37 protein-coding genes and 2 pseudogenes are annotated in these 43,217 nt (G+C 60.2%); 24 read left to right on the forward strand and 15 right to left on the reverse strand.

The window, feature by feature from the left end; all coding sequences use genetic code 11:
* From lnt to irrA, 6 genes and pseudogenes are all read right to left on the reverse strand, one after another.
* Positions 1-1,401 (reverse strand): apolipoprotein N-acyltransferase (gene lnt / locus E2L05_RS13040; RefSeq protein ID WP_133343343.1); only part of this gene is annotated, 1,401 nt, incomplete at its 3' end.
* A 23-nt stretch (positions 1,402-1,424) separates the two neighbouring features.
* Positions 1,425-2,321, reverse strand: coding sequence for a hemolysin family protein (locus E2L05_RS13045; RefSeq protein ID WP_133343344.1), 897 nt, complete (start codon positions 2,319-2,321; stop codon positions 1,425-1,427).
* Positions 2,322-2,334: 13 nt separating this feature from the next.
* A complete protein-coding gene (gene ybeY / locus E2L05_RS13050) occupies positions 2,335-2,865 on the reverse strand; it encodes an rRNA maturation RNase YbeY (RefSeq protein WP_133343345.1) in 531 nt (176 codons plus the stop codon).
* A complete protein-coding gene (locus E2L05_RS13055) occupies positions 2,849-3,862 on the reverse strand; it encodes a PhoH family protein (RefSeq protein ID WP_133343346.1) in 1,014 nt (337 codons plus the stop codon). The genes ybeY and E2L05_RS13055 overlap by 17 nt, the downstream gene beginning before the upstream one ends.
* A 111-nt stretch (positions 3,863-3,973) precedes the next feature.
* Positions 3,974-5,302: pseudogene (miaB, locus tag E2L05_RS13060) on the reverse strand (tRNA (N6-isopentenyl adenosine(37)-C2)-methylthiotransferase MiaB).
* A 78-nt stretch (positions 5,303-5,380) separates the two neighbouring features.
* Complete coding sequence (gene irrA / locus E2L05_RS13065; RefSeq protein WP_133343347.1) at positions 5,381-5,824, reverse strand: iron response transcriptional regulator IrrA; 444 nt, start codon at positions 5,822-5,824, stop codon at positions 5,381-5,383.
* 204 nt (positions 5,825-6,028) lie between these two features.
* Between irrA and fabA the strand changes: the two genes are divergently transcribed.
* From fabA to E2L05_RS13105, 8 genes are all read left to right on the forward strand, one after another.
* Positions 6,029-6,541: a bifunctional 3-hydroxydecanoyl-ACP dehydratase/trans-2-decenoyl-ACP isomerase gene (fabA, locus tag E2L05_RS13070; RefSeq protein WP_133343348.1), complete on the forward strand. Its 513-nt coding sequence runs from the start codon at positions 6,029-6,031 to the stop codon at positions 6,539-6,541.
* A 42-nt stretch (positions 6,542-6,583) separates the two neighbouring features.
* Positions 6,584-7,810 (forward strand): beta-ketoacyl-ACP synthase I, encoded by a 1,227-nt coding sequence (fabB, locus tag E2L05_RS13075; protein WP_133343349.1) that lies wholly within the window; start codon positions 6,584-6,586, stop codon positions 7,808-7,810.
* Positions 7,811-7,816: 6 nt separating this feature from the next.
* Positions 7,817-8,605 carry an enoyl-ACP reductase FabI gene (locus E2L05_RS13080; protein WP_133343350.1) on the forward strand — a complete coding sequence of 263 codons (789 nt, stop codon included), beginning with the start codon at positions 7,817-7,819 and terminating at the stop codon, positions 8,603-8,605.
* A gap of 141 nt (positions 8,606-8,746) precedes the next feature.
* A complete protein-coding gene (locus tag E2L05_RS13085) occupies positions 8,747-12,100 on the forward strand; it encodes a transglutaminase family protein (RefSeq protein WP_133343351.1) in 3,354 nt (1,117 codons plus the stop codon).
* A gap of 4 nt (positions 12,101-12,104) precedes the next feature.
* Positions 12,105-14,519 (forward strand): circularly permuted type 2 ATP-grasp protein, encoded by a 2,415-nt coding sequence (locus tag E2L05_RS13090; RefSeq protein ID WP_133343352.1) that lies wholly within the window; start codon positions 12,105-12,107, stop codon positions 14,517-14,519.
* Positions 14,520-14,526: 7 nt separating this feature from the next.
* Complete coding sequence (locus E2L05_RS13095; RefSeq protein ID WP_133343353.1) at positions 14,527-15,423, forward strand: transglutaminase family protein; 897 nt, start codon at positions 14,527-14,529, stop codon at positions 15,421-15,423.
* Positions 15,424-15,731: 308 nt separating this feature from the next.
* Positions 15,732-16,733 carry an isopenicillin N synthase family dioxygenase gene (locus E2L05_RS13100; RefSeq protein WP_133343354.1) on the forward strand — a complete coding sequence of 334 codons (1,002 nt, stop codon included), beginning with the start codon at positions 15,732-15,734 and terminating at the stop codon, positions 16,731-16,733.
* Between the two features lie 297 nt (positions 16,734-17,030).
* Positions 17,031-17,402: a TfoX/Sxy family DNA transformation protein gene (locus E2L05_RS13105; RefSeq protein ID WP_133343355.1), complete on the forward strand. Its 372-nt coding sequence runs from the start codon at positions 17,031-17,033 to the stop codon at positions 17,400-17,402.
* Here E2L05_RS13105 and ndk read toward each other — a convergent pair.
* Complete coding sequence (gene ndk / locus E2L05_RS13110) at positions 17,369-17,791, reverse strand: nucleoside-diphosphate kinase (RefSeq protein ID WP_133343356.1); 423 nt, start codon at positions 17,789-17,791, stop codon at positions 17,369-17,371. The genes E2L05_RS13105 and ndk overlap by 34 nt on opposite strands.
* A gap of 129 nt (positions 17,792-17,920) precedes the next feature.
* On the opposite strand from ndk, the gene E2L05_RS13115 reads away from it, so the two are divergent.
* From E2L05_RS13115 to E2L05_RS13125, 3 genes are all read left to right on the forward strand, one after another.
* Complete coding sequence (locus tag E2L05_RS13115; RefSeq protein WP_133343357.1) at positions 17,921-19,771, forward strand: ABC-F family ATP-binding cassette domain-containing protein; 1,851 nt, start codon at positions 17,921-17,923, stop codon at positions 19,769-19,771.
* Between the two features lie 4 nt (positions 19,772-19,775).
* Positions 19,776-20,399 (forward strand): MarC family protein, encoded by a 624-nt coding sequence (locus tag E2L05_RS13120; RefSeq protein WP_133343358.1) that lies wholly within the window; start codon positions 19,776-19,778, stop codon positions 20,397-20,399.
* Positions 20,400-20,464: 65 nt separating this feature from the next.
* On the forward strand, positions 20,465-21,046 hold the full coding sequence (locus E2L05_RS13125; RefSeq protein ID WP_133343359.1) for a retropepsin-like aspartic protease family protein: 582 nt from the start codon (positions 20,465-20,467) through the stop codon (positions 21,044-21,046).
* Between the two features lie 246 nt (positions 21,047-21,292).
* On the opposite strand, the gene E2L05_RS13130 is transcribed toward E2L05_RS13125, so the two are convergent.
* Both E2L05_RS13130 and E2L05_RS13135 read right to left on the reverse strand, forming a co-directional pair.
* A complete protein-coding gene (locus E2L05_RS13130; protein WP_133343360.1) occupies positions 21,293-21,772 on the reverse strand; it encodes a DNA polymerase III subunit chi in 480 nt (159 codons plus the stop codon).
* 6 nt (positions 21,773-21,778) lie between these two features.
* Positions 21,779-23,254 (reverse strand): leucyl aminopeptidase, encoded by a 1,476-nt coding sequence (locus E2L05_RS13135; RefSeq protein ID WP_133343361.1) that lies wholly within the window; start codon positions 23,252-23,254, stop codon positions 21,779-21,781.
* A gap of 94 nt (positions 23,255-23,348) precedes the next feature.
* On the opposite strand from E2L05_RS13135, the gene E2L05_RS13140 reads away from it, so the two are divergent.
* The 6 genes from E2L05_RS13140 to rsmA are packed head-to-tail and all read left to right on the forward strand — an operon-like array spanning position 23,349 to position 30,868.
* Entirely contained in the window at positions 23,349-24,512 is a 1,164-nt protein-coding gene (locus E2L05_RS13140) for an LptF/LptG family permease (RefSeq protein WP_165971755.1), read from the forward strand.
* On the forward strand, positions 24,509-25,603 hold the full coding sequence (lptG, locus tag E2L05_RS13145) for an LPS export ABC transporter permease LptG (protein ID WP_133343363.1): 1,095 nt from the start codon (positions 24,509-24,511) through the stop codon (positions 25,601-25,603). Before E2L05_RS13140 ends, lptG begins: the two co-directional genes overlap by 4 nt.
* A 26-nt stretch (positions 25,604-25,629) precedes the next feature.
* Complete coding sequence (locus E2L05_RS13150; RefSeq protein ID WP_165971756.1) at positions 25,630-27,750, forward strand: LPS-assembly protein LptD; 2,121 nt, start codon at positions 25,630-25,632, stop codon at positions 27,748-27,750.
* Between the two features lie 14 nt (positions 27,751-27,764).
* Positions 27,765-28,997, forward strand: a complete 1,233-nt coding sequence (locus tag E2L05_RS13155) for a peptidylprolyl isomerase (RefSeq protein ID WP_133343365.1) — start codon at positions 27,765-27,767, stop codon at positions 28,995-28,997.
* A gap of 8 nt (positions 28,998-29,005) precedes the next feature.
* Positions 29,006-29,980, forward strand: a complete 975-nt coding sequence (pdxA, locus tag E2L05_RS13160; protein ID WP_133343366.1) for a 4-hydroxythreonine-4-phosphate dehydrogenase PdxA — start codon at positions 29,006-29,008, stop codon at positions 29,978-29,980.
* A 51-nt stretch (positions 29,981-30,031) separates the two neighbouring features.
* A complete protein-coding gene (gene rsmA / locus E2L05_RS13165) occupies positions 30,032-30,868 on the forward strand; it encodes a 16S rRNA (adenine(1518)-N(6)/adenine(1519)-N(6))-dimethyltransferase RsmA (protein ID WP_133343367.1) in 837 nt (278 codons plus the stop codon).
* Between the two features lie 825 nt (positions 30,869-31,693).
* Here rsmA and E2L05_RS21435 read toward each other — a convergent pair.
* From E2L05_RS21435 to E2L05_RS13185, 4 genes and pseudogenes are all read right to left on the reverse strand, one after another.
* Positions 31,694-31,973 (reverse strand): annotated as a pseudogene (locus E2L05_RS21435) (DUF4167 domain-containing protein); the annotation flags it as partial.
* A gap of 201 nt (positions 31,974-32,174) precedes the next feature.
* The gene (gene prmC, locus E2L05_RS13175) at positions 32,175-33,059 is read right to left on the reverse strand and encodes a peptide chain release factor N(5)-glutamine methyltransferase (protein ID WP_394346555.1); all 885 of its coding nucleotides are present in this window, start codon (positions 33,057-33,059) and stop codon (positions 32,175-32,177) included.
* Complete coding sequence (gene prfA / locus E2L05_RS13180; RefSeq protein ID WP_133343369.1) at positions 33,040-34,095, reverse strand: peptide chain release factor 1; 1,056 nt, start codon at positions 34,093-34,095, stop codon at positions 33,040-33,042. The genes prmC and prfA overlap by 20 nt, the downstream gene beginning before the upstream one ends.
* 33 nt (positions 34,096-34,128) lie before the next feature.
* Positions 34,129-34,611 (reverse strand): DUF1499 domain-containing protein, encoded by a 483-nt coding sequence (locus E2L05_RS13185; RefSeq protein ID WP_164685751.1) that lies wholly within the window; start codon positions 34,609-34,611, stop codon positions 34,129-34,131.
* 116 nt (positions 34,612-34,727) lie between these two features.
* Here E2L05_RS13185 and mazG point away from each other — a divergent pair, with 116 nt between their 5' ends.
* Both mazG and E2L05_RS13195 read left to right on the forward strand, forming a co-directional pair.
* Positions 34,728-35,549 carry a nucleoside triphosphate pyrophosphohydrolase gene (gene mazG, locus E2L05_RS13190; protein ID WP_133343371.1) on the forward strand — a complete coding sequence of 274 codons (822 nt, stop codon included), beginning with the start codon at positions 34,728-34,730 and terminating at the stop codon, positions 35,547-35,549.
* A gap of 123 nt (positions 35,550-35,672) precedes the next feature.
* Positions 35,673-36,689: an extracellular solute-binding protein gene (locus E2L05_RS13195; protein WP_133343372.1), complete on the forward strand. Its 1,017-nt coding sequence runs from the start codon at positions 35,673-35,675 to the stop codon at positions 36,687-36,689.
* A 272-nt stretch (positions 36,690-36,961) separates the two neighbouring features.
* On the opposite strand, the gene E2L05_RS13200 is transcribed toward E2L05_RS13195, so the two are convergent.
* The gene (locus E2L05_RS13200; RefSeq protein ID WP_133343373.1) at positions 36,962-38,635 is read right to left on the reverse strand and encodes an ABC transporter permease; all 1,674 of its coding nucleotides are present in this window, start codon (positions 38,633-38,635) and stop codon (positions 36,962-36,964) included.
* Between the two features lie 178 nt (positions 38,636-38,813).
* Between E2L05_RS13200 and E2L05_RS13205 the strand changes: the two genes are divergently transcribed.
* On the forward strand, positions 38,814-39,761 hold the full coding sequence (locus E2L05_RS13205; protein ID WP_133343374.1) for a nucleoside hydrolase: 948 nt from the start codon (positions 38,814-38,816) through the stop codon (positions 39,759-39,761).
* A gap of 1 nt (position 39,762) precedes the next feature.
* Here the strand turns inward: E2L05_RS13205 and E2L05_RS13210 are convergent, their stop codons facing one another.
* Positions 39,763-40,557, reverse strand: coding sequence for a hypothetical protein (locus tag E2L05_RS13210; RefSeq protein WP_133343375.1), 795 nt, complete (start codon positions 40,555-40,557; stop codon positions 39,763-39,765).
* 285 nt (positions 40,558-40,842) lie between these two features.
* On the opposite strand from E2L05_RS13210, the gene minC reads away from it, so the two are divergent.
* The 4 genes from minC to E2L05_RS13230 form a co-directional block, all read left to right on the forward strand.
* Positions 40,843-41,622 carry a septum site-determining protein MinC gene (gene minC, locus E2L05_RS13215; RefSeq protein ID WP_133343376.1) on the forward strand — a complete coding sequence of 260 codons (780 nt, stop codon included), beginning with the start codon at positions 40,843-40,845 and terminating at the stop codon, positions 41,620-41,622.
* A gap of 21 nt (positions 41,623-41,643) precedes the next feature.
* Entirely contained in the window at positions 41,644-42,459 is an 816-nt protein-coding gene (gene minD, locus E2L05_RS13220; RefSeq protein WP_133343377.1) for a septum site-determining protein MinD, read from the forward strand.
* A gap of 3 nt (positions 42,460-42,462) precedes the next feature.
* Positions 42,463-42,741, forward strand: a complete 279-nt coding sequence (gene minE / locus E2L05_RS13225; RefSeq protein ID WP_133343378.1) for a cell division topological specificity factor MinE — start codon at positions 42,463-42,465, stop codon at positions 42,739-42,741.
* A 96-nt stretch (positions 42,742-42,837) separates the two neighbouring features.
* Positions 42,838-43,217, forward strand: a 380-nt coding sequence (locus E2L05_RS13230; protein WP_208016259.1) for a protein adenylyltransferase SelO family protein, incomplete at its 3' end; no start/stop codon positions are given.

Raw genomic sequence — 43,217 nt, forward strand, 5'->3', positions numbered from 1 at the left:
CAATGCGTCCACCAGACGCCCCGCTGGATCAATGATCGCGGACACCCCGGTATTGGCCGCGCGGACCAGCGGCAGGCCCTGTTCCACCGCGCGCATCCGCGCAAGGCCAAGGTGCTGCTGCGGGCCAGCAAGGCGGCCAAACCATGCATCATTGGTGATTTGCACGATCCAATCGGGCCGCGGCATGCCCGTGGCCGACGCAGCGTGGCGCGGAAAAATCGCCTCGTAGCAGATCAGCGGCAACGCGCGACCAAGGCCAAATTCCGTCAGATCGATCAGGGCGCGGGACGGCCCCGGTGTGAAACCGCCCAAATAATTGGTCGCAAGGCCATGCAGCCCCAAGGCCTTGGCCAATTCCCCACCCGGAAAATACTCGCCAAAGGGAACCAGATGCACTTTGTCATAGACCTGCCCCACCTCACCATCGGGCCGAATGACTGCAAGCGCATTGCGTAAATCACCCCGGTCGTATCGTTGCGCCCCTATGATCGTCGGGGCGCCGCCCGCCGCATCGGCGATAGCCGCATCCTGATCAGGGCCCGTGCCAAGAAGATAATAAAGGCTGACCTCTGGCCAGACGACAAGCACAGGTGGCCCATTGTCCAGCGCGGGCGCACTGGTCAGATCCAGACTTCGCTGCCAGAAAACCGGAATCATCTCGCGCTGCCATTTGAGGTGCTGCGCGGCGTTGGGTTGCACGATGCGGATCACGGGGCGGCCCGCTTCGGTCGCAGCAGGCACAGCGCGCTCTGCCAGATCACCCGCGACAAGGCACAGGCCCAGAGCCACACCGCCCACGGCAACGACCAGCGCACGGTGCCGCGAGCCGGGGTGCAAGACCACTGAAAACGGCAGTGCCAACAGAACGGTCAGTGCGCCCAATCCATGCGGGCCGATCCATGCGCCCCACATCCGCAGCGGCGTTTCGACCCAGACCGACCCGAGAAGCCCCCAAGGAAACCCAGTAAAGATCACCGAGCGCAGCATTTCAGACAAAGTCAGCGTGACAACCAGCGCGGCCCCTCTGCGCCAATCACCAATCGGAGCAAGCCAAGCCGCAGCCGCAAACGCCGCCGCCCAGAAAAGCGCCAGCCCCCCCGCCATCAGCACCAGCGCAAATGGCGCCATCCAACCGTGGCGCGCGATATCAACCAGGAATGGCTCGACAATCCAGTGCAGCGTGACAGCAAAATAGCCCAGCCCGCACGCCCAGCCGATCCAAGCGGCGCGGCGTGGAGATGGCCCGTTCGCCGCCATGAAAAGCGCGCAGGACAGCGCCAAGACCGTGATCAAAGGTGCACTGAACGGCGCATGGCCAGCAGCCATGGCCGCACCAATGACAACGGCCCGCATACGCGGACCACATCGAGACCAAAGGCGTGTCAAAGGCGTGTCAGCCATGGCTGGTGCGGGGCGCCATTGACTCAGTCAGCAGGTTCAGAAGCGACCACCGGCACTTTGGGCACCTGAAGCCGCAACCTTTTGATCCGGCGCGGATCAGCATCAACAACTTCGATTTCGACGCCAGCGGGGTGTTTCACGATTTCCCCGCGCGCAGGCACCCGGCCCGTCAGCAAGAAGACCACACCACCAAGAGTATCCGCCCCATCATCGCTATCAGGGATCGACAGATCGATACCCACTTCTGCTTCGAATTCATCCAGAGGGGCGCGCGCCAACGCGACATAGACGCCCGGGCTTTCTTCGGCCCATGGCTGATCTTCGTCCACATCGTGTTCATCTTCGATCTCGCCGATGACCTGTTCGATCAGATCCTCGATCGTGACAACACCGTCTGTGCCGCCATATTCGTCGATCACCAGCGCCATGTGAATTCGCTGGCTTTGCATCTTCTGCAACAAGATCCCGATCGGCATAGAGGGCGGCGCATAGATGAGCGGACGCACCAGCTTTTTCAGATCGAAATCGTCTGTTGCGCCGTCAAAGCCGTATTGCAACGCCACATCCTTGAGGTGCACCATACCCAGCGGCATGTCCAAGGTGCTTTCAAACACAGGAAGCCGGGTGAAGCCGCTATCGCGAAACGCTTCGACAAGATCGGCAAGATCCGTGTCCACCGGAATGGCAACGATTTCCCCCTTGGGGATAGCAACGTCGGAAATCTGCATGCGGCGCAGGTTTGACAGGCCCGGACGCGAGGCCCCGTTAGAGCCGTGGCTCGTCTCTGTGGACTCGTCATGTTGCCTGCCGTCACGCGGCTTGACCTTTCGGCCCGTCAGAAGCCCCCAAAGGCTTCTGGAACTTTGCTCCGTCTGCTGCGCGCTTGGCGCTGCGCTAGACGACCCGTCGGCGTCCGTCATTGCTTCCTTCCAGTCACGCCACGGTGGCCGCGTCCGTCCCTGCATAGGGGTCGGGCAGTCCCATGGTCTTTAAAATTTCGCTCTCAAGCCCTTCCATAAGGGCAGCGTCGGCATCGTCGATGTGGTCAAAACCAAGAAGATGCAAGACACCATGCACCAGAAGGTGTGAAACATGCGTCGCCAATGGCACCCCGGCCACAGCCGCTTCTTTGCGGCAGACCCCGAATGCGATGGCGATATCGCCCAATTCGACCGGCTCACCATCCGAAGACGGGTCAGGCAAAACCGGCTGCGCACCGGGTTTGTCGGCCCCCCGTTCTTCGGATGGCCATGACAACACGTTCGTTGGTGCAGGTTTGCCCCTGAAATCGGCGTTCAGCGTGGCAATACGGGCGTCGTCGCAGCCTAACAGCGATATCTCATAGGCCGACGGCTTCATCCCGAGGTGCAGAAAAACCGCCTGTGCAGCCTGTTCGGCAAGGTTTTCCAACCCCAACTCCGCCCATGCGGGCAGTTCTGTGAGGGTATCAACCAGTGGCGGCATCGGCAGCATCATAGGCTTCGATGATTCGGGCGACCAATGGGTGACGCACAACATCTTTGGCAGTGAAATAGTTGAACGAAATCCCCTTCACGCCGCCCAGCAGGCTTTCCGCTTCGCGCAGGCCAGATTGAACCCCGCGCGGCAGATCGACTTGGCTACGGTCGCCCGTGATCACCATGCGCGACCCTTCGCCAAGGCGCGTCAGAAACATCTTCATCTGCATGGTCGTCGCGTTCTGCGCCTCGTCCAGCACAACAAAGGCGTTCGACAGCGTGCGCCCCCGCATGAAGGCCAAGGGAGCGATTTCGATTTTCTTTTCTTCGATCAGCTTATCGACCTGTTTGCCGGGCAAGAAATCATAAAGCGCGTCGTAGAGAGGGCGCATGTATGGATCCATTTTTTCCTTTTCGGTTCCGGGCAAAAAGCCAAGCCGTTCACCGGCCTCGACCGCAGGACGCGACAGGATGATCTTGTCCACCAAACCGTCGATGAACATCGACACACCCACGGCGACGGCCAGATAGGTCTTGCCCGTTCCCGCAGGCCCGATGCCAAAGGCTAGTTCCTGATCGTAAAGCGCCCGAACATAGGCCTTTTGGGCATCGGTGCGCGGCTCCACAGTCTTTTTGCGTGTGCGGATTTCGACTTGTTCGCGCTTGAACATCTCAAGCTGATCGGCGCCAACTTCTTCTGGGTCAGGACGCTTCATGCGCAATTCGCCGTCGATATCGCCCGCCTCAACGGTCTTGCCGACTTCGAGCCGCGCATAAAGCGCGTTCAGCGCATCTGCGGCCTGCGCTTGGACATCTGGCTCACCGAACAAGGCGAGCTGGTTGCCGCGTCGCAAAATTTGCACCCCGAGTGTACTTTCTATCTGGGCGAGATTGCGGTCGAACTGGCCGCAGAGGTCGATCAGCAGACGATTATCGGGGAACTCGAGCTTGACCTCTTGGGCCGCCGCACCCGGTTGGGGCGGGATCAACGCGCTGGTGTTCAAACATGACTCCTGAATGAAAGCTTCTTCCCCTAGCCTGCCAACTCCGACGGGGCATGGCAAGCGGGGCGACGCAAATGTCACGAATGCGAAACAATTCGAGCGGCAGAGTGCCTAGGCTTGCAGCACCACCGCCCGAAGCGAGTTTGCGGCGCTTTCAACGATGCGCACGGGAACGACTTTCCCGATCATCTCGGGCTCTGCATCCGCGTGAACGGCATGAAGGTGTTCTGACTTGCCAACAAGCTGGCCGGGTTTCCGCCCCAGCTTTTCAAACAGCACACTGGTTTCACGCCCCACCATAGCTTGTTGCGCCGAGCGTTGTTGTTCGGTCAGCAATGCCTGCAACCGGGCCAACCGTTCCGTCGCCACATCCGGATCAACCTGCGCCCGATCCGCCGCAGGCGTGCCCGGACGGCTGGAATACTTGAACGAATACGCCTGCCCGTAGCCGACCCGCCGAACCAGATCGAGCGTGGCTTCAAAATCTTCATCCGTCTCACCCGGAAAGCCGACAATAAAGTCGCCCGACAGCAGAAGGTCGGGTCGCACGGCGCGCAGCCGGTCGATCAGCGCGATATAGCTTTCGGCGGTGTGCTTGCGGTTCATGGCCTTCAAGATGCGATCAGAGCCAGACTGCACGGGCAAATGCAGATAGGGCATCAGCTTGGCACAATCGCCATGCGCCGCGATCAGATCGTCTTCCATGTCGTTTGGGTGCGATGTGGTAAACCGCAGCCTCTCAAGGCCCTCGACAGTCGCCAATTCACGGATCAGCCGTGCCAAACCCCATTCGCCGCCCTCTGGCGCCTGCCCGTGATAGGCGTTGACGTTTTGCCCAAGCAGCGTGATTTCACGCACCCCTCGGTCCACCAGATCCCGTGCTTCGCGCAAAACGCGGTCCGCCGGGCGGCTGACTTCAGCCCCGCGCGTGTAGGGAACGACGCAAAAAGCACAGAATTTATCGCATCCCTCCTGAACCGTCAGAAACGCGCTTGGCGCACGCTTTGCCTTTGGTCTGGCGGCAAGATGGTCAAATTTGTCTTCCTCGGGAAAATCCGTATCGAGCGCCTTGCCCCCCTCGCGCGCCTTCGCCTCAAGTTCGGGCAGCCGGTGATAACTTTGCGGGCCAACCACGAGATCGACCAAAGGCTGACGGCGCATGATCTCGCCGCCCTCTGCCTGCGCAACGCAGCCGGCCACGCCGATTTTAAGATCGGGTTTCGCCACCTTCAGGCCCTTCATCCGGCCCAATTCGGAATAGACCTTTTCGGCCGCCTTCTCGCGAATATGGCAGGTGTTGAGCAAAATCATATCGGCGTCATCTGCGGTGTCGGTGGCGACCTAACCGGATGCGCCCAAGGCTTCGGTCATACGCTCGCTGTCATAGACGTTCATCTGACAACCATAGGTCTTGATGAAGAGCTTCTTGGTCTCCGGCATCGGGCGTACTTTCGAGAAAATTCAGGGCATCGGGCTTTTGCGGGACTTACACAAAGCACCCGCGCGGCGCAATTCCCGTCAGGACGTGCGAGCCCGCCGCAAACGGATCACAACGTCAACCTTGGCAATCTCGGCCCCTTCCGGTGCGGTGGGCAAGCTGCGAATTTCCAACTCGCTGGCAGGCGCATCCGTCAACTCGGATGTTTCTTCCCAGAAGAAGTGCGGGTGATCGTCGGTGCGGGTATCAAAATAGCTTTTTGATCCGTCTACTGTAACTTCTTGCATCAAGCCCGCATCACAAAACGCGCGCAAAGTGTTGTAGACGGTGGCGAGCGCAACTTTTTCGCCGCTATCCACGACTTGAGCGTACAGGCTTTCCGCCGTCACATGACGGTTCTGACCGTCGCCGACAAGCAGCTCTGCCAGCAAAACGCGTTGCCGGGTCGGGCGCAGGCCCGCTTGACCAAGCCAATCGGTTGCGTCCGGCGTGTCTGTGCGATCGTTATGATGGTCGACGTTCATGGATCCTATATATGGTGCCTGCCCACCTTATTTCAAATGAAAACCGGTCGCAGGACAAATGCACCGGCCCACTCAGCCGCCCCTTGAGCTTAAAGGTAATCGTTCACAGGCAAATTCCGCGCTGTTCTGCCTGCCCTTGCCAGCAGTCCGACCCGGGTGCTATTGGACACGCCAAACCAGAAAAAACCCAAGGGAAGACACCGCATGGGAGACTATCCGACGCATTTCGACAAGGAAGGGCTGCTGGCCTGTGCACGCGGCGAACTTTTCGGCCCCGGCAATGCGCAGCTTCCAGCCCCCCCGATGTTGATGATGGATCGCATCACAGATGTTTCTTCCGATGGTGGCGCGCACGGCAAGGGCCACATCCATGCCGAGCTTGATATCGTGCCCGACCTGTGGTTTTTCCCCTGCCACTTCCCCGGCAACCCCGTCATGCCCGGCTGCCTGATGCTGGATGGCCTGTGGCAATTGACAGGCTTCAATCTGGGCTGGCGCGGCTGGCAAGGTCAGGGGTTCGCTCTTGGCGCTGGCGAGGTGAAACTTTCTGGCATGATCCGCCCAGACCGCAAGCTGGTCACTTACGAGATCGATTTCACGCGCGTGATCGACCGCCGCCTGAAGATGGGTGTCGCGGACGGCCGCGTTCTTGCCGACGGCGAACTTGTCTGCGCCGTGTCAAACATGAAAGTTGGCCTGGCTGCCGCCGAAGGCTAATCGCCCCATCACCCGCCGCTCCAGCAATTCGAGGAGAGCATTATGCGCCGCGTCGTCATCACCGGGTTCGGGATCGTTTCCCCTATCGGCAACACCGCCGAAGAAGTTAAAGACAGCTTGTTTCATGGCAAGTCGGGTATCCGGCCAGAGCCGGTCTATGCCGAATACGGCTTTCGAAGCCAGGTTGCCGGCATTCCCCAGATCGACCTGACCGAAGCCATCGACAAGCGACAGCTTCGTTTCATGGGGCCAACCGCAGCCTATGCCTATCTTGCGATGCAGCAGGCCATAGAAGACAGTGGTTTGACCGAAGCAGACGTCAGCAACGAACGCACGGGCTTGGTTGCCGGCTCTGGCGGGCCGTCCACATCGAATTTCTTTTCGGCCCATAAAATCGTGATCGAAAAGGGCGCACCCAAGCGCATGGGCCCCTTCATGGTGACGCGGTGCATGTCGTCCACCGTGTCTGCCTGCCTTGCCACCCCGTTCAAGATCAAGGGCGTCAACTATTCCATCACGTCGGCTTGTTCGACCAGCGCCCATTGCATCGGCAACGGCGCCGAATTGATCCAGATGGGCAAGCAAGACATCATCTTTGCAGGCGGCGGCGAAGAAGTTGATTGGACATTGTCATGTCTGTTCGACGCGATGGGTGCCATGTCCAGCAAGTACAACGACACGCCTGAAACCGCGTCTCGCGCCTTTGATGCAACCCGCGACGGGTTTGTGATTGGCGGCGGCGGCGGTATGGTCGTTCTGGAAGAACTGGAACACGCCAAAGCTCGCGGCGCGAAGATCTATGCCGAAGTCACGGGCTACGGCGCAACGTCCGACGGCCACGATATGGTCGCCCCGTCAGGCGAAGGCGGCGAGCGATCCATGCGTCAGGCCTTGTCCACCATCGGCGACCGCAAGGTTGATTACATCAACGCGCATGGCACATCGACTCCTGCGGGCGATGTCACCGAAGTCGAAGCGGTTCGCCGCGTGTTCGGCCGTGGCAGCACACCGCCCATGTCATCGACCAAATCGTTGACCGGGCACAGCCTTGGCGCGACCGGCGTGCATGAAGCGATCTATAGCCTTTTGATGATGGAAAATGACTTCATCACCGCTTCGGCCAACGTGACCGAACTTGATCCGGCGCTCGACGCGGCCGAGATCGTGACAGAACGGCGGGACGGTGTGACGTTGGACACAGTCCTGTCCAACAGCTTCGGTTTTGGCGGCACGAACGCCACTCTCATTCTTAGCAAATATCACGGATAAATAGAAATGCCTGACCTGATGAAGGGCAAGCGCGGGCTTGTCATGGGAGTCGCCAACGAGCGGTCTATCGCATGGGGTATTGCCCGATCCTTGGCTGCGGAGGGTGCAGAACTTGCGTTTTCCTATCAGGGCGAAGCGTTCGGCAAGCGGGTGGAACCGCTCGCCGCCAGTGTTGGCTCAGACATTCTGGTTGATGTGGATGTGACCGACGATGCGTCTCTTGATGCGGCTTTCGCCACATTGGCAAACCGCTGGGACAAGCTGGATTTTGTCGTGCATGCAGTGGCCTTTTCGGACAAGTCGGAATTGACCGGTCGTTTCTTGAACACGAGCCGCGCCAACTTTCTGAATTCGATGAACATCTCGTGCTATTCATTGATCGAGGTCGCGCGCCGCGCGCACCCGATGATGCCCGATGGCGGCACCATCATGACCCTGACCTATCAAGGGTCAAACAAGGTCACCCCTTTTTACAATGTGATGGGTGTGGCCAAGGCTGGTTTGGAAAGTGCCGTTCGGTATCTGGCCAATGATCTTGGCCCCGACGGCATCCGCGTCAATGCGATTTCGCCCGGTCCGATGAAGACGCTCGCGGGCGCGGCGATCGGTGGGGCACGCAAGACATACAAGACCACCGAGGCCAATGCGCCGCTCAGATCCAATGCAACGTTGGACGCGGTTGGCGGAACGGCCGTCTATCTCGCGTCGGATTTTGGCGCATGCACAACCGGCGAGATCATCCATGTGGATGGCGGCTATCATGTGCTGGGTATGGCACAGTCCGAGAACCTTTAAGTCAGCCGTCTTAACCCTGCTTGAAACATGAGCAGAACCTTGACACCTCGCGGATAACTTTGCGGCGCGGGATCATTGATCCGTTGCCTTTAGCGCGCCCCCGTCGCAGGCTTGTGAGCGACGCAGCCAGAAAGAGGCCCCATGTCCATTACGGCAAGTATCTATCATCTTACCCACTACAAATACGACCGCCCTGTTATGCTGGGGCCGCAAATCATCAGGCTCCGGCCGGCGGCGCATTCACGCACGCGGGTGATTTCGCATTCGCTCAAGGTCTCGCCCGGACCGTATTTCGAGAATCACCAGCAGGACCCCTATGGCAACTGGCTGGCCCGCTTCGTGTTTCCCGAGCCGGTGCGCGAGTTCAAGATTGAAGTCGATCTTGTGGCCGACATGTCGGTCTACAACCCGTTCGACTTCTTTGTCGAAGAAGCAGCCGAAGACTTCCCCTTTGAATACCCCGAAGATTCAGAGGTCGATCTGTCGATCTACCGCACGCCTGATCCGGCCGGGCCGCATCTGCGCAAGTTTCTTGCGTCCATTTCACGCGACAAGCAGCGCACGATTGATTTCCTCGTCGGGATCAACAGCCGCATCTCGAATGAAATCGGCTATGTCATCCGGCTTGAGCCCGGAGTTCAGACCCCCGAAGAAACATTTGAGACCGGCAAAGGGTCGTGCCGCGATACAAGCTGGCTTCTGGTGCAAACTCTTCGCCATCTTGGCCTCGCCGCGCGGTTCGTGTCTGGCTACCTGATCCAATTGAAACCCGACCTGAAGGCGCTTGACGGCCCTTCCGGAACGGATGTCGACTTCACAGACCTGCACGCCTGGTGCGAAGTGTACCTGCCCGGTGCAGGCTGGGTTGGGCTTGACCCGACCAGCGGCCTTTTGACTGGCGAGTCGCACATCCCGCTGGCCGCAACGCCGCATTACCGCAACGCCGCGCCAATTTCTGGCGGGTTCAATGCCGACGGCACGCCCGAAGTCGAATTTGATTTCGACATGAAGGTCATTCGCACCGCAGAGCATCCGCGCATCACAAAGCCTTTCTCAGACGACGCATGGGCGGCGCTGAACAAGCTTGGCCGCGATGTTGATGAACGTCTCGAGGCGGGCGACGTACGCCTGACCATGGGCGGTGAGCCGACGTTCGTGTCCATCGACGATTTCGAATCCGCAGAATGGAACAGCGACGCTGTTGGCCCGACCAAGCGGGTGCTGGCCGACAAGATGATCCGGCGGTTGCGGGATCGCTTCGCACCGGGCGGTTTCCTGCATTACGGCCAAGGCAAGTGGTATCCCGGCGAGACGCTGCCGCGCTGGACCTTCTCGCTGTATTGGCGGGGCGACGGCCAACCCATCTGGAACGATCCGGAACTTGTGGCCGAAGAAGGCACACGCGGCAATGTCGGCCCGGCAGAGGCTGAAGCCGTTCTGTCCAGCATCGCGGATCAACTGGGCATCGAGCAAGAGAATATCCTGCCCGCCTATGAGGATCCGGGCGAGTGGTTGTTGCGCGAATCGAACCTGCCGGAAAACGTCACGCCCGAGAATTCCAAACTGAAAGACGCCGAAGAACGGGCGCGCATCGCGCGGGTGTTTGACCGGGGTCTGACCGAGCCGGCCGGGTTCGCCTTGCCGGTTCAGAAATGGCAGGCGCGTTCTACAAGCGGTTGGCGGTCCGAGAAATGGAAGTTGCGGCGCAAGTACCTGTACCTCGTTCCAGGTGACAGCCCTGTCGGCTACCGACTGCCGCTGAACAGCCTGCCCTATGTGGCCCCTGTTGAGTATCCCTATACCTACCCGGCAGACCCGAACGAAGATCGCGGCCCGCTTCCCGACACAGGTCGCGCAGGCGAAGTCGGTGAAGCTGCGGCAGCGCGGGAACAACAGCGTGCCAGCTTCACGCCAGACGCCCCGCATGCAGAGCAGCGCGAACAACATGCCGCCCCGATCACGGAACTTGAAGGGCCGGTCCGCACCGCCCTGTCGATCGAACCGCGTGATGGTCGGCTTTGCGTGTTCATGCCGCCGGTGGAACGGATCGAGGATTACCTTGAGCTCGTCGAAGCGGCCGAAGCTGCGGCGGCCAAGCACAAGTTACCGCTTCATATCGAAGGGTATGCTCCGCCCCATGATTCGCGCATGAACGTGATCCGCGTCGCGCCCGACCCCGGCGTGCTTGAGATCAACATTCACCCGGCAGGAAACTGGGAAGAATGCGTTGCCACCACCGAAGCCGTCTATGAAGAAGCGCGTCAGTGCCGCCTTGGGGCTGACAAGTTCATGATCGATGGTCGGCATACCGGCACAGGCGGCGGTAACCACGTCGTCGTTGGCGGGTCCACGCCCATGGACAGTCCGTTCCTTCGACGGCCTGATCTGCTGAAAAGCCTGATCTTGTATTGGCAGCGGCATCCGTCGCTCAGCTATCTGTTCTCGGGGATCTTCGTTGGCCCGACCAGTCAGGCACCACGCATCGATGAGGCGCGGCTCGACACGCTGTACGAGCTGGAAATGGCGCTTGATCAGATCGTCCCACCCGATCAGGGCATGCCGCCGCTTCCTTGGCTGGTGGACCGTCTGCTGCGCAACAGCCTGATTGACGTGACCGGCAACACGCACCGGTCCGAGATTTGTATCGACAAACTCTATTCCCCCGATGGGCCGACCGGACGTCTGGGCCTTGTCGAGTTCCGCGGCTTCGAGATGCCGCCAGACCCGCGCATGAGCCTTGCCCAGCAAGTCCTGATCCGGGCCATCATTGCACGGCTTTGGGAGAACCCGATTTCGGGGAACCTGACCCGCTGGGGCACTGCCCTGCATGACCGGTACATGCTGCCGCATTATGTCTGGAATGACTTCGAAGACGTGATCCGCGATCTGCGCGAGCATGGTTTTGCGGTCGAACCGGAGTGGTTCAAGGCGCAGGCCGAGTTCCGTTTCCCCTTCTGCGGCGAGATCGAAGCCGAAGGTGTGAATCTGGAAATCCGGCAGGCGATGGAGCCGTGGCACGTATTGGGCGAAACCGGCGCGATTGGCGGAACAGTCCGCTACACGGACAGCTCGGTTGAACGCATTCAGGCCCGCCTGACAGCCGCCGATCCGGCGCGCTATGTCGTGACCTGTAATGGTCGGCAACTGCCCATGAAACTCACCGGCACAAACGGCGTGTCCGTTGGCGCGGTGCGGTACAAGGCATGGCAGCCGCCGCTGGCGCTTCATCCTGTGTTGCCTGTGGATGCGCCGCTGGTTTTCGACATCTATGACACGTGGACCGGCAAGGCGATGGCAGGATGTACCTATCACGTCGCGCATCCGGGTGGGCGGTCTTACGACACGTTCCCAATCAACGGCAACGAAGCCGAAGCGCGCCGTCTTTCGCGGTTCCAGTCCCACGGGCACACGCCTGGTGCCTATGTGCCGCCCGCAGAAGTTCCCCATCCGGAATTTCCAATGACACTCGATTTGCGTCGCAAACCGGGACTGTAAGACTATGAGCGGGCGGGAGCAAACACGAGACGACAGTCTCGCCCGCCTGCTGCAGGCCTATCGGCGCACAGCCGATCAAGCTGACGAACTTGTCTTTCCGAACGGAAGCCTGCGTCCGGTCTGGCAAGATCTCATGGCGCATCTGGCGCAACTCACGCCCGAAGAGATCGAAATGCGTTTTACACGCGGCGACCGCTATTTGCGGGACGCCGGTGTTTTCTATCGCAAATACGAAACCGAAGGCCCCGCAGAGCGGGATTGGCCGCTGAGCCATGTTCCTGTGATGATCGCAGAAACCGAATGGGATCGGATCACTGCCGGCCTGATACAGCGGGCGGACCTTCTGGAACGGGTCGTAGCCGATATTTACGGCGAGAACCGTCTGGTCGCTGATGGGTTCCTGCCGCCGTCGGTGATTGCGCAAAACCCGGCATGGCTGCGGCCATTGGTTGGAATTACCCCGCCCGGCGGGCATTTTCTGAATTTCGTCGCGTTCGAGATCGGGCGCGGGCCAGATGGTCGGTGGTGGGTTCTGGGTGATCGAACCGAAGCGCCCTCTGGCGCTGGATTCGCGCTGGAAAACCGCACGGCAAGTTCGCGCATTTTCCCCAATTTCTTTGCACGCAGCGACGTCCGGCGATTGTCGGGATTCTTTCGCGCGTTCCAGCAGGCAATGGAACCGACGGCCGGGCCAGACGGCAAAAAGGGCCGCATCGCGATTCTGACCCCCGGCCAGATGAACGACGCCTATTTCGAGCATACCTTCATTGCCCGTCACCTTGGTCTTTTGTTGACCGAGGGCGAAGACCTGACAATCCGCAAAGGTCGTGTCATGGTGCGCACCGTTGATGGATTGCAACCGGTCAGTGTGCTTTGGCGACGGCTCGATGCCGAAACCTGCGATCCCATTGAACTGGCAGCGACCAGCCAACTGGGCACACCGGGCCTTGTGGACGCGGTTCGTCAGGGCGGCGTGCGCATGATCAATGCCCTTGGTACGGGCATTCTGGAAACCCGCGCGCTGATGTCCTTTTTGCCGAAGATCAGCCGGGCGTGGACGGGCGGGCAGTTGACCCTTCCAAACATCGCGACGTGGTGGTGCGGGCAACCACGCGAACGCGATCATGTTTTGGCCAATCTTGACCGGATGATGATCGGCTCCGCCTACTCGACCCGGCTTCCGTTCGACGCAGGAGACGGCACGTCGATCGGCGGCGGAACCAACCTTGAAGCATTGTCTCGCCGTCTTGCCACCGAAGGGCGCGACCTTGTTGGCCAAGAGGCCGTGACGCTGTCCACAACACCGGCATGGTCTGATGGCGGGCTGGTCGCCCGGCCGATGGTGTTGCGCGTCTTCCTCGCCCGCACCCGCCAAGGTTGGCAAGCCATGCCCGGCGGATATGCCCGCATCGGCAGCGGGGCAAATACGGCCGCCATCGCCATGCAGCAGGGCGGTACGGTTGCAGATGTCTGGGTTGTTGGCGACTCAAAACCCCCGACCGAGCAGATCACCGCCGCACCCAGCGTTGTCACGCGCGCGCATTTGCAGGAAGCCGAAGCCCTTCCAAGCCGTGCCGCAGACAACCTGTTCTGGCTTGGTCGCTATCTGGAACGGGCGGAAGGCAACATGCGCCTGTTCCGGGCCTATCACGACCGCCGCGGCAGCGGCATGCCCGTCGAACAACCGTTGATGCAGGTCATGCAGGGGTTTATCGCCCCCGGAAGCCAGAACCTGCCCACCCCTCCTGCAAAGCTGGCGCAGAGCTTTGAGGTCCCGCTGGAGGCTGCGTTCAGATCGGCCAGTCGCGTGCGGGACCGGTTTTCGGTGGATGGAATGGTCGCACTGCACGATGTCGTGGACGCCTCGCGCAAAATGTCGATTACTCCGATGTCCGCAGACGATATCCCGCGCAAAGTGTCTGTCTTACTGCGGAAGATTACCGGCTTCTCGGGTCTTGTACATGAGAACATGTATCGCTCTATGGGTTGGCGGTTTCTCAGTCTCGGGCTGTCTTTGGAACGCGCGGCGAACATGTGCACGCTTCTGTCCCAGCTTTGCCAAGACGACGCCCCAGACGGGGCGCTTGATCTGGTTCTGGAACTGGGCGACAGCGCGATGTCGCATCGCACCCGGTATGCCGGGGCGGCGACGGCGGCCAGCGTATGTGATCTGATGGCCTTGGATGACACCAACCCACGCGCCGTTCTGTACCATTTGTCACGCGCAAAGACACATATCGACCACCTTCCCGGCTCATCCGAGAATGGGCGGTTGGCCCCGATGGCGCGGCTTGGGCTTCAGGTCCACACGCGTTTGGCCGTCGAAACGCCAGAGACGCTGAGCCCTGCCAAACTCACCGGGTTGCGATTGGGCATGTGGCGCCTGTCGGACCTCGTCTCAACCACGTATCTGAGCTGAATACGCCATGCGGTATGATATTCGTTTGCGGATCAACCACGACTATCCCGGCGCTGGCGGGATCGGTCGGCACCAGATCAGGGTTGTGCCCGCTGATATTCCGGGACGCCAAGCGCTGACGGTGCAGCAACTGGTCGTTACCCCTGCGGCGGCGGAATACATCACGCGCAAAGACTTCTTTGGCAACTCGACAACGATGGTGATGCACGACACCGCCCATTCCCAGATGAGCATTGCAATGCGATCCCAGGTGGAGATTTTTCCCCTCAGCGGGAACTTCGACACGTCCGTCACCCTGAATGAATTGCCCCGCGAAATCGCCTCTATAACGTCACTGTCGGCGGATGCGCCCCATCATTTCCTCGGGGCCTCGCCCCGACTGCCCCCAAATCAAGACATGGCAGCCTATTCACGTGCCTGCGTCTCGCCCGGAATGACAACGCGCGATGCGGTCGAAGCGGTCGGCGCCCGGTTGCATGCCGATCTTGCCTTTGACGCGCAGGCGACGACCGTGGAAACTCCCGCAGCAGAGGCCTTTGCCGTGCGCCGCGGGGTTTGTCAGGATTTCACGCATATCATGATCATCTGCCTGCGCAGCCTGGGCGTGCCTGCGGCCTATGTCAGCGGCTATCTTCGGACCGAACCACCGCCCGGCCAACCCCGGCTTGAGGGCGCCGACGCCATGCATGCCTGGGTCCGGGCCTGGTGCGGCAAAGATGCCGGTTGGGTAGAGTATGACCCGACAAATGCCGTCGAACCGGCCTCCGATCACGTGGTGGTGGCCTTTGGCCGGGATTACGACGACATTGCGCCCGTCCAAGGCATCTTGCGAAGCTCAGGGCCGAATGTCAGCGCGCAGTCTGTCGATGTAATCCCGTCAGCGTCGCAGGTCCGCAACGCATAGAACACGCCGCCAGTAGCATTTTTCGCCCAGAATATAATCTATCAAGCTATTTTGGCCCATATTATGTGCGAAAATCGCTGTGCTACTGCTTGGCAGGCGCCCTTGTTTGCAGTTCCAGGTTTCAGGCCAGCCGCTTTCCAGCCAGTCTGTGAGGTAGGCGGCGCACGATGGTTCCCCTGTCCTCCCTTGTGAAGCGTCGTGCGCCAGCCCAACCGTCATTGCCGTAAGCGGCGACCCCGGAGTAGAAGCAGTCAGGCACAGAGGTGCCCGGTCATTGCTCCAGCACCTTTATGCTGGAAGGACAACGAATGACTAAAACGCTTCAAGAACTCGATCGTGAATCAAGAATCGGGGGTATTGGTCGGGAACGCACCCGCGACGTTGCCCTGATCGACCTCTCTGATTTCGATGCCCGCAAGACTGAAATTGCCGACGCGTTATGGCATGCGGCCACGGGTTTAGGTCTGTTCCAACTGTCCGGCCACGGGATTCCACTTGAGCAAATTGAAGACGCGTTTGATCTTTCGGCGGCCTTTTTCGATCTACCGGAAAAGGACAAGGCGCAGATGCCGCTTCGGCCCGGCACCAACGCAGGCTGGGAGTTCAAAAGCCAGGTGCGCCCGTCGACCGGCACACCGGATCAAAAGGAAAGCTATCAGATCACCCGCCCCCGCATGGAGGGTTTGTGGCCAGACGACAGCACATTGCCCGGCTTTCGGGACAAGATGCTGGCCTTCGAACGCGCCAACTGGGAGGTCGCCATGAAGGTCTTGTCGTGTTTTGCCCTGAAGTTGGGGTTCGACGAGGCGTTCTTCACGCATCACCACGACCAAAGCAGCCCAGAGTACCAGTCCACGCTGCGCCTGATCCACTATCTGCCAATGAGCAATGCCAAACCTGAAGATTTCGAAGGGTGGCGCGCCGGAGCGCATACTGACTTCGACTGTCTGACCCTGCTTCATCAGAAAACGGGTCAGGGCGGGCTTCAAGTCATCCCCGGCTCCGAAGCCGAGGGCGGCGAGTGGACCAGCGTTGAACCCATAACCGGGATCATCACCTGCAATATTGGCGATATGCTCATGCGATGGTCAGACGATAAATTGCTGTCAAACCCGCATCGGGTGCGGATGCCCCGGCAAGACGAATATCTCGGGCCGCGCTATTCCATCCCGTTTTTCGCACAGGCAAACCGCGACTCGGTCCTGCAAGGCCCCGAGAAACGGTATCCCCCCATCACCGCCGCCGATTACATCCAAAGTCGCCTATCTGCGAATTTCGAGGCCCTGAAAGCGCGAAAATCAGGGAATTGAGGCAAATTCAGTGTGGCATCGCAACGACACGGCCCCGGATTTCCATACTTTGGTAACCATTGTGCGCGATAAGGGTGGATTTCGTAATTAAATTACTTTGTGATGGACGCATATAAAGGAGCGTCCCCAATGCCCAACACATCTGACCAAACCCCGCCTCGCCAAACTGTTCCCCCAATGTCGCGCCGTCCTCGCCCGGACCCGATCAAGACATACGAATTCAAAGACTGGGCGATGATCTGATCGCGGCCTGACATGCCTCTTGTCTGACCGGCCGTGGGCGGGCACAACCAGCCCATGGCCACACCAATCACAAGCATCCGAAATCTGGGCACGGCGATGTCCGCTGCCTTCACTGCTGTTGGCATTGAAGACGCAGAAACGCTGCAAGAGATTGGCGCAGATGAGGCGTATGCCAAGCTTCTGGCAAATGGCCATCGCCCGCACTTCATAGCGTATCTCGCCGTCGCGCTTGGCCTTCAGGGCCGCCACTGGAACGACATTGAGCCCGCTGAAAAAACCGCGTTCAGGTCACGATTCGACTCAATCAAATCCCGCAGACCGTTACAAAACGCGAAGGGCCGCACCCCGATAGATGCGGCCCTTGCTGAAATCGGTGTCATCGAAAGAGCGGCTCAGCCGACCAGTTCAAGACCCGAGAAGAAGTAAGAGATTTCTTCCGCTGCGGTTTCTGGTGCGTCAGACCCGTGAACAGAGTTTTCGCCAACACTTTCAGCAAACTCTGCGCGAACAGTGCCCTGCGCTGCATCGGCGGGGTTGGTCGCGCCCATGACTTCGCGATTCTTGGCAATCGCGCTTTCGCCTTCCAGAACCTGAACGACAACAGGGCCGGATGCCATGAATTCGCACAGTTCGTCATAGAACGGGCGTTCTGCGTGCACGGCATAAAACGTGCCGGCTTGCGCCTTGGACAAGTGAATCCGCTTCTGCGCAACGATGCGCAGACCAGCTTCTTCGAATTTTGCGTTGATCTTGCCAGTCAGGTTACGCTTCGTTGCGTCGGGCTTGATGATCGACAATGTGCGCTCGGTGGCCATAACTTTACTCTTTCCGCTAGCGGCGCGCAGGCCCCTTGCCTGCGTTTCGGTCCAGCGCGTGCTATCACGCTGCGGACGTGTTGAAAAGCTGCGATTGACGCCAAGCCCGCGCTACGGCACAGGGGGCGCATGCTCAGAATTAGTGATATTTCCTACTCCGTCGAAGGGCGGCCCCTTTTAGAAGGGGCAAGCGCCGATATTCCCACCGGCCACAAGGTTGGTCTGATCGGTCGCAATGGCACCGGCAAGACCACGCTGTTCCGGTTAATCCGGGGCGAGCTGACGTTGGAAGGCGGGACAATCTCGTTGCCATCGCGCGCCCGGATCGGCGGCGTCGCACAAGAAGTGCCCGCGTCTGCCACGTCGCTTATTGATACGGTGCTTGCGGCTGACACGGAACGCGCCTCGCTTTTGGCCGAAGCCGACGCCGCGACCGACCCCGCACGGATCGCAGAAATTCAAACAAGGCTGGCCGATATCGATGCCTGGTCTGCCGAAGGTAGGGCCAGCGCCATTCTCAAGGGTCTTGGCTTTGACGACCGCGAACAACGCATGCCGTGTTCTGATTTCTCTGGCGGGTGGCGTATGCGGGTGGCTTTGGCGGCGGTGCTGTTCGCCCAGCCCGATCTGCTACTACTCGACGAACCGACCAACTATCTGGACCTTGAAGGCGCGGTCTGGCTGGAAAGTTATCTGGCGAAATATCCTCATACCGTGCTGATCATCAGCCACGACCGAGGGTTGTTGAACCGCGCTGTGAACGGCATCCTACATCTGGAAAGCCGCAAACTGACTTTCTACCAAGGCCCTTATGACCAGTTTGCTCGTCAGCGCGCCGAACAGCGCGCCGTGCAAGCCGCGCAGGCCAAAAAGCAAGACCTGCAGCGCGCGCACCTGCAAAGCTTCGTGGACCGCTTCAAAGCCAAGGCAAGCAAGGCCAAGCAGGCCCAATCCCGCGTGAAGATGCTGGAAAAGATGACACCGATCACCGCGCCCGAAGATGCGGCAACGCAGGTGTTCAGCTTCCCCCAACCAGAAGAACTATCGCCCCCCATCATTAACCTTGAAGGGGTTCAGGTTGGCTATGGCGGCCCACCCGTGCTGTCGCAACTGTCCCTGCGGATCGACCAAGACGACCGGATCGCGCTTCTGGGCAAGAACGGCCAAGGCAAGTCGACCCTGTCCAAGCTGCTTTCAGGGCGGCTTGATCCTATATCTGGGCGCATGACGACCTCTACCAAGCTGCGCATCGGCTATTTCGCCCAACATCAGGTGGATGAGCTGTATATTGATGAAACTCCGCTTCAGCATTTGCAGCGGGAACGCCCAGAGATGGCGCAATCCAAGCTGCGTGCGAAACTGGCCGGTTTTGGGCTTGGTGCCGATCAGGCCGCGACCGAAGTGCGTCGCCTGTCGGGCGGACAAAAAGCAAGGCTTTCGCTGCTGCTGGCCACGCTGGATGCGCCACATCTTCTGATTCTCGATGAACCAACAAACCACCTCGACATGGAAAGTCGCGAAGCGTTGGTGTCGGCCTTGTCAGACTATACCGGCGCGGTCATTTTGGTGAGCCACGACATGCACCTGTTGTCGCTTGTGGCGGACCGGTTGTGGCTGGTCAGCGCCGGGCGCGTGGTCCCGTATGAGGATGATCTCGAAGCGTACCGCAAGATGCTGCTGGCAGGCGACCCCAAGCCTGAATCGACGAAGCCCGCCAAACCCGCGCCGAAACGCCTGTCGCGCGATGCGGTCATGGCCTTGCGCGCAGACGTACGCAAAAGCGAAGAGCGGGTAAGCAAGCTCAACCAGATGCGTGATAAACTGGCCAAGAAACTGGCAGACCCCGCGCTGTATGAAGCGGACAAAGTCGGTGAAGCAGAGGTTTGGCAACGCAAATACGCCGAAGTCATGACAGCCCTTGATCGGGCCGAAGATCTTTGGCTGGGTGCACAAGAGAAACTGGAACGGGCACAAGGGTAATCCAATGGACATGGCATCGGCGCTGACAAGCTTTGTCACCCTGCTTGTGGTGATCGACCCGATTGGCACCGCCCCCATGTTCGTGGCCCTGACAGCCGGCATGAGCGCCGCCCGTCGTCGCGTGGTCGCCATGCGCGCTTGTGCCATCGCGGTTTTCATTCTTACCGTGTTCGGGCTGGCCGGGAACACGGTGCTGGAATCGCTGGGTATTTCGCTGCCCGCTTTCCGAATTGCGGGCGGTCTTTTGTTGTTCCTGATCGCCGTGGACATGCTGTTTGAACGGCGCACCAAGCGCCGCGAAGATCGCGCGCAGGAAGACGATGAGCATGATCCATCCGTCTTTCCATTGGCCACACCGCTGATCGCCGGCCCCGGCGCGATGGCGGCAATGATCTTGTTGAACACAGGCACCGATGTCGACTGGATCGATAAACTTGAAGTGCATCTGGTCATGTTCGCCGTGATCAGCCTTGTTCTGGCGATGTTCATGATCGGGGGGCTTATCGAAAAGGCATTGGGGCGCACGGGTATTCTTGTGGTTACACGATTGCTGGGCATGCTTTTGGCCGCGCTTTCGGTGCAATTCGTGCTGGATGGGCTGGCCGCGCTCGGCGTGATGCCGGGCTGACCCTGACATCTGCGGCAACGCCCCCTATGTGTTACGCAGAGAGTAGCAGATCGGGTACGGGCCGCATGAACGCCGAAAACATCGCATCATTGATTTACCTGTCTCTTCTGGGAACAGTGGTCGCGGGTTATTTTCTCGTCGCCAATCGGCACCGCATGGGCAAAGTCGCGCAACAGGCCGCGATTTGGGCGCTGATCTTCGTTGGCGTCGCTGCGGGCGCAGCACTTTGGGATGATATTCGCAGCACATCGGTCGGGCGGCAGGCCGTGTCGCAGCAAGGCAGCAAGATCGAAGTCACGCGCGGGCCTGGCGGCCACTATACCCTGACGCTTGGGATCAATGGCGCTGCAGTCGATTTCCTGGTCGACACCGGCGCGACAGAGATTGTGCTTACCATGGAAGACGCGGAACGCGCTGGTATAAATGAGGCCGATCTGCGGTTCACCGGGCGCGCATCCACTGCGAACGGGATGGTCCAGACGGCATCAATCACGCTCGATACAGTCGAACTTGGCGGGCATGTGGACCAAAACGTGCCTGCACAAATCAGCAGCGGCGCGATGCCGGGATCTTTGCTGGGGATGCGCTATCTGTCGCGGTTTTCATCACTTTCCATCGAAGGCAACACGTTGACGTTGGTTCGATAGCCCCAAAAAACACGGTAGGGTGCATGCACTGATCTGGCACATGCACCCCGGGCCGTGCCGCAAGGGGGGAAACCTTGGGCACAGCTGACGCGTGTCAGTCCGACGGTGCTGTATATGGATGCCCTGCCCGTCTTAAGGTCGGCCAAATTGCAGAGCATCAGCAGCGATCTGACGCCTTCTAACTAGCAAAGGCCGCGATAGCCGAATGTGCGCGCAGGCACATTTGCACGGAAAAAGTGTAAACTGCTAGGCGCGCTGGTCGGCAGCAGGCACCGACCGTTCCATCGCCCATCGGCCCGATGCCTCGGACCAGTATTCAGCGCCAAGGCCTGCGCCCGTCAGCACTTTCCATTGTCCGCGCGCATGGGCCAACGCGTCGGCGTCATGCCCATCGAAAAAGATGAACGTCCGGTCCAGTTGCGCGACGTCTTCGGGGCTGACCGGCGCGCCTTCCAGGCACATCAGGCAGTCAATACCCGCGTGAAGCCTGTCCTCCGGGTCGAGCAGGATGGGCTGCAAGGCATCGTGCTCCCCGCCGGCCACGCCATGTGGCAAGAACGGATCGTCAGACCCAAACCAAAGCTTCTGGTCGAACCACGCGGCCCGCTCAGCCGTGGAACAGCGCATTTGCACGCGCATCCCGGCATCAAGCGCCCTACGCAGAAGCTTGGGCAAAGTCTGTTCCACCGGGGCGCGCGTCAGGTGATAGAACCGCAAAACGCCCATGCTGCCTTAGCCCTCGAACCGATCCGCGACCAGTCGGTCCAGCGCCAGAACACCCCATCCCGTCGCCCCCTTGGGAGCGAAACGGCCCGGCTCCGGCGGCAAGGCAACACCGGCAATGTCCAGATGCATCCAAGGAACGGAGTCACGAACGAACCGCTTGAGGAAATGTGCAGCCGTTATGGCCCCCGCCGCGCGGCCGACAGAATTGCGCATATCGGCAACCCGGCTTTTCAACCCTTTGTCATAGGCCATATCGAGCGGAAGCCGCCACGCGCCCTCGCTTTCAGTCGCCGCTGATTTCAGAAAGGCGTCGGCCAGCGCATCATCATTGGCAAATACGCCAGCCTTTTCGTGGCCCAGCCCGACAATGACCGCTCCAGTCAGCGTCGCAAGATCGATCATTGCAGCCGGTTCAAACCGTTCCTGCGTGTACCAAAGCACATCGGCCAGAACCAATCGCCCCTCTGCGTCGGTGTTGATCACTTCGATGGTGTCGCCCTTCATGGACCGGATCACGTCGCCCGGACGCATCGCATCTGCATCCGGCATGTTTTCAACCAGACCAACAATCCCGACGACATTCGCCTTGGCCTTGCGCATGGCCAGCGTGCGCATCACGCCAGACACGACCCCCGCCCCGCCCATGTCGGCCGTCATTTCCTCCATGCCTTGCGCCGGTTTAATACTGATGCCGCCGGTATCGAAAATGACACCTTTGCCGACCAACGCAAGCGGGGCTTCGTCGCCGCCACCGTTCCAGCGCATCACCACAACCTTGGACGGGTTGACCGACCCACGCCCAACCGCGAGCAGCGTGCGCATGCCCAATTTCTCCAGCTCTGGCTCATCCAGAACTTCAACATCCAACCCGAGGCTTTTCATTTCGGTCAACTGATCCGCAAACGCCGTGGTGGTAAGCACATTCGCGGGCGCATTCACCAAATCGCGGGTAAAGAAAACGCCCGCCGCCCGTGCCCCGTTATCAGCCGCAGCCAGCGCCATATCGTCAGGTTTGGTGACCATGATCCGTACCGGGCCGGGCGCGTCCTCTGCCCCCGCCCCTTTGGTCTTGTGATCCGTGAAGCCATAGTCGCGCAGCGCAAGCCCCAGCGCGATTTGCGGCGCCTGCGGCAAGGCCCCGGCGAGGACCAAAAGTGGACGACGACCGCGCGGCGCCGCAATCGTTGCTCCTGCGCGCCGCGCCGCATCGTTCGATGCGCGACGATCCAGCTTGATCACTTGTACCGCCTCTGCCGCCATGCCGACCGGAAACGCCAGGTCGAACCCGGCACCTACAGCCAGATCGGCAAACCGGTCACTGCCAGCCGCCCGTTCCAAAGCCCCGCGCATCAGCCGATTCACCCGCCGAGCAGGTTGGCCCAGCGTCCCGTCCGGCGCGACAAAGACCGCGACGCGCCCTTCCGCCGCAGCGATGTCATCAAGCGAGAGAGGGATAAAGCCGACGTCGGTTGGCGTGGTCATGGCAAGCCTTTTTTATTCCTGAAAACGCCCCATTCCTAAACGTGACATCGTCGCTTGGCCAGAACCCGTTTTCCATCTGCGCAGGATGGGGTATGTGTTCCCTCAAAAGGCAGTAAATTGCGAGGGGCAAAGTTTGGGTCGGTTTGACAGATACATCCTGTCGCACCTATTGCGCGTATTCGGCTTCTTCGCGCTCGTGCTGGTTGGGATCTATTGGGTCAACCGTGCGGTCATCCTGTTGGATCGATACCTGTCCGAAGGTCAATCAGGCGGTATGGTCCTTGAACTGACCTTGCTGAGCATCCCGGCGATCATGACCATCGTGCTGCCCGTGGCCGGTTTCGTTGCGGCGGCCTATACCACCAACCGGCTTCATTCTGACAGCGAACTGGTTGTGGTGCAGGCAACCGGCTACAGCACCTTTCGCCTTGCACGCCCCTTTTTCACCTTCGGGCTGATCCTCGCGGGCTTGATGCTACTGCTCGGGCATCTGATCGTTCCCATGAGCTTCAACAAGATGAGCGAAATCGAAGCGGAACTTGCGGAAGCCATTTCCGCCCGGTTGCTGGTCCCCGGAACCTTTCAAAGCCCCACCGCAGGGGTCACCGTCTATGTCCGAGACATCGCAACCGACGGCACGCTTGAGGGGCTTTTGCTGACGGACCGACGCGAGGGGTTTCGCGAAACAACATACTCGGCGCATCGCGCCCTTCTCGTGCGGCATGACGAAGGGCCACGCTTGGTGATGTTCGACGGCATGGCCCAGACGATCAATGCGAATACGGGGCGTCTGGCGACCACTGTGTATGACAATTTTACAGTGTCCATCGGTACGCTGGTCAACGCCCCCGCCCAAAGACGTCTGGATTACCGGGCCCTGCCCACGCTCACCCTGCTTAACCCGTCGGCCGAGGTGATTGAGCGAAGCCGCCGTAGCGCGGATTTCCTGCTGCGCGAGGCGCATTTGCGCGTCACCGAAGCGCTGTTGTCTGTCGGGGCCGTTCTGGTTGGGTTCGCAGCTCTCATGCTGGGCGGGTTCAGCCGGTTTGGACTTTGGCGGCAGATCCTTCTGGCCGTGCTGTTGGTTGTGGTCGTCAAACTGACGGATAACGCGGCAATTGATATCGCCCGGCAAGCGCCGGAAAACTGGCCGGCCGTCTACTTGTCCAGTATCTTTGCCATGCTATTGAACTTCGGGTTGCTGCTGCTCAGCAACGGGTCCTTTGGCGCCTGGCTTCATCGTAGGCGCGCGGCATGACGCTTCATCTGTATTTCGCGCGAAAGTTCATGACGACCTTTTTGGGGCTCATCGGCGGCTTCACGGTTTTCATGTGGCTGGTGGAATTGCTCGAACACATCCGCCGCTTTGATAGTGGTACGGTCGGATTCAGGCACCTTGCCTATATGGCACTGCTTCATCTGCCCGAAGTTCTGTATCAAATCCTGTCTCTGGTTGTCCTACTGGCAGCGATTGCCATGTTCATCGGGCTTGCCCGCACAAGTGAGCTTGTCATCACCCGTGCAACGGGCCGCTCCGCCCTGCGCAGCCTCGCGGCCCCGGTTTTGGCCGCCTTGCTACTTGGGGTCGGGTTCGTGGCCATCGGAAATCCGCTGGTTGCGGCCCTGTCCAAGGAATATCGTGCGGAAGAAAACCGCCTGCGCGGGTCTGAACGCATTGTCTCGGTCAGCCGCGAAGGTCTGTGGCTGCGCCAAGGAACCACGGAACGGCAAACCGCGATCCATGCAGAGACAGCCAATCTTGACGGAACACAGCTTTTCGGGGTGACCTTTTTCGGCTTCGACCGGCGCGATGTGCCCTTGTTTCGGGTCGAAGGCGATGAGGCCACGCTGACCGATGGTGCATGGCTGGTCCAAAATTCCAAACGGTGGGATTTCACCACAGGCGACAACCCCGAAGCCAACGCCGTGTCTCAGGCAACAAGCTTCATAGCCACCGACCTGACTCGCGACCAAATTCGGGACAGTTTTGGCACACCTTCCGCGATCCCGGTTTGGGACTTGCCCGCTTTCATCGCCAAACTGGAAACCGCCGGGTTTTCGGCGCGCAGTCACCGTGTTTGGTTTCAGTCGGAATTGGCAAAGCCCCTCAGTTTTGTTGCCATGGTCTTGATGGGCGCTGTCTTCACGCTGCGCCACACGCGGTTGGGGCGCACCGGTTTGATGGTGCTGTTCGCTGTTTTGGCCGGGTTCGCGGTGCATTTCACGTCGAACCTTGCCCAGGTCATGGGCGATAGTGGCCAAATCCCCGTCGGCATCGCCATCTGGGCCCCGCCGACAGCCGCGATTCTGATCGCAATCGGCCTTTTGCTACATTTTGAAGACGGATGATGTTTGTGCGAGAAATTCGTTTTCTAATGACCACATTGATCGTCATCTTTTGGCTTGGTTTGGCCGGGTCGCAGAGCTTTGCGCAAGATGTTTCCAATGTCACGGCGCTGGTCGCGGATGTGGTGCAAGTTGACGGAAACGAGCGACTGATCGCCAGCGGCAATGTCGAGATTTTCACTCAAGGCACCCGCGTCCGCGCCTCGCGCATCACCTATGACCGCGCCGCGGATCGCGTGATGATCGAGGGGCCGATCGAGTTGCGCGATGAAACCGGAACGATCGTGCTGGCCGATCAGGCCGATATGGATTCTGGTCTGACCAATGGTATCCTGCGTGGCGCCCGCCTTGTGCTGAACGAGCAAATTCAGGTTGCAGGCGCGGAAATGGCCCGCCGCCAAGGCCGGTTCAACGACTTGCGAAAAGTTGCCGCTTCAAGTTGCAAGGTCTGCGAAGAAGGCGAAACGCCACTTTGGGAAATTCGCGCCAGCCGAGTGATCCATGACCAGACCGAAGGCCAAGTCTATTTCTATAACGCGCGCTTCCGCATTGCTGGCTTTCCAGTGTTCTACATGCCGGCCTTGCGTGTTCCCGATGGAACCGATCCGCGCGTGCGCGGTTTTCTGACCCCGTCCATCCGGTCAACCACAGAACTTGGCACAGGGATAAAGCTGCCGTATTTTGTGCCGCTGGGCGACCACGCTGATATTACGTTGACCCCCTACATCACGGAAAATGACAACCGAACGGTCGAGGGGCGGTATCGTCAGGCTTTCCGCAATGGCGATATTCTGGCCGAAGGGGCGGTCTCTCGCGACAGCCTTTTGCCCGATACAAACCGTGGGTACCTCTTTTTGTCCGGAACGTTCGCCGTTCCCATGGACTTCACGCTTAGCTTCAGCGCCAAGTCTACCAGCGATACGCCATATTTGCGCGACTATGACTATTCAGAGGAGGACAGACTAGACAGCTTCATCTCGCTCAGTCGGATCCGTACTGGCGAACGTATCGAAGGAACGCTCACGCATTACAATTCGTTGCGCGCTGATTTCAACGACGACGATGAACCGAACATCGTAGGCGACGCAAATTGGAACCGCCGGATGCAGGCGCCAGGGCTTGGCGGCTGGCTTGATTTCGATCTGATCGGTCACTTCCATCAACGGGAATCGTCCGAGGATGTCGTCGGGCGGGACATGGGGCAACTTCGCGGGCGCGCGGGGTGGCAACAACGTTGGACCGGGGCCAGCGGAGTGCGATTGGCGGCCCGCGCTGAACTGACCGCCGACGTAAAACAGATCACCGACGACAGCAATTATGACCGCACCCAGACCGGGCTATGGCCTCAAGGCGCCGTAACGTTGTCATGGCCTTTGATGCGACCCTCTGCAGATGGCGGGCACCAGTTGTTGGAACCGGTCGTTCAACTCGCGCACACGGCCGACACAGGAATCGAGTCGGCCAATGACGACAGCACGCAAGTCGCTCTGGATTCTGGTAACCTGTTTGAATTCAATCGCTACCCCGGCCTTGACCGAACCGAGACCGGGACGCGTGTGAACGCAGCTCTGCGCTATAGTATCGTTGATACAAAAGGAATTTCGATCCGCCTGACGGGCGGGCGGATTTACCGGCTCAGCGACACCGATCAGTTTTCTGTAGAGTCGGGGCTATCGGGGACGGAGTCAGATTGGCTAGGACAGATAGATCTCGACATCACAAACACCATCCAGTTCCGGACACTCGCGCTGTTTGACGACACTTTCGATCTGTCCTTGTACGAAGCACGCATTCAGATCAACGGGCCTTTCGGATCTTCGATTTCTTCAAACTATGTCTGGCAGGGTGCCGACACGTCGGCTGATCTCAGTGATGATGTCTCAGAGATCGCAGCGGCCGCCAGAGTGAACATTGGAAGTGCATGGTCTGCCACCGGTGAAGTTCGACGCGACTTTACAGTCGGCCGCACCAATTACTCAGGACTAGGCATCGCATATCAGAACGAATGCATCAGGGTTGATCTTTCTCTGGCGAGAGAGTTTAGAGCCACCACCGACGTGGACCCGACAACCACTTATGGCTTTTCGGTCGAACTTGCCGGATTTGGAAACCAGAACCGGCGGTCCAGCCTTGGCCAGTGTACGAATTGAGGACGTAGAATCGCATGACATCCTTGAACGCCATCGCCCGCCGCCTCACAGCTGTCCTTTTGATGACGGCGACCTGCGCAGGTGCGCCAAGCGCCGCGGCAGCGCAAGGGTTGTTCGATACCGTCGCGCAAGTGAACGACAGCGTCGTCACACGGTTTGAGGTCGTCCAACGCGCCCGCCTGTTCCAGGTCATGCGCCGACCGAATGCCACAGAAGCCTCTGCACTGGAATCGTTGATCGACGACCGTCTGAAAAGCGAGGCCGGCCTTGCCGCCGGGATCATCCCAACCCAAGAGGATATTCAATTCGGGCTTGAAGACTTTGCAGCACGCGCCAACCTGACGGGCGAAGAGATGCTGATCGCCGTGGGTGAGATCGGGATCGAACCTGAAACCGTCCGGGACTATATCACCGTGCTTTTGCTGTGGGGCGAAGTGGTTCGCGAACGCTTTACGGCCCGCGCCCGCCCGTCAGACGCCGAAACCGACCGCGCCATGGCACTCGGCACCGAGACCGGCAATACGCGGGTTCTTCTGTCCGAAATCATCTTGCCCGTGACGCCGGAAACGACTGTCATCACGCAAGAGCGTGCAACGGCCATCACCGAAATGCGAAGTTTCGACACTTTTTCGGCCGCGGCGCGCCGCTTTTCGATTGCACCGTCGCGCAACGATGGCGGGCGGCTTGGGTGGATGTCGCTGTCCGACCTGCCCCCCGAAATCGGCCCCCTTCTTTTGACGTTGCAACCCGGCGATGTCACACAGCCGATCCGGGTTCAGGGCGGTTTGGCGCTGTTCCAGTTCCGCGGCCTCGAAGATCGCCGCCCGCCCCTGGCGGGGTCGGTCACGATCGACTATGCGCTGGTCCGTGTCCCCGGCAGCACGGATCTTGGCGGCGAGCTTGGTCGCATCAGGGCGCTTACCGACCAATGCGATGACCTTTACGGGGTTTTCAAGGGCCAAGGGTCGGACCGACTGGTGCGCGAAACCAAGCCCCGCTCGGAATTGCCCGGCAGTCTAGCGGCGGCACTTGATCGGCTCGATCAAGGCGAGTTGACCGCAATCCCGCCGCAGATCCCCGGCGCAAGCGGCAGCATCGTCATGATGTGCGAGCGGTCACAGATCCAGGACGAAGATCTGAGCCGCGAAGAGGTGCGCCGCCAATTGTTTGCCCGGCGTCTCGAATCTTTTGGGGATGCGTATCTTGCTGAATTGCGCGCTGCCGCCTTTATCGAGTCAGATCTGTGACGCAGGAAATGCGCCCCATTGCGCTGACCTGCGGCGAACCCGCTGGCGTCGGGCCGGAACTGGCCGTGAAAGCATGGGAAACCCTTGGCGCGCGTCTGCCCTTTGTCTATCTCGGTGATCCCTCGCATCTTCCGCAAGGCACTCCGGTCGCCGAAATCAGCCAGCCAGAACAGGCGCTGTCCGTTGTTGGCCGTGGCTTGCCGGTGCTGGCGCATGACTTTGGGGCGCCCGCAACACCGGGCACACCCGTCCCGGACCATGCCAAACACGTCATAGCCACGATCGAAACCGCCACACACCTTGCCCAATCCGGCGCGGTGTCTGCGATCTGCACCGGGCCTATCAATAAAAAGGCGCTCAAGGACGGGGCGAATTTCGCACATCCCGGCCATACAGAGTTTTTGGCGGCATTGGCGGGTGTCGATCAGGTCGTGATGATGCTGGCCTGCCCGCAACTGCGCGTTGTTCCGGCAACCATCCACATTGCCCTGTCCGAAGTGCCAAAGGCGCTGACAGCGGACGGGTTGCGCACCACGCTGAAAATCACACATGCGGAACTGCGCAAGTACTTTTCACTCAAAAACCCGCGCATTGCCGTGGCGGGACTGAACCCCCACGCGGGTGAAGGCGGCGCCATGGGGCGCGAGGAAATTACCCTGATCACACCAGTGATCAACGACCTGCGCGCAGAAGGTCTGGCCATCAGCGGCCCGCATTCCGCCGACACAATGTTTCACGATGCGGCACGCGGCCACTATGACGCAGCCGTGTGCATGTATCACGATCAGGCGCTGATCCCGATCAAGACGCTGGATTTCGCGGGGGGGGTGAACGTCACGCTTGGCCTTCCGTTCATTCGAACCTCGCCAGATCATGGCACCGCCTTTGATATCGCGGGCAGCGGCCGTGCAGATCCGTCCAGCCTGATTGCTGCGCTGAAGATGGCGCAGGACATGGCCTTTGCCAGCGCCGTGCGCGTCTAACCGCCAATCAGAGCTGCCACTCAGGTTGTCTAACATTCTTGGAGCCGTTCCATGGCCACCATCGACCCCCTTCCCCCGCTGCGCCAAGTGATCAACGATCACGGCCTCAGCGCGCGCAAGTCGCTTGGCCAGAACTTCCTTCTGGACCTGAACCTGACCGCCAAGATCGCTCGCCAAGCCGGTGATCTGACTGGCGCGGACGTGCTGGAAATCGGGCCCGGCCCCGGCGGGTTGACCCGCGGGCTTTTGGCCAGCGGCGCACGCCGCGTGCTGGCGGTCGAAAAAGACTCGCGGTGCATTCCCGCCCTTCAACAGATTGCCGACGCCTATCCCGGTCGGCTCGAGATCATCGAAGGCGACGCCCTGTCAATTGATCCCCTGTCGCGGCTGACCCCGCCGATCCGGATCGCGGCGAACCTGCCCTACAACATCGGTACCGAACTGTTGGTGCGCTGGCTCACGCCAAAAGCATGGCCACCGTTTTGGGAAAGCCTGACATTGATGTTCCAACGCGAAGTGGCGCAGCGCATCGTCGCACAGCCCGGCAGCAAGGCCTATGGCAGGCTGGCGCTGCTGGCACAGTGGCGCTGTGATGCGCGGATCGTGTTGGACCTGCCGCCACAAGCCTTCACACCGCCGCCCAAAGTCAGCTCTGCTGTTGTTCATCTGACAGCCCTGACAGAGCCGCGCTTCCCGGCTGACCCGGCCATCTTGTCACGCGTGGTCGCGACGGCCTTCAACCAGCGGCGCAAGATGCTGCGCGCTTCGCTGCGCGGCCTAGCACCCGACGTCGAAGATCGCCTGAATGCCGTCGGCATCGCGCCCACGTCTCGCGCCGAAGAAATCGGTCTGGAGCAGTTCTGCGCCCTCGCCCGCCAGTTCGAGTGACACAGGGCTGCAACCGCTGGACAGGCGAGCGCGCATACAGCGCCTGACCACGAAGTCCGCACTGCCCCTCCGCACTGCCCCCATGACATGAAAAAAGGGCCACAGGTTTCCCCGGCCCTCTTTCCAAATCACGCTTCTAAAGCAGCGACGTTTATTCGGCGGCTTCCGATGGCTTGTTGTCAGCGTCATCAGAAGGGCTTTCAGAACCGCTGTCACCGTCACCGGGCGCGTCTGCCGCTGGCGCAACCTTTGGCGCGCGTGGCTTGCGCGGCGCACGTGGTTTGCGCTTTGGCTTTTCCTCGGCCTTGTCTTCTGGTGTTTCAACCAACCCGGAATCGACCGGTTCCGCTGATCCAGTTTCCGCCAGATCGAGAACTTCTTGCGCCTTTTCCTGCGCAGGCGCAGCTTCGCGCCGTGCACGCGGTGCGCGCTTGCGTCGGGGTTCGGGCTGGGGCTGATCGGGCTGGGGCTGATCGGGCTGGGTTGCCGCCTCAGGGGCGCTCACCTGGGTGTCACCTGAACCACTTTCAGCAGCTACAACAGGTTGCTCTGCCGGGGACGGCGCAACGTCAGCCACCGGGGCGTCTTGCGGCTGTGGGTTTCGGGGGCGATTGTCGTCCCGCTGGCGTCCTTCGCCGCGATTTTCACGCGCCTCACGCCCGCCATCCCGGTTACGATCATTCCGGTCGTGACGCTCACCACCGTTCTGATTGCCACCCTGCGGACCGTTGTTGTTCTGGCCATTGTTGTTCTGGCCGTTGTTGTTCTGGCCGTTGTTGTTTTGGCCGTTGTTGTTTTGGCCATTATTTCCAGCGTTGTTCTGCTGCTGGGCTTCCTGCTGTTCGCGGCGGGCCTCTGCCTCGCGCTGCGCCTCGCTGAGCATGCGTGTGTAATGCTCTGCGTGTTGCTGGAAGTTCTCGGTTGCCACACGGTCATTACTGAGCTGTGCGTCCCGCGCGAGTTGATTGTATTTCTCGATGATCTGTTGCGGCGTGCCGCGCACTTTGCCTTCCGGCCCAGAACTGTCGAAAACGCGGTTGACGATATTGCCAACCGACCGGTTGCGATTCGGCTTCGAGCGCGAACGTTGTTTGGATGATCTCATAAGAAGGTATTCTCGACCTTGTTGCTGCCTGCAGCGCGTCTGGGCCTAACCTGAGGCCATGTTCATGCGAACGGCTGAAAAATTTGGCTTAATGTCAGGGGGCACCCGATATGGTGCGCCACCCATCTGACCCTTTGTGTAAAACATGCGTCACCCGGTCTGACAAGCAGATTCTTGCAACGTTTGGCGGGAAAACGCCCATCATTTTGCAAAATTATGCGCCAGGACCACGCGGTCGCGTGAATCCAAATCCGGTAGAAGTTGAACATTTTCCAATCCACCCGCTGCGGCCAGGTCGGAAACCTGCGCGCCCTGGGTTGGGCCAATCTCCAGCAAGACCCGCCCGGTTGGGGTCAAAAGCCCGCGCAATGCCGGAATGATCGCGCGATAGGCGTCCAGCCCATCCCCCCCCGGACTAAGCGCCATATGCGGCTCCCAATCCAGAACGTCTGCTTCAAGATCAGCCATTTCGCTATGGGTGACATAGGGCGGATTTGACACAATAAGATCGAACGGCCCCTCTAGCGCGCCTGCCCAACCTGGCCTGGTCCAGTCACCAAGTTGAAATGTGGCGCGCTGCGTCAGCGACAGCGCCTCTGCATTGCTCCGCGCAACGGCAAGCGCTGCTGGCGAAGCCTCAAGGGCGCACCCCGTCGCATCAGGCCACTCAGCCAGAAGCGTCAGCAAAATACATCCGGACCCGGTGCCCAAATCCAAAATACGCAATGCCGGTTTTTCAAGCGCGGCGGCGATCAAGGTTTCTGTCTCTGGGCGCGGGTCCAGCACATCGGGCGTCACATTGAACCAACGCCCCCAAAACTGCCGCCCCCCGACAATCTGCGCCACAGGCTGACGGCGCAGCCGTGCCTCAATCGCGGCCTCAAAACGCTGTACCGCATCGGCGGTCAACGGGTCCTGCAGATGAAGCGTAAGCCGGGCACCGGGCACCCCCATCACAAAGGCCAGCAACCGACGCGCATCGGTTGCAGGATCGGGCAACCCCGCATCGCGAAGCCGCGTGCGTCCAGCAGAGAGCACATGCGCCGCAGTCCCGGTCACAAACGCCTCACAGGGCAAGATCGGCAAGCCGGGCCGCCTGATCGTCGGAAATCAGCGCATCAATGAACTCGTCCAATGCGCCCTGCATCACTGCATCCAGCTTATACAACGTCATGTTGATGCGATGGTCACTGACCCTGCCTTGGGGAAAGTTGTAGGTCCGGATACGCTCAGATCGGTCGCCCGACCCCACCTGCCCCTTGCGCGTCGCCGCACGTTCCGCATCGGCCCGGCTGCGCTCCATGTCATACAGCTTGGTTTTCAAAACCTGCAACGCAATGGCCCGGTTCTGGTGTTGGGACTTTTCCGAAGACGTAACGACAATGCCCGTAGGGATATGCGTAATTCGAACAGCCGAATCGGTCGTGTTGACATGTTGACCGCCCGCGCCCGACGCGCGCATCGTATCGATCCTCAGATCGTTCTGGTCGATGCTCACATCCACATCCTGCGCTTCGGGCAGAACAGCCACAGTCGCGGCGGATGTGTGGATACGCCCCCCGCTTTCGGTTTCGGGAACGCGCTGCACCCTGTGCACGCCGGATTCGTACTTCAGCCGGGCGAACACGCCCGCCCCGCCGATCCGCGCGACCACTTCGCGAATGCCACCCAGATCGCTTTCCGTCAGTTCCAGAACCTCGAACCGCCAGCCCCGCAACTCCGCATAGCGTTGATACATCCGCAGCAGATCACCCGCGAACAACGCCGCCTCGTCCCCGCCGGTGCCCGGCCTGATCTCGATCATGGCATTACGATCGTCGGCGGCGTCTTTCGGCAGCAAGGCGATGCCAAGCGCATGCTCAACCAATGGCAACTGCTCGGTCAAGACCGGCAATTCATCTTCGGCCAGTGCACGCATTTCCGGATCGTTCAACATGTCTTCGGCTTCGGCTATGTCAGCCACAAGCTGGCGATAGCGACGCACTTCTTCGACAACGGGCCGAAGATCGGCATATTCACGGCCAAGCGTCGCCATGTCGGCGCCAGATGCGCCATCGGCCATCTTTGCTTCGAGGTACTCAAAGCGGGCAACAATCTGATGAAGGCGTTCGTCAGGTATCATGGACAAGGCATGTGAAGTGCCGCTTGGCCGGGGTCAAGCCCCGGCGCTGCGGATCTGGCCGATCCAGTCTTCCAACCGGGCCCGGTTCGCGCCCATATCCGACGAGCCAAATCGCAATCTGGAATAGACCGCAAGCCTGGCACCGCTATCTTCCGCCGGGACGGTCCGCACGGAAATATAGTCAGGAAACCGCCATAAATCAGACCGTGCAACATACGTGACAAAGCCGTCGTCAACAGATCCGGCGATCCGTTCCACATGCGGCGTATTCAGGGCGATACGGTCAAAGGCCGCCAACAACTCGGCCGGAGACATGTCGAACACCGGACCAGTCGATTGGCCACCCTCTGGTCGCATAAGATAGTACCCGGAAAAGGACGGTGCGCTGACAGTCAGTGGATCGACGTGCCACTGCGCCGGGTCCGTCGGCGCAATTCGCACCCAAACCGCAAACCCAAGCGCCGCAAGCACACAGATCCCGACAAGAGCTTCCAAACCAAACAATATCACGCGCATCTCCACATCCTTTCTCAATATGATGTACTTTTGGCATAGGAAAGCAACTGGCCTGCGGGCTGGACATATATGACCCGCGCGGGTCATCACAGCGCCAAACCAAACGGGAACCTGCAATGTCCGATCTGATCACTGACCCAAATGGCGGCATGCCGCGCCTTCTGACCATCATGCGCGCTTTGCGCGACCCGGAAACCGGATGCCCTTGGGATATCGAACAGGATTTTGCCACCATTGCGCCCTATACGATCGAAGAGGCCTATGAGGTGGCGGACGCCATTGCACGGCGTGACTGGGGCGATCTGCGCGGCGAACTCGGCGATTTGCTGCTGCAAGCGGTGTACCATGCGCAGATGGCCGATGAAGCCGGGCACTTCAACTTCGATGACGTGGTGCGCAGTGTGGCCGACAAGATGGTCGCGCGGCATCCCCATGTCTTTGGGAACGAAAGCCGCGACAAGTCGGCCGAGCAGCAGACCGCCGATTGGGAAACCATCAAGGCCACAGAACGCGCAGCGCGGGCGCGCAAAGGTGTGCTCGAAGACGTGGCCCTGAATCTGCCCGCGCTCATGCGCGCCGAAAAGCTTCAAAAACGCGCCGCCCGCGTCGGGTTTGACTGGCCGGACGTGTCGCATGTGCTGGACAAGCTGGCCGAAGAAAGCGCCGAACTGGTCGAAGCGCAAGGCAACGCAGACCCAGCGGCAATTGCAGATGAGTTTGGTGATCTGCTTTTTGTTGTTGTGAACCTTGGGCGGCATTTGGGGGTCGACCCGGAAACCGCCCTGCGCGGCACCAATGACAAGTTCACCCGCCGTTTTGCCGCAATCGAATCCCGCTTGGCGGAAACGGGCCGAACACCGCAAGATGCAACGCTCGACGAAATGGACGCGATCTGGACCGAAGTGAAACAAGCTGAAAAGGCTGCTGCCTCATCATGACCACGCTAAATTTTGCGTGAAGTGTCGCTGTCGCGTTGACCTGAGTGTTTTAGTCGTGTTTAAGCGCGATCAGATACTCGACTAAAAGAGTCGCGTACACCCAAGATCAATCAGGAGCCTTCGATGCTGCGTCACCTTCACTATTCCCTCAGCGCTCTTTTGCTGCTCAGCGCCGCGTTGCCTGCGCTGGCCGATGTGAACATCTATTCAGCCCGTCATTATGACAAAGATGACGAACTGTACGACGCGTTTACCGAAAAAACCGGCATCGCTGTGAACCGGATCGAAGGCGACAGCGACGAATTGATCGCTCGCATGCGCGCCGAGGGTGCGAACAGCCCGGCCGACATCTTTCTGACCGTGGATGCCGGCCGCATGTGGCGCGCCGACGAAGCAGGTCTGTTGGCACCGATCAATAGCGACGTGCTGAATGCGCGCATCCCTGCCTACCTGCGTCATCCCGATGGGCACTGGTTTGCCATGTCGCAACGTGCGCGGGTCATCTTTTACGCAAAAGACCGAGTCGAAACGCCCCCCGCCACCTACGAAGCTCTGGCCGATCCCGCCTATGAAGGTCAGGTTTGCATTCGGTCCTCCTCCAACGTGTACAACCAATCGCTGCTTGCCTCGATCATCGCCGTTGACGGCGAAGAAGCGGCAGCAGACTGGGCAAAAGGCGTTCGGGCGAATATGGCGCGCGAACCCCAGGGCGGCGACACGGACCAGTTGCGCGGGATCGTGTCTGGCGAATGCGATATCGCTGTGGCGAATACCTATTACTTCGTGCGCGGCCTTGCCGAGAATGTTGACGGCCTGTCCGACGACATCGACAACATCGGATGGGTTTGGCCGAACCAGGGAGATCGTGGGGCGCACACGAACGTGGCCGCCGCAGCCGTCCTGAAAACAGCCCCTAACCCCGAAGAAGCCGTGGCGTTCCTCGAATTTCTGACGACCGACTACGCGCAACAGCACTTTGCCAACCAAAACTACGAATATCCGGCCGTGCCCGGCGTGGCGCTTGGTGGCGACGTGGCAAAGCTTGGCCTCTTTGTGCCGGACAACACCACCGGCGTGGCGACTTATGGTGAAAATGCAGCCGCAGCGCAGCAGATTTTCAACACGGTCGGCTGGCCCTGATCGAACAGTCCCCAACGGGCAAAGCACCAAGGGCCGGACCGTAAAGGTTCGGCCCATTTTTTGTGGCCGCGATGACACGCACAATCAAACCGTGACGGCTTTACACCCCGCAAATCTCCTGACGGATGCGGTCAATACCGGCAAAGCCAGCACGACAAGTCCAAGATGCGCCCCCGCAGGCGAAGCCTGCCACGCCCAACGGGATGAGACATGTCACCATGTCGAAGACGGGCGGGAGCCACCCCTGCCCAAATTCCAACGACGCCCCGCGCTTAGCCCGCGCGGATCGCAGTGCCTTGCGCAGCGGCAAATCCGGCGCTGCGGGTTTCACGATCCAGCGTTCTGCACAGCAAAGCGACAGGGATCAGACCGATGGCAACCAAGACCAGCGATGGCACCGCCGCCTCGCGCAGGCGTTCATCTGATGCCAACCGGTGAGCCTGCACCGCCAGCGTCTGAAAGTTGAAAGGGTGCAAAATCAACGTCGCGGGCAGCTCTTTCATCACATCCACAAACACGATCAGCAACGCCGTCAGAACACTGGCCCGTGCCGCAGGCAGGTGAATTCGCCCCAACAGCATCGGCCCCGACCGCCCAAGGGACCTCGCCACCGCATCGTGATGCAGCGGCACAGTCGCCATGCCGCTGTCATAGGCGTTCAACGCTGCCGCCATGAACCGCGCCATATAAGCAAAGACCATCAACCAGATTGACCCGGTGATCAGCAAGCCCGTGTCGACCCCGAACCGCGCCTCCATCATCGCATCCAGCGCATTGTCGAACCGCGCAAAGGGCACCATCAGACCCACCGCGATCACGCCGCCCGGCACCGCATACCCAAGCCCAGCGCCAATAACCAAGCCCCGCGACAGCTTCCCAGGCCTGACACGGGCCCGAAACGAAATCATCACCGCCCCCAACACCGTCAGAACCGATGCGATCCCCGCAACCGTCAAAGAGTTGCTCAAGAGCGCCTGATAGCGCGGATGCAGGATATTCTGCCCGCTATCCATTGCCATGACGCCCAGCATCACCAGTGGCCCCACGAACCCGATCAGGACCGGGAATGCACAAAAGGCCGTGGCGGCCCATCCCGCCGCGCCGGTCAACTGCGTCTTGCCCATGGCATCGAATCTCGGCCCGTTCCCGGCGGTACGCGCGCGCCCCCGACTTGCCCGTTCCAATCCCGCCACCAACAGAGCGAACATCAAAAGGCACAGCGCAAGTTGCGCCGCCGCCCCCCGGTCCCCCACGGAAAACCATGCCTGATAAATGCCGGTCGAAAACGTCTGCACGTTGAAATGCGCAACAGTGCCGTAATCGGCGATCGTCTCCATAACCGCCAAAAGCGTGCCGCCCGCAATCGCCGGGCGCGCCATTGGCAAAGCCACACGGCGAAAGGCCCCCATGGGCGTCTCTCCCAGCGTTCGCGCCACCAGATACGCATTGGCCGATTGCTGCCGAAACGACGCGCGTGCCAGCAAATAAACGTATGGGTAAAGCACGATGGTCAGCATCACCGCCGCCCCGCCAAGGCTGCGCACTTCGGGAAACCAATAGTCGCGCGGTCCCCAGCCCGTGACGGCCCGCAAGGCTGTCTGTACCGGGCCGGGATGATCCAGCATCGCGGTATAGGCATAGGCCAGAACATAGGCGGGAAAGGCCAGCGGCAGCGCCAGCGCGATCTCAAGCCAGCGCGCGCCGGGAAACCGGTAGACTGTCACCAGCCATGCGGCCCCACTGCCAATCACCGCTGTGCCGACTGCGACCAGCGCCACAAGTGTCAACGTCGTGCGGACATATCCGGGCAGGACCGTGGACAGCACATTGCGCCATGTTCCCAAATCACTGCCAAAAGCCGCCAGCGCGGCGGCAAAGATGGGCAAGGTACAAATCGCCAAAACTGGCCAAGCCAGCCACAGCAGCAGTCTTTCGGCACGGGACATCGGCGCTCCGATCCGGGGTATACGCGCGGTAAGCGCGTGTTTTTCGAGGGCTTGTTTACTGTTTCGCTCGGAAATAGGGCGGCTCCCGCTGCCTCGCAACCGCTTTCTGCGCGCAGCCCTTTCCAATGGCGCGGCTCCATGCATAAATCCTGCACCGCCAGCAGACCGAGGGATCCCCATGACCAACGCAGCCCGCAAGATCATTATCGACACAGATCCCGGCCAAGACGACGCCGTGGCGATCCTGCTGGCATTGGCCAGCCCAGATGACATCGACGTGCTCGGCATCACTGCCGTCGCAGGCAATGTGCCACTGGCACTGACTGCAAAGAACGCGCGCATCGTCTGCGAACTGGCCGGTAAACGTAACGTGCCAGTTTTCGCAGGGGCCGACCGCCCCCTAATACGCACCCTGCGCACGGCGGAACATGTGCATGGCGACAGCGGGCTCAACGGCCCTGCCCTGCCCGATCCGACAATGCCGTTGCAAGACATGCATGCGGTTGATTTCATCATCCATACCCTGCGCCGCGAAGCGCCCGGCACCGTGACCTTGTGCCCGCTCGGCCCGCTGACAAATATCGCACTGGCGTTGGAAAAGGCCCCGGACATCGCCGCGCGTATCGCCCATATCGTTCTGATGGGCGGCGCATATTTCGAAGTGGGCAACATCACTCCCGCAGCCGAATTCAACATCTACGTTGATCCGGAAGCAGCCCGCACCGTGTTTGCCTGCGGCGCGCCCATCACCGTGATGCCGCTGGATGTCACCCACAAGGCGCTGACGACGCGGACGCGCGTAGATGCATTTCGCGACATGGGCACACCGGTAGGTCGCGCCGTGGCGGAATGGACCGACTTTTTCGAACGGTTCGACAAGCAGAAATATGCAAGTCCCGGCGCGCCGCTGCACGATCCCTGCGTGATTGCGTGGCTGATCAAGCCCGAGCTGTTCAAAGGCCGTCACATCAATGTCGAAATTGAATGCGAGTCGGACCTGACGCGCGGCATGACAGTCGCGGATTGGTGGGGTGTCACCGACCGCACCCCTAACGCCACTTTCATGGGCGATGTGGATGCGGACGGCTTCTTTGCGTTGCTTACGGAACGGATCGCCCGGCTTTAGCCTAGCCCCGGCGGTCAGCCGTGCGGCGGCGCAAACGGGTCAGTCCCAAAGCGCCCAAGCCAGCCGCCAACAGCGGCAGGGCCGCTGGAACGGGTACGCTGGTCACAAATGCCGTCCCAAAGCTCTCGCTGTAGAATTCGATGTAACGCCCCTCGCCATCGGCAATCGTGGTGGTGAACACACCGCCCAACAGGCTCTGGCTATCAGATTGCATTGTCTCTCCGGCAACACAGGGCATCAGTGCAGGAAGAAACGACTCCGCGCAGCTTTCTGAAAGCAGAAAGTCGTCCAACAGCACGTCAAACGCATCATTTTCGACGTAAACGCCCACTTCGGAATAGGTGTATGCCCCGGCATAAGACGCGCCGACCAAATCAGCCCCAACATAATCCGCAAAACTGTCGGCAAGCATGCTGTATGTCAAAGTAAACGTCAGATCGGCTCCGGTATCGTTGAAAATATCGACAGTAAGAAACGAATCCGACGTGGCATAGGCTTCGCCATAAGGCGCTGAGGCAGAGCCAGACACTTCCGAAAAGCCCGAGCCCGTTAATCCAACCATATCAATGATAACGCCTGCATCTGCAAACGCCGTTGCCACCCCGAACGCGTCAAACAATGGCCCCACGCTGTCATCGAAAATATCGACCAACGGAAGGGCGGCACCGCTCAGCGTTGCAGATGCGGTCAGCGAGGACGACGCGCTGAAACTCGCCGCCGATGCGGCGGAACTTAACAGCGGCAGCCCAAGCAAAAGGCCGGTCGTCGCTCCAATGGTCACCAGTACTTTATGCATAGCCCGTCCCTTGATTCACGATCACGCACAACCTTTAGCATGCTTTTTCAGTTAATCTCTCTCTGAATTACCTGCCAAAGCCGCGGCACCATAAAGCGACGCGGCGGCGATGAACTCCGCCAAGTTCAACCACGAACAGCGCCCCTTGCCTCACTGGCCCGTCTCGGCCGACAATTGCCGACTTCAGGGGAAAGTTGTGAACGGCTACGCGTTGCGCTTCGCCTGCAGCATGATACTACATACGCAAGAGCGCGCAGAAGCCCGCCAGAGCAGTAAGGAAGACCCGTGAATTCTCACACCCCGACAGACAGCCGTGACGCGGCCGTCGACACCGCTCCCGCGCCATTTAATCTGCGCAGCCGGTTCATTACCGCCGTGGTTGTGAAACTTTCCGGCCCGGTTGGAGAGCCGTTTTATTCGGCTTTAGACCTGATGATCCGACAGGCGCCGCATTTCTTCGTGGGTGCGCCTCTGGTGATTGATGTCGAACTTGCAAGCTCCCTTCAGGACAAGGCCGATTTCCTGCGTTTGGCACGCGAAATGCGCAATCGCCGCCTGTTTGCCATCGGCATCCAGAACGGCACCGAAGAACAATCCGTCGCCGCGTCCCATGCTGGGCTCTTGGCGTTGCAAGGTGGCCGCGACACCGCGCTTGAAGCGAAACGCCCCAAAGATCGCACAGCGCAGGCCCCCGACAGCACCAAAGTGCCTGATCCCCCCCAAGACCCAGCCAAAGTCGAAACCCTGATTGTCACAGACCCTGTGCGGTCCGGCCAACGGGTATTCGCTGGCAATGGCGACCTGATCGTCGTGAACTCGGTCAGTGCCGGTGCTGAACTGGTGGCGCACGGCAATATCCACGTCTATGGCGCCATGCGCGGACGCGCCTTGGCAGGGGTCAACGGCGACACGGCAGCCCGCATCTTTTGCCAAAGCCTAGAGGCCGAGTTGATCGCAATTTCAGGCCTTTACAAAACATCTGACGACTTTGACCCGTCGGTTTTGAAACAGCGCACGCAGGCGTATCTGCAAGACGACACCCTGTGCCTCGATATTCTCAAATAGCCATCAAGACAGGATAGATCCGTGAGCAAGATTATTGTTGTTACCTCCGGCAAAGGCGGCGTCGGAAAAACCACATCGACCGCCGCCATCGGTGCCGGGCTCGCCATGCGCGGCAAAAGCACATGCGTCATCGATTTCGACGTGGGCTTGCGCAATCTCGATATGATCATGGGGTGCGAACGCCGCGTTGTGTTTGACTTCATCAACGTCATCCAAGGCGAAGCACGGCTCAATCAGGCCCTGATCAAGGATCGTCGCCTTGAAAATCTGTCGATTCTGCCCGCCTCGCAAACACGCGACAAGGATGCCCTGACCAAAGAGGGCGTTGAAAAGGTACTGAACGAATTGCGCGAGCAGTTCGACTACATCGTTTGCGACAGCCCGGCCGGGATCGAACGCGGCGCGCAACTGGCGATGCATTTCGCGGACGAAGCGATCGTCGTGACCAACCCCGAAGTTTCTTCGGTGCGCGACAGCGACCGGGTTCTGGGTCTTCTCAGCAGCAAAACCCACCGTGCCGAAACAGGCCAGGACCCGATCAAACCGCACCTGCTTCTGACCCGCTACGACACGGCCCGCGTTGCCAAGGGCGAGATGATGCCGCTGGAAGACGTGCTTGAAATCCTTGCGATCCCGCTGCTTGGCATCGTTCCCGAAAGCCCTGCGGTTCTGCGCGCATCCAACGTCGGTACGCCCGTTGTTCTGGAAGGCAAATCCCCCGCCGCCAGTGCGTATGAAGACGCCGTCTCGCGGCTCATGGGCGAGCAGATCGAAATGCGCGTTCAACGGCCCGAACGGCCCGGATTGCTGTCGCGCCTCATGCGCCGGGAGGCCTGATCAATGCTCGGATTTTTCCGCCGCACGCCGCGCCCCGACACATCCGCCGGCGCCGCGCGGGATCGCTTGCAGATCCTGCTGGCCCATGAACGTTCCGGGCGCACCAGCCCCGAAGTGCTGCCGTTGATTCAGCGCGACATCCTTGAGGTGATCAAAAAACACATGCGCATCAGCGACGACAGCGTTGATATCACGGTTGAACCGGGCGACGATTTTTCGACGCTCGAAATCAATATCGAACTGCCCGGCACCTCTGGCGCCCGCCGCGGCATCCCTAACTGACCATCGCAAATCCCGGCTCCGGCGCGATGCAGCCGGGGCCGCCCCCCTTTCGCCGCGCCTCGCCGCGCCCTATCTTCAGGGAAACGAAAGGCGCCCATGACCCTGCACATCCCCTTCGACAACAGCTATGCCCGCCTGCCGGACCGGTTCTACAATCGCCAGCAGGCCGAACCCGTGCGCGCTCCCGGCCTGATCGTGGTCAATGCCGCGCTCGCGCAAGAACTTGGCATCGATGCACAAGCCTTGGCAGAGCCCGCAGGCGTTGCCGTTCTCGCAGGAAACACAGTCCCCGACGGCGCAGACCCACTGGCACAAGCCTATGCCGGGCACCAGTTTGGCGGCTGGAACCCGGGCCTTGGCGACGGGCGCGCCCTGCTTTTGGGCGAAGTCGTGGACAGGCACGGCCGCCGCCGCGACATTCAACTCAAAGGGTCCGGCCGCACGCCCTTTTCGCGAAGCGGCGATGGCCGCGCCTG

The sequence above is a fragment of the Meridianimarinicoccus aquatilis genome (assembly GCF_004358675.1).
GTDB lineage: Bacteria > Pseudomonadota > Alphaproteobacteria > Rhodobacterales > Rhodobacteraceae > Meridianimarinicoccus > Meridianimarinicoccus aquatilis.

Bases quoted from the DNA above. Each gene is read 5' to 3' on its own strand.
- E2L05_RS13155 (WP_133343365.1), top strand. From the start codon at position 27,765: ATGACATCCTTGAACGCCATCGCCCGCCGCCTCACAGCTGTCCTTTTG.
- E2L05_RS13125 (WP_133343359.1), top strand. From the start codon at position 20,465: ATGAACGCCGAAAACATCGCATCATTGATTTACCTGTCTCTTCTGGGA.
- E2L05_RS13105 (WP_133343355.1), top strand. From the start codon at position 17,031: ATGGCCACACCAATCACAAGCATCCGAAATCTGGGCACGGCGATGTCC.
- irrA (WP_133343347.1), bottom strand. From the start codon at position 5,824: ATGAACGTCGACCATCATAACGATCGCACAGACACGCCGGACGCAACC.
- lptG (WP_133343363.1), top strand. From the start codon at position 24,509: ATGACGCTTCATCTGTATTTCGCGCGAAAGTTCATGACGACCTTTTTG.
- ndk (WP_133343356.1), bottom strand. From the start codon at position 17,791: ATGGCCACCGAGCGCACATTGTCGATCATCAAGCCCGACGCAACGAAG.
- E2L05_RS13120 (WP_133343358.1), top strand. From the start codon at position 19,776: ATGGACATGGCATCGGCGCTGACAAGCTTTGTCACCCTGCTTGTGGTG.
- E2L05_RS13090 (WP_133343352.1), top strand. From the start codon at position 12,105: ATGAGCGGGCGGGAGCAAACACGAGACGACAGTCTCGCCCGCCTGCTG.
- E2L05_RS13080 (WP_133343350.1), top strand. From the start codon at position 7,817: ATGCCTGACCTGATGAAGGGCAAGCGCGGGCTTGTCATGGGAGTCGCC.
- prfA (WP_133343369.1), bottom strand. From the start codon at position 34,095: ATGATACCTGACGAACGCCTTCATCAGATTGTTGCCCGCTTTGAGTAC.
- E2L05_RS13210 (WP_133343375.1), bottom strand. From the start codon at position 40,557: ATGCATAAAGTACTGGTGACCATTGGAGCGACGACCGGCCTTTTGCTT.
- E2L05_RS13045 (WP_133343344.1), bottom strand. From the start codon at position 2,321: ATGACGGACGCCGACGGGTCGTCTAGCGCAGCGCCAAGCGCGCAGCAG.
- E2L05_RS13085 (WP_133343351.1), top strand. From the start codon at position 8,747: ATGTCCATTACGGCAAGTATCTATCATCTTACCCACTACAAATACGAC.
- rsmA (WP_133343367.1), top strand. From the start codon at position 30,032: ATGGCCACCATCGACCCCCTTCCCCCGCTGCGCCAAGTGATCAACGAT.
- pdxA (WP_133343366.1), top strand. From the start codon at position 29,006: ATGCGCCCCATTGCGCTGACCTGCGGCGAACCCGCTGGCGTCGGGCCG.
- E2L05_RS13200 (WP_133343373.1), bottom strand. From the start codon at position 38,635: ATGTCCCGTGCCGAAAGACTGCTGCTGTGGCTGGCTTGGCCAGTTTTG.
- E2L05_RS13130 (WP_133343360.1), bottom strand. From the start codon at position 21,772: ATGGGCGTTTTGCGGTTCTATCACCTGACGCGCGCCCCGGTGGAACAG.
- minE (WP_133343378.1), top strand. From the start codon at position 42,463: ATGCTCGGATTTTTCCGCCGCACGCCGCGCCCCGACACATCCGCCGGC.
- fabB (WP_133343349.1), top strand. From the start codon at position 6,584: ATGCGCCGCGTCGTCATCACCGGGTTCGGGATCGTTTCCCCTATCGGC.
- E2L05_RS13115 (WP_133343357.1), top strand. From the start codon at position 17,921: ATGCTCAGAATTAGTGATATTTCCTACTCCGTCGAAGGGCGGCCCCTT.
- E2L05_RS13195 (WP_133343372.1), top strand. From the start codon at position 35,673: ATGCTGCGTCACCTTCACTATTCCCTCAGCGCTCTTTTGCTGCTCAGC.
- E2L05_RS13185 (WP_164685751.1), bottom strand. From the start codon at position 34,611: ATGCGCGTGATATTGTTTGGTTTGGAAGCTCTTGTCGGGATCTGTGTG.
- E2L05_RS13100 (WP_133343354.1), top strand. From the start codon at position 15,732: ATGACTAAAACGCTTCAAGAACTCGATCGTGAATCAAGAATCGGGGGT.
- ybeY (WP_133343345.1), bottom strand. From the start codon at position 2,865: ATGCCGCCACTGGTTGATACCCTCACAGAACTGCCCGCATGGGCGGAG.
- E2L05_RS13135 (WP_133343361.1), bottom strand. From the start codon at position 23,254: ATGACCACGCCAACCGACGTCGGCTTTATCCCTCTCTCGCTTGATGAC.
- E2L05_RS13095 (WP_133343353.1), top strand. From the start codon at position 14,527: ATGCGGTATGATATTCGTTTGCGGATCAACCACGACTATCCCGGCGCT.
- mazG (WP_133343371.1), top strand. From the start codon at position 34,728: ATGTCCGATCTGATCACTGACCCAAATGGCGGCATGCCGCGCCTTCTG.
- fabA (WP_133343348.1), top strand. From the start codon at position 6,029: ATGGGAGACTATCCGACGCATTTCGACAAGGAAGGGCTGCTGGCCTGT.
- E2L05_RS13205 (WP_133343374.1), top strand. From the start codon at position 38,814: ATGACCAACGCAGCCCGCAAGATCATTATCGACACAGATCCCGGCCAA.
- E2L05_RS13150 (WP_165971756.1), top strand. From the start codon at position 25,630: ATGACCACATTGATCGTCATCTTTTGGCTTGGTTTGGCCGGGTCGCAG.